Origin of the sequence: Skermanella stibiiresistens SB22 (assembly GCF_000576635.1) — a bacterium.
Classification (GTDB): Bacteria; Pseudomonadota; Alphaproteobacteria; order Azospirillales; family Azospirillaceae; genus Skermanella; species Skermanella stibiiresistens.
This window is the reverse complement of the sequence record NZ_AVFL01000001.1, coordinates 1-56677: the sequence shown is the minus strand read 5'-3', so window position 1 is coordinate 56677 and position 56677 is coordinate 1. Positions and strand designations below refer to the sequence as shown.

Sequence of the window (56677 nt, the reverse complement as noted above, 5' to 3'; positions counted from 1 at the left end):
TGGCCGGTCCGCCGGCCACATCGCGCGCGCGACCTCCAGCGTGACGCGGGCGGTCTCGACCTCACGGCCGGGGCACGGCTTGATCTCCAGGTTGATGCCCAGATCCAGTTCGAACACCAGCGCCAGCGTCTCCTCCAGCGTTGGGATGCGCTCGCCGGCGAAGTCCGGTCCGAACCGGACACCCGCGTCGAGCTTCCGCAGCTCGGCGAAGTCCATCGACGCCACCGCCCCCTGACCGTCGGTCGTGCGGTCGACATCGTCGTCATGCATCAGGATGGCGACGCCGTCGCGCGACAGCTTGACATCGACCTCGACCCAGCGGGCCCCCTGATCGGCGGCGACCCGGATGCCCGCGAGGGTGTTTTCCGGCGCGTAGGCCCGGGCGCCGCGATGACCGATGGTCTTTGGCAAGATGAGTTGGGGAAACGAAAGCATGATTGGGGAAGGGACCCTGATCTGTTGAGCCGGCGGTTGGCTTGGCGGGTCATGGCGGGCTATGGTGCGCCCCGACCCGTTTATGCCTGACGTTTGACTGGCGGAGTTCAGCACGAGTTGCCGATCATGAAAAGCACCGCGACGGTCCGCGGCCTGGATGGCCTGGTCGCCGCCGGGGCCCTGACGCCGGAGCGTGCGGCCGCCCTCGGCCGCGTCGCCGACCGTTACGCCATCGCCGTCACCCCCCATGTCCTCGGCCAGCTGGACGGCGCCGATCCGACCGGGCCGCTCGCCCGCCAGTACCTGCCCTCCACCAGCGAGTTGGAGACCCTGCCCGAGGAACTGGCCGACCCGATCGGCGACGGGGCGCACTCCCCCGTCAAGGGCATCGTCCACCGCTATCCGGATCGGGTGCTTCTGAAGGCGCTGCACGCCTGCCCGGTCTATTGCCGGTTCTGCTTCCGCCGCGAGATGGTCGGCCCTGGCGGTGAGGCCCTGGACGGCGAGGAACTGGCGGCGGCCCTGTCCTACATCGCTTCCCGCGAGGAGATCTGGGAAGTCATCCTGACCGGCGGCGACCCGCTGATGCTGGCGCCCCGCCGGCTCGCCGCGATCGTCGCCGCGCTGGACGCCATGCCCCATGTCGGAGTCATCCGGCTGCACAGCCGCGTGCCGGTCGCCGACCCCGCGAGGGTCGACGACGCGCTGGTCGCCTCGCTCAAGGCCGCCGACACCGCGGTCTGGCTGGCCGTCCACTGCAACCATCCCGACGAACTGACCGGCGAGGCCAAGGCCGCGCTCGCCCGGCTGGCCGACGCCGGCATCCCCCTGGTCGGCCAGACCGTGCTGCTGCGGGGCGTCAACGACGACGCGGCCGTGTTGGAGGCGCTGTTCCGGGGTTTGGTCCGCGCCCGCGTCAAACCCTACTACCTGCACCACGGCGATCTCGCGCCGGGCACCAGCCACTTCCGGACCAGCCTGGACGATGGCCGACGCCTCATGAAGCGGCTGCGCGGCAGGGTTTCCGGGCTTTGCCAGCCGACCTACGTGCTCGACATCCCGGGCGGCCATGGCAAGGCCCCGGTCGGCCCCGACTATCTCACGGGCGACGCCGGGACCGGCCACACCGTCGAGGACTACCAAGGCAACCGCCACGCCTATCCACCCAAGCGAGGCTAGGCCGGCCATTTCGGGCCGCTACTCGATCGGCCTGACCATGGTCCCGGGCGGCTGGGCGCTGATGGTGCCGGGAATGGTGCCGAACCCGTCGGGAAACAGTTGCTTGGCGACATCGCTGACCATGAACCGGAAACCCGCCTGCCCTGGCGAGACGCTGCCGACCATGCGGTCGGTCGCCGTGTTGAGCGGCTGGCCGCCGTCGCAGAAGGCGGCGGTGATCCGCGTCGCCGCCATCAGGTCACTATTCTCCGGCGGCGGCACGGCGGCGACGTCGTTGGTGCTGGTGCAGAGCGTCGAGGCCTCGACCATCTCCTCGCCATGGAAGGCGATAACCATCCGGTAGTCCTTGTCGCGCTTGAAGCCGACGCCGGACGTGAAGTTGGTCTGGGGATCCTTGAGTTGCGCCGGCAGCGCCTCGATCACTTGGCGGCTGAAATCCTCGGGTGACGATCCCTTCATGACACCAAGCACGATCACGTCGAACCCCGCTTCCGGCGGGGCGGGGGCCGTCACGGCATCCTGCTTGGTCGCGGGCGGGGTGGGCCGCGTTTGGACGGGACTGTCCTGAGTCATGGTCGTCTGGGCCACGGCGCCGGTCGTCCCGAACGCGATCATGGCGCAGGTCAATCCGGCCGTCAGGGCCCGGAAGCGTGGCATGCGCATGGTCTTCTCCTCGCTGTCGAGACGGCGGCGCATGAACGCCGCACGGTTTGACAAACGAGTCACTTACCGGGATGTTCCCATTTTTCATGAGGGGGGCGATCCCTCGACGCACCCTCTAAGGCAGCTGTGCCACCGAACACCAGGGCTGGCGGGCCTCGCCGCGATAGGGCCGGGCGAGACCGGCTTCGATCAGGCGCTGGCCAAGATCCTGTCCGTCCAGGGTGGAGACACGGGCGCGCACGCGGCCACCATATTTGTCGTGCTGGATGTCACGTAGGATGACGATAGGCTCCGCCACCAGCGACTCCGTCATCTGGCGGGCCTGTTCGGCCATGTCCTTTTCGCGCTGGCACTTGCCGCGCTTCTCCGGCGTGTCAATGCCCTCGATCCGGACCCGCGTGACGATCTCCTGGTCCAGCCAGACCGCGATCCGCACCTCGATCGTGTCTCCGTCGAACACCTGGGTGACCACACCGGTCAGGGGTCCCGGCATCCGATCCGCCGCCAGGGAGGGCGACACGGCGGCGAGGGAGCACAGAAACAAGGCGGAGGCGACGAGACGCGAGCGCACGGGAGTAGGTCCAACAAAGCGGCGGGTGGAATCACCCGCCTATCGGAAGGATACTTGAACGATAGGAAGCACTCAAGCTAATTAGGTTCAATCTCCTACCTGCTATCGTATGTCATATGAATTCCGATGTATGCAGGGACGGAGAACCTATTAAAAATCCGTGCAGCGCCCTTTGCTCTCCCAATCGCCGTACCGTGTCGGCTCCGGTCCGCGCGGACCGCCGATCTCGCCGGGCTTCTGGACGGAGACGCCGGGCGTCACGGGCTCGATTGTCGTGGATTCGGGCGTGGACTTCGGCGCGGCGGCTTCGGCGGCCGCGGCGGAAGGATCGGCCGGGGGGACGGCCTGGATTTCGATCTTGGTCATGTCACGGGATATGGCCCCGGCGACACGTCCAGCCAAGCCTTGAAGCGCGCGGCGGCGGCGTCACATATCGGGTGTCTTCGACTTTGGACCTCCCGCCGGCCGGCGATCGCCGTGGGAGGCCGCCTTGGGATATCCATCATGACGAGCTATTTCCGCACCGCGACCCTGCTGGCCGGCATGACCGCCCTGTTTCTCGTGATTGGCTACCTGATCGGAGGCCAGGGCGGCATGGTGATGGCGCTGCTGTTCGCGGTCGGCACCAACCTGTTTGCGTACTGGAACGCCGACAAGATGGTCCTGCGGATGTATGGCGCCCGCGAGGTCGATGGCACCACGGCGCCGCAGTTCCACGGTCTCGTGAGGCAACTGTCGCAGCGCGCCGGCCTGCCGATGCCCAAGGTCTACATCATCGAGAACGACCAGCCCAACGCCTTCGCCACCGGCCGCAACCCCGAGAACGCGGCGGTCGCCGCGACCACCGGACTGCTGCGCCGCCTCGACAACGAGGAGATCGCCGGTGTGATGGCCCACGAGTTGGCCCATGTCCGGAACCGCGACACCCTGATCATGACGGTGACCGCGACGATCGCCGGCGCCATCTCGATGCTGGCCAATTTCGCCTTCTTCTTCGGTGGCAACAACGGCAACCGCAACAATCCGCTGGGGATGATCGGCACGGTGCTGATGGTGTTCCTGGCGCCCCTCGCCGCGATGCTGGTCCAGATGGCGATCAGCCGCACGCGGGAATACGAGGCCGACAAGATCGGCGCCGAGATCTGCGGCCGCCCGCTCTGGCTGGCGAACGCCCTGGTCAAGATCCAGGAGGGTGCCTCGCGGATCGACAATGTCCAGGCCGAGAACAATCCCGCGACCGCCCACCTGTTCATCATCAACCCGCTGCATTCCCGCTCGGTCGACGGCCTGTTCCGCACCCACCCCGCGACGGAGGAGCGGGTGCGCCGCCTGCGTCTGATGGCGGGTCCGGCGGTGGCCGGCTCGGCCGGTTTCGCGCCCAGCGCGGGGCAAAGCCCCTGGGGTAAGGGAATGGGCGGTGGCGGCCCCTCCGCGGGCGGACCCTGGGGGCAGTGAGAACCGCCGCCGAAAGGTTACCCGAAAGGCTCAGTTGTCGCCGGGATACGAGTCGACGCCGGGAATGTTGGTCAGCCACTTGATCCGGTGATCGGTCCAGATCTCGTATTTCGGCGTCGGGAAGTCGGACGGATCATCGAACCCACCCAGGCAGATCGACACGTAATCGGCGCCGTCGCGCCGCCAGAACAGCGCCGAGCCGCATTTCGGGCAGAACTCGCGCGTCGCGAAATCCGACGCCCGATAGCCGCCGAGTTCGCCGGAGATCAGTTCGAATTGGGTCAGCGGGAAGCTGGCGAAGGCCGGCAAGGGTGCTCCGGTCTGTTTCTGGCACTGGGTGCAGTAGCAGATGTTGGTGTCGTTGGGCGCTCCGGTCGTCCGATACCGGACCGAGCCGCACAGGCAGCCGCCCTCGTGGATCGCGTCGCTCATCCTTGATTTCCTCCCTGGATGGCTCGAAAGCCAAGCTCATCGTGAGAATCGTCCGTGCCGCCCGATGGTTCAACAGAGGGATTCTCATGCCGGCATGAGAGGAATTCATGCCGAGGCGCGCTATACAAAGCATGAGGGCCGCAGTATGACGGTTGGCGCTCCCAACCAACTCCCTCCCCGAACTCCCGTCCCACGACACGGCTTCCCCAACACGGTTGACACGCCCATGACATCCGGCCCCGATATCCGCCCCGCCATCAGCGCCTTGCCCGCCAGCCTGATCGGCGTCGTCGCCAATTACGGCAGGGGCCGAGATGGCATGATCCCGCTGTGGTTCGGCGAGGGCGACGTGCCGACTCCGGGGTTCATCATGGACGCCGCGTATCAGGCCATGCGCGAGGGGCATGTCTTCTACACCTGGCAGCGCGGCCTGCCGGAGCTGCGCGAGGCCCTGTCCACCTATCACCAGCGGACCTACGGCGTTCCCGTCGGCGTCGACCGGATCACCGTGACTGGTTCCGGCATGGCGGCCATCGCCTTGTCGATGCAGAGCCTGATCGACGCCGGCGACGAGGTCGTGGTGGTCTCGCCGGTGTGGCCGAACGTGTTCGCCAGCATCAAGATCATGGGAGGCGTGGTCCGGCAGGTGCCGCTGGCGCTGGAGAACGGACGCTGGCACCTGGACCTGGGCCGCCTGTTCGAGGCCTGCGGACCCCGCACCCGGATGATCTTCATCAACTCGCCGTGCAATCCCACGGGCTGGACGATCGGGACCGAGGACCAGCGCCGCATCATGGAGTTCGCCCGAGAGCGCGGGCTGTGGGTCATGGCCGACGAGGTCTATTCCAGGCTGGTCTTCAACGCCGACCGCGCGCCGTCCTTCCTGGACGTGTCCGAGCCTGTGGACAAGCTGCTGGTGATCAACAGCTTCTCCAAGAACTGGGCGATGACGGGATGGCGGCTCGGCTGGGTGATCGCTCCGGCCGGGATGGGTCCCATCTTCGAGAAGATGACCCAGTTCAACACCTCGGGAGTCGCCGGATTCATCCAGAAGGCCGGGCTCGCGGCCTTGGAGCAGGGCGAGCCATTCGTGGCCGAGATGGTCGAGCGCTGCCGCACCGGCCGCGACATCGTCTGCGGCGCCCTGGAGAGCCTGCCCCGCGTCCGCGTCCAGCGTCCCGACGCCGCCTTCTACGCCTTCTTCTCGGTCGAGGGCGCCGGCGACAGCCTGGAACTCGCCAAGCGGATCGTGGACGAGGCCCTGGTCGGCCTGGCCCCCGGCGCCGCCTTCGGCGAGGGTGGCGAGGGCTATCTGCGCCTGTGCTTCGCCAGTTCGCCGGAATGCCTGACCCAGGCGATGGACCGGCTGATCCCGATCCTGCGCTAGCGACGCGGGATCCGCGCCGTTAACGAAATTATGGTTAACGGCAGATTAACCAGCCATGGCATGGCTTCATGTCAACCATGTGGAAGCCGCACTTCTCGCAAGTGCGGTAGGACACCATATTCCCGTTCACAAGCAACGATGGCCGGCTGAGGACAGCCGGCCTTAATCATCTGAGGACTCACATCATGGCCCTGGCAGTTCGCACGCCCGGTTACGCCGGTCGACGTTCGGCCGATTCTTCCGCTGACCTTATCCAGCGGATGACCGACACCCTGAAAACTTGGAAGTACCGCATCGTCTCCCGGCGCGAGCTGATGGAGCTCGACGGACACATGCTGCGCGACATCGGCCTGAGCGACCTGGAAGCCCAGACGGAAGCATCTAAGCCCTTCTGGCGCGCCTAACGACGGCCAAACCCGCCCACCGGCGGGACGCATACCCGATCCCCCAGGCCCGAATCCGGGTTCGAGGGGGGATCAATCCGACAGGCCGCGCTTATAATGGGCGCGGCTTTTGGATTCCCGGGGTATCGATCATGACGCCAGAACACTTCCACACCTTCGCCCACTACAACGCTTGGGCCAACACGCGGCTTTACGCAGCCTGCGCCGCCCTGCCCGACGCCGAGTACCGCGCGTCCCGGCAGGCTTTCTTCGGCTCGATCCCAGGCACCCTCAACCACATCCTGGTCGCCGACCGCATCTGGCTGGGACGCCTGCGCGGCACGCCACCCGACGGCACCAAGCTGGATCAGATCCTGTTCGAGGATCTGCCGGAGTTGACCGCCGCGCGCGAGGCGCTGGACCGTGACATCCTTGAAATGGTCGAAAGCCACGACGCCGACAGCCTTTCGCGCGACGTGGTCTATCGAAACTCGACGGGCACGGAATTCAGGACGCAGGTGACCTGGGTGCTATCGCACATGTTCAACCACCAGACCCATCACCGCGGACAGGCGCATGGCCTGCTGTCGCAGTCCCCGGTGCCACCGCCCACGCTCGACCTGATCTATTTCCTGCGCGAGCGGGCCACCGGCTGACGGGAGGGCTTATCGCGGATCGCGCTTGAGGCCCCGCTTCTCCAATTCCTGGAGATAGGTCGCCCAAAGCTCGCCCTGGCGCTCACCCATCTCGTACAGGTATTTCCAGGAGAAGATGCCGCTGTCGTGCATGTCGTCGAACTGGATGCGGAGCGCGTAGTTGCCGACCGGCTCCAGCCCCATGATGCCGACATGCCGGCGCCCGGAAACGACCTGCTTCTGGCTCGGAGCGTGCCCCTGGACCTCGGCGGACGGGCTCTCGACGCGCAGCAGTTCGGCCGGCAGTGAAAAGGCGCGTCCGTCGTCGAACGTGATCTCCAGCCGCTTTTCCGCCTTCTTCAGCCGAACTTCCACAGGCCAGTGTTGGGTCCCGAACGGATCGGTGGCGAAGGCCTCTTTGGCGTTCCCGGGATCGCCCGGCGCCATCAGTGACCCGCCAGCTTGGCCGGATGGGCGTTGTCGGAGTCCAAGGTGCGGGCCTCGTCCACCAGCATGATGGGGATGCCGTCACGGATCGGATAGGCCAGACCCGCCCGCTCGCTTATCAGCTCCTGGGCGGCCGCGTCGTAGCTCAAGGGCCCCTTGGTCAAAGGACAGACCAGGATCTCCAGAAGTTTCGGATCGACCTTGGCCGTCGAACCCGTTTTGGTATCGCTCACGTCCTCAACCCCTCACCTGAACCGAAGATCCGGACGGCGCGGTCCGGATCAATGCCTCGCCATGGTATCGCCGTCGCGCTTGTCCAACATAGACATTTCAATGATCGCGATCATCATGCCCGCCCGCTCCGACAGCGTCGGGCATTCCAGCAGGGCCTGCTTCTCCGACGGCTCGAACGGGCAGATCATGCTGAGCGACGTCACCAGCCGTTCATCCGGCGTCTGCTCGATCGCGTCCCAGTTGGCCGAGATGCCCTGGATCCTGAAATAGCTCCGCAACCCCTCCACCAGCCGCGCCCGGTCGAACAGCGCCGGACCCGGCTCGTCCCGATCGTCGACGAACCGCTCCCATGACGCCGCGACCCGGCGGTAGCCGCGCTGGATCGGCATTTCACGCGCGATCTCGAAGCGGCTGACCCCCGTCAGGGTGATCAGATAGCGACCGTCTTCGGTTTCGCTGAAGCTGGTGATCCTGCCCGCGCAGCCGATCGGGTAGACCGGCGGCACGCTGGCGCGGCTCAAGGGGTCCGACGGCTGGATGATGCCGATCATCCGGTTGCCAGCCAGCGCGTCGTCGGTCATCGCGAGATAGCGAGGCTCGAAGATGTTCAGCGGCAACTTGCCCCGGGGCAGCAGCAATACCCCGGTGAGCGGAAAAATCGGAACGATTTCCGGCAGTTGGTCGTGTGTTGGGTCGAACGGGTTTGGGCTCATGAAAATAAGATAGATGACAACTTCCGTCTTGCCATGAGGGTCAGCTTATCGGTTGGCCCAAAAGCCTCGAAAAATTTCACCAGCTGCTTGCGGGCCTGCTGTTCGTTCCACTCCCGGTCGCGCCGCACGATCTCCAGCAGTTCGTCCACCGCCTCCTCGCGCTTGTTGCTGGCGTAGAGCGCCATCGCGAGATCGAAGCGGGTCTGGTGGTCGTTGGGGTCGCGGGCCAGCTTGTCCATCAGGTCGCCGACGGGACCGGCGGCGGCGCTCTGCTCGGCCAGGTCCAGCGCGCTGCGGACGGCGGCCAGTTCGGGGGCCTTGGCCATCTCGGGCGCGGCGCCATCCAGCATCTGGCGAGCGCGGGTGTGGTCCTCCGCCGCGATCAGGCAGCGGATCAGCCCGGCATAGGCCGCGACATTGGTCGGCTCGACCTCCAGGATCTGGCCGTAGATGTCGCTGGCGGTCGCGGCGTCCCCCGCTTCCAAGGCTTGGGCGGCGGCGTCCAGCGCCTCCTGGAGCCCGCCGTCATCGGCGCCGGCGCCGCCCAGCTTGATCAACCGATCGACGAACTGCTTGATCTGCGATTCCTGCTGGGCGCCGACGAAACCATCGACCGGCCGGCCCTGGAAGAAGGCGTAGACCGCCGGGATCGACTGGATGCGGAGCTGTCCGGCGATCTGCGGGTTCTCGTCGATGTTGATCTTGACCATCTTCACGGCGCCCTTGGCGGCATTGACGGTCTTCTCCAGCATCGGCCCCAACTGCTTGCACGGGCCGCACCAGGGCGCCCAGAAGTCGACGATGACCGGCACCGTCCGCGACACCTCCATGACGTCGGCCATGAAGGCTTGGTCGGTGGTGTCCTTGATCAGGTCGGCTCCGGGCTTGGGTCCGGCGCCGGGCGCGTTGAACATGGTCTGCATGGGGACGTCCTGTTCTTTGGAAGCTGGCTGTTCGAAATGCGTGTTTGGCTCGGCCGTTTTTAGATGAGGCCTTGGGCTTTATCCAGCAAGGCCACCGGCCCGTCAGGCCAGATCCGCCACCACCGCGTCGTGCCCGGTGGCGGAGAGGAACTTGACCAGATCGGCCGAGCGGATCGCGGTCGTCCGGCCATTGTCCAGCGGATGGTAGTTCAGCAGGTCGTGCGCCATCATCGCCTGCTCCAGCACCACGGTGACGCGGTGTTCCGTGTCGTTGATCGCGGCGAACGGCGTCACCGATCCCGGCCGCACGCCCAGCACCTGCCACAGCAAGTCGGCGTTGCCGAACGACAGCCGCGCGGCGCCGATCTTCTTGTCCAGGGTCTTGAGGTCGATCGCGCTGTCCTCCAACGCGACGACAAGCCACAGGCGGCCTTTCTTGTCCTTCAGGAACAGGTTCTTGCAATGCCCGCCCGGCAAGGTCCCACGCAACGCCTGGGCCTCCTCCACCGTGAACACCGGCGGATGGCTGTGGGTCGTGGTCGCGATCCCCAGCCCCTCCAGATAGGCCACGAGCTGTTCCGGCGAGGTCGGCGGCTGCTGGGACTCTGTCTGGTCGGGCCCCGTCTGGTTGGGCTCGGTCTGGTCGGGCATGGCGGAAACCTCGCTGGTCCGGCGAAATAAGGCGGCGCTGTTATAGCCCGATCCAGCGGGTGCGCAAACCGTCGCGGAAGATTCGAAAAAAGAGCCTTGCAAAGGGTTCCGGCATCCGTATTATCCACGCTCACCGCTGGTCACAACCCGGACCAGCCGCCAATGCGGGCGTAGCTCAGGGGTAGAGCACAACCTTGCCAAGGTTGGGGTCGAGGGTTCGAATCCCTTCGCCCGCTCCAGTTTCCCAGATGATGATCCGTAAGTCCGCGAGCGCCCTGTTGGGCGCTTTTTTGCGTTCAGGTTGGCTGGCTGGATCAAGACACCTCATCGCACCACCATCGACGATCCCACCGTCGCGGCGCTGGCGAAAGCTCGGCATAGGGCGTCGGCCACCAATGTGTAGCCAAGCCGCTGTCCTTGGGAAGTCCTTCGCCACAGGTGAAAAAGGCGCGATCATGCCCCTCATCCAGCAAACGAATACTCAGGTCCTCACATGGAGACGTCGTCATTCACGAGTTGATCCCAATCTCCGGCCATGATCGACGAAGGCTCGCCGCAAACGATCGTTTGGTTCTAGTGGATTGATCAAAGATTCGAAAAACGCCGCGCGATCCTGTTCGGACAGTGTCAGGGTTTCGTGCTCGATGATTGTCCTTTTTCCCACCATGCCCATGAATGACCTCCATGATCAAATGGATGTCACTTGGACATACAATTCAAACCATATGATTTAGGAAGCATACGCGGCAAATCGTCTTCCCGATTTGTCACCGAACGCCGACTTCCGTATATTGTCACCGTTCGCTGACACTCCTGCGAACCAAAGCATGTTGATCCAGAACGCCACCGACATCGGCCTGATCATCCGCGAGCGGCGCCGCACCCTGGGCTTGGGTCAGGAGGAACTTGCCCGTCGCGTCAAGGTCAGCCGCCAATGGCTCGTGGAGATCGAGAAGGGCAAGCCGCGCGCGGAGATCGGCCTGATCCTGCGCACGCTCGGCGCCTTGGGACTGGAGCTCCACATCGGCACAAGCATTCCACCGGAAACCCGAGTCCCAAGCGCCAACGTCATTCCCACGGTCGACATCGATGAACTCCTCGCCGACCTCGCGAAGGACCCGTCGTGACCCAGGAACTCGTCGGGGTCGCGGCGGGCCGGGTGCTTGGAACGGTCAGGCATGACCAGCGCGGCAGGCTCAGCTTCATCCACGATCAAGACTGGCGCGACGCGGCCGGCGCCTATCCGCTTTCGCTATCCATACCGATGATAGACCCGCGACACGCTCACCGCCCGGTCGAGGCTTTCCTGTGGGGACTGCTCCCGGACAACGCGATGGTGCTCGACCGCTGGGCCAGGCGCTTCCAGGTCTTCGCCCGGAATCCGTTCGCCCTGATCACCCATGTCGGAGAGGACTGCGCCGGACCTGTCCAGTTCGCGACACCGGACCGCGTCGACGCGCTACTCGGGGATGGGAAAGGCGCAAGCTCGCCCTGAAACTCGGACTGGAGCCGGAATTGGTCCTCACCCGCGTGAGGGAGCTAGCCGACACGCTACCCCGGCACGCCGCCGAAGCCCAAAGCAGCGCCGAAGCGGACGGACTGAACCATCCGCTGACCGAACGCGTGACGGCGGTCATGGCAACCAGAGCCGACCTCCGCGCCCGGATGCTGGCGGGTTGAGCGCGAAGGCTGGTCCGCTGTGATCGAGGGCCAGCAAACAGGATGGTACCAGCGATCTTCCGGTGAGTGTCAGCGACCGAATCAACTGGTGGGTCCACCGCATTCACCACTTTGATCGCGGCGCTCCCGTCCGCCGCCTATCGTCCACCTGGAGCTTGTGCGGCAAACTCCGTCGTGTAGTTCGTCGGCAGCCACCCGAACTTGCCGTCGCGAAGTGCTATATGGCCGATCCCTGGAAAGGAAATGTGCGCGGCGCCGACCCAGATCATGTGCCGCGCCGTGTGGGCGAAGAGCTTCCCACGCTGGGCTTCCGCGAGGTCGCCATTGTTGTCGTAGGTCACGGTGATCGCGGGATCGGGAAACTGGATCGGTGCCACATGGACGATGTCGCCCCAGACGATGAAGGTCTCGTCGCCCGCGCGCACCGCATAGGACGAGTGACCGGGCGTGTGGCCCGGCGTCGCCATCGGCGTGATGCCCGGCAGGACCTCGGGACCATAATCGAAGGGTTTGACCCGGCCAGCGTCCAGATAGGGTTTCAGCACTTGGCGGGCGCCCTCGAACATCGGGTGGAGGAAGGCCGGTGCGGCGGTCTCGTTATCCGGGTTCAGCCAGTAATCCTCGTCGGTGCGGCTGACATGGATCGTCGCCGTGGGAAAGACCGGTTTTCCATCCCGCATCAGTCCGCCGACATGATCGGCGTGGAGGTGGGTCAGCAGGACGTCATCGACATCCTCCGGCCGGTATCCGGCGGCTTCCATGTTGGCCCGCAGCTTGCCGCAACAGACGCCATAGAGGTCGCCGGCTCCGCTGTCGATCAGAACCAGCCGGTCGCCCGTGTTGATCAGAAAGGCGTTGATCGATCCTTCCAACGGCATCTCCAGCGCCTCGGCGGCCAGACGCGCCTCCACCTCGCCCGGACGGGCCTGGGTGAGAAGCCGCCTGACAGGGCCGGGAGCCTCGGGCGGCGCCTGCATCACGGCGGCGACGGGGAACGTGTGCGTCCCATCGAGCAATGCCGTGATCTCGATGCCACCCAGACTCATGCGATAGAAACCCGGCGCCTGCGACGCGACCATCGGCGCCTTGGCGATCGCCGGAGCCGCGGGCAAGGCCAACCACGCGGCCGTGAGGCCGAGGGCGAACCCCAGAAACAATTGATGTGCCCGTTCCATCACCGACGCCTATCCGTTCCAGCCTTCGAGAAAGTCCAGGAGAAGCTCGTTGACCCGATCCGGCCGCTCCTCGTGCGGCAGATGCCCGCAGCGCTCGATCGCGTGGGTACGGAGGTCGTCCGCCATTTCCGCCCAGACGGCGGCCATGTCGAAGGTCTGCGCCACCGCGCCGAAATCGGCGCCCCACAGCGACAGCACCGGACAAGCGATCCGGACATCGGCATCCGCCGTATCCTGTTCGATGTCCTGCGAGCTCGCCCTGTAATCCGCCATCGCGCCGCGCACCGCTCCCGGAGCGCGGTAGGCGGCGACATAGGTGTCGAAGTCGGCTCCGGAGATCGCGTGCGGATTGAAGCACCAGTCCGAGAAGAAGTGCCTGAGCCAGATATCCTCGCGTCCGGCGATCAGCGCCTCCGGCAGGTCGGGCACGAGATGGAACAGGAAGAACCAGTAGGCCCGCGCCGTCGCCGCGTTCATGGAGCGCGCCACGATCCGCGTCGGGACATTGTCCATCACCACCAGCCGGTCCAGCAGCCCCAGGTGATCCTTCGCGAAACGCGTCGCGACGCGGGCGCCCCGGTCATGCCCGACCAGCGCGATCCTCTCGATCCCAAGCGCCGCGAGAAGCTCCACGAGATCCCGCGCCATCGTCCTCTTGTCGTATCCGGCCGCCGGCTTGTCGGTCTCGCCGTAGCCGCGAAGATCGGGAGCGATCACCCTGAAGCGTTCGGCCAAGACCGGGATCTGGTATCGCCACGCATAACTTGTTTCGGGAAAGCCGTGCAGCAGGACGACGGGCGGCCCGGAGCCCGCCTCGAGGAAGTGTTGCCGGATGCCATTGGCGCGGATGGTTCGATGAGCGACGTTCATGGGGCCCCGTTCTGTCCTGGGCGACCGGGCCTGGGTGAGCCTGACGGCTTGCCGGTCGTGGAACGGAGCATGCAATCGCTTGGCGGACGGATCGTCTTGCCGTTCCGTGCGCGTTTTGGACGGAACCGCGCCTAACTTTGGCGGCGCGGCTTGGCGGGATCCGTCCCAGCACCACATCGCCGTGACGGAACCTCACAAGTCCAGGCAATCGGAAATCCAGGCGGGTGGAAAGGCCAGGCGGCGGCACCCGCCACCGCCCAGCCCCTCCACTCACGTCACTTCACGACCGCCGCCGCCGAGGTTCCGGTCACCGACACCGCTCCGGTGCCGACCAGTTTCAGCTTCCAGTCCGCCGCCTCGGTGCCGTCCAGGTTGAGGTGGCCGGCGAGGAAGTAGAGGCGTTCGGTGTCGGCGCCCTTGGCGGTGCAGAAGCGGTCCTGCAGGTAATAGGGCGGTATCGCCTGATAATAGAGCGTCGCCTGGACCGACGCCGGCGTGCCCTTGATGTCGGCCAACGGCACGGCGTAGACCAAGCTGTCGCCGCCGCCGTCGACATAGTCGGGATCGTCGCCGACGGCGGTGGAGCCGACATCCTCCGCGAGGTCCTTGCCGGCACCCAGCGCCTCCGAGATCTTCAACCGCTCCTCCAGCTTCAGGAAACCGTGGGGCAGGATGCGGTTGTCCTTAACGTCGCCGCAGATCGACAGGAAGCTGGTGGTGAACTCTCCCGTCGGCTTGACGCCCTCGCCGCACACGGGGGCCGCCTTCGCCGCCGAGGCCGTCTTCGTCGGCGTCACGCCGGCCGGGGGCGCCGTCACCAGCTCCTGGTAGATCTGCGCCTGATCCTGGCGGCTGACCACCTGGAAATGCGGCTGGTGCGCCAGCTTGCCGCCATCGGTCCGGCCGGAGCAGTCGTCCTTCCACCACAGCTCGCCCGCGACCGGCTTGCCCGCCGCGTCCACGATCACGCCGGCCCCGTTGGTCCGGCCCGAGGCCCACAGCACGGCGCCGTTGGCGTCGAGCACGTCGAACTCGATGAAGGCGCGGCGGAAACCCACGCCCGACGGCAGCTTGTGCCCCGTCTTGCTGGTCACCGCGACGGTGGCGTTGAGGGTGCCGCCCTCCGTCTTGACGCCGGTCACCGCGATGGCGGCCGTCCCGGCGGAGGCTTGGTCGAGCATCGCCTGTTCCGTTCGGATCAGCGGATCGACGCCCTTGGACACCAGCATGGGGTCCTGGGTGCGGATGCCGAGGATATCGGGGAATTGCTGCGCCATCTTGGTGAAGAAGACGTTCAGTCCGACCAGCGTGTGCTGGGCGAAGCCGTCGCGCACCGGCAGGTCGATATCCTCCGGACCCAGGTTGTTCTCCGCCTGCGGGAAGTTGGAGTATTCCTGGATGCTGGCGATCTTGCTCCGGTATGGCTTGCCGTTGGCGTCGCGGCTGGGCATGTGGCAGTCCTGGCAGCTCGCCGCCAGCGATCCGGCGCCGCCGGGCAGCTTGCCGTCGACCCCCTCGCCGGTGCGGTACGCGCTGAACGCCCACTCCGGATATGTGGTCTGCTCATAGACGTGGCCGATCACCGCGCCCTTGTCCAGCACCGGCAGGTGGACGGTGTGGCAGGTGCCGCAGGTCTCGGAATTCTTGATGGCCGCGTGGTATTCCGGCGTGTTGCCCAGCGCCTGTTCCATCGGCTTGACCTTGGGGTCCTTGAAGGGGCCATAGATCTTGTCGGGCGGACCGACCAGGAAGCTGCCGGTGAAGGTCTTGGCGAATCCCGTGGCGTCCGGGTTCAGGAAGGCTTGGCGCTCGTCGATACAGGCGTTCTGCGGCGCGTCCTTGAACTGGGCCGTGGCCTCCGCCCCCAGCGCCATACGATGGCACGAGGTGCAGGACACGCCGTCACGCGCCAGCGCGCCATAGGTCGCGTGGCCGGCGGTCGGGTTGCCGGCCGGGAACGGCACGGCGTCGGCGAAGGTGCGCAGGAAGTTCTGGCACTTGCCGGTCTCCTTGAACGTGTCGATCGAGAACTGCCGCTGGCCGAGGATGCCGTGGCAGCCCAGGCAGGTGTTCTGGACCAGTTCCGAACTCTCGGGGTGGAAGGTCTGCGTCTCGCTGGCGAGCTGGGCGAAGAAGATCGGATCGCGGCCGGCCAGACCCATCGGCGAGGTCCACCACGTGGCGTAGGGCGACAGGTTCAGCAGCTTAGCGCCGTGCGGGTTCGGCTTGGTCATGTCGAACTGGAGCCCGGTGCTGCCGGCGTCGTGACAGCCCAGGCACTGGTCGGAGGTGACGAACTCGCTGGCGACATTGGGACCACCGGCCTTGACCCAGACGTTGTCATAGGTCTCGGACGGCATCTTCGACACCGTCTCCCAGGTCGGCTTGGGCAGCCCCGCGACCTTCAAGCCGGTGGTGACATCGGTGTCGTAGCCGTACTGGGGTTGGCCCAGCCGCTTCGCGTCGTCGGTCGGCAGGGCCACCAGACGGTGGTGGATCTCGGGCGAGGGGGCGTCGAAGAAATCCTGGCTGAGGAAGACCAGCGGCTGGCCCGGCTGGCCCAGCATGTTCTTGAGGCTGGCGAAGGTGTGCTCGGACTTGGCCGAGGCGTGGCAGTTCAGGCAGTACTGCCCGAAGCCCATGTTGGGCAGCGGGTTGGTCGGTCCCGGCGGATAGTCCGGCGCCCAGCCGCTCCAGCCGAACCAGCCCCAGAACCAGCCGTCATGGGACGCCTTGGCGTCGCGCACCATGACGGCGGCGCCGCTGGTCGGCAGCAGCTTGAGCGGATCGACCCCGGCGCAGGCGGCGGCTGGCGCCGGGAACATCTCCTTGACCATGATGGCGCCGTCGGGGACGGGAGCCGCCACGACGGGAGTGGCCGCCTCGTCCGACGGACGGTTGACCTTCAGCCACTCCACCATGTCGGGCGAGTACCAGATCACCACCGGCGCGTGGGTGCCGGCATAGGTGCCGACCCACTGGCCATCCTGGAGGCTGGCGGTATAGGGGCCGGTGTCGCGCACCCGCTTGTCGCGCGTCCATCCCGCCTTCTCGTCGCGATGGCAGAAGTTCCGCAGGTAATCCCCCAGCTTCGCCTCGTACTGGTCGAGCGGCAGGTCGCCCGGCTTCCGCACGGCGTCGGCCAGCGAGGCGCACAGCGCAGGGTCGGTCGGCACCAGCGGCGCCGGTTGGGCGGCGGTGCAGGCGGGTGTCGCCAGCGCTGGCCCGGCGGCGAGCAGGCCGCATAGCGCGAGCACGCCGACGCTCCGCCGGATCGCGCGATCGACCGGAGAGGGCTTGGGGAACCGGAGCTTGGGGAGCCGGCACTTGGGGAATGGAATCATCCGCGAACACTCTCCGGATAGGGCAACCCGGTGCGGTTGAACTCCGCCCGGTTCTTTCCCGAGAGTATTAATTCTTATGGACTAAGTCCACTGGCTGGACGAAGGTCCCCGCGGCCGCTCCCCAGTTGTCACAACCGCCGCCCCGCCTTGTTTACCACCGTTCCCACTGTCATATTGCCGCCAAGCTCGAGCCATTCGGGTTCCGGTGGCGCATGACCCATTATGCCATGCCGACGCACCCACGGTCCCATATGCGGCCCCCATGTGCGGCAAGGCGTCGCGAACCCATGTCAATCACGCGTGGGGGGCCAAATAGGCAATGGACCGACGGCGCCGGATGCCATTCAATCGGCGCATTTGAGTGGAAGGACTGGTAAGGATGGCGGCGGTCAAGGGTGCCCTGGAGAGCGCCCGGCGAGGGATCAACTGGCGGAACGATGGCTGAGTTCTTTTCGATGGGTGGCTACGCCGCCTATGTCTGGCCCGCGTACGGCGTCGCGGCGGTCTTTCTCGTCGGCATGCTGATCGTCAGCCTGCGGGGCCTGCGCCGCCACGAATCATTGCTGAAAACGCTGGAGGCGACCCGGCCACGCCGGCGCGAGCGGACCCGCCGCGACGGCGCGCCCGCCCCTGGAGCGCTTACCCCGGGAGCGCCCACCCCGGGAGCGCCATTGCCCGCCGCGGAAGGAAACGACCGATGACCCGCAAGAAACGCCGCCTCTACATGCTCGGCCTCGCCATGCTTGGTCTCGGCACCGCCACGGCGCTGGCGCTGACCGCGTTCCAGGACAACCTCGTCTTCTTCTACAGCCCGTCCGACCTGGCGGCCCAACATGTCGGAGAGCGCAGCTTCCGCCTGGGCGGTCTGGTCGAGCAGGACAGCGTCAAGCGGCTGCCCGATGGCTTGACCATCGAATTCCGCGTCACCGACACCGCCCAGTCCGTGCCCGTGACCTATGTCGGCATCGTGCCCGACCTGTTCCGCGAGGGTCAGGGCGTCGTGGCCGAGGGCAGGATGCGGCCGGACGGCGTGTTCGTCGCCCGCGAGGTGCTGGCCAAGCACGACGAGAGCTACATGCCGCCAGAGGTGGCCGACGCGCTGAAACGCGCCGGTGCCCCGCAGCATACCACCAAGTCGCTGGCGACCCCCGTCAGCGGCCCCGCCGACGCGCCCTCAACACCCCTGGCCACGACAGCGAAGGAATAGCGCCGTGATCCCCGAACTCGGCCATTACGCCCTCGTGCTGGCGCTGTTCCTGGCGCTGGTCCAGGCGACGCTGCCCCTGATCGGCGCCGCGCGCGGCGACATCGCCTGGATGGATGTCGCCAAACCGGCGGCGATCGGCCAGTTCACCATGATCCTGGTGAGCTTCCTGGCGCTGACCTACGCCTACGTGGTGTCCGACTTCAGCGTGCTGAACGTCGTCCAGAACAGCCACTCGATGAAGCCGATGCTGTACAAGGTGGCGGGGGTCTGGGGCAACCACGAGGGCTCCATGCTCCTGTGGGTGCTGATCCTGGCGATGTTCGGCGGCGCCGTGGCATTGTTCGGCCACAACCTGCCGCCGACGCTCAAGGCGCGGGTGCTGTCTGTCCAGGCGATGATCGGCGTCGCCTTCCTGCTGTTCATCATCGCCACCAGCAACCCGTTCATCCGGGTCGATCCGGCGCCGCTCGACGGCACCGACCTCAACCCGCTGCTCCAGGACCCTGGCCTCGCCTTCCACCCGCCGTTCCTGTATTTCGGCTATGTCGGCTTCTCCATGGCGTTCTCCTTCGCGGTCGCGGCATTGATCGAGGGCAGGGTCGATCCCGCCTGGGCGCGCTGGGTCCGGCCGTGGACGCTGGCCGCTTGGTCGGGGCTGACCATGGGCATAGCGCTCGGCTCGTGGTGGGCCTATTACGAGCTGGGCTGGGGCGGCTGGTGGTTCTGGGACCCGGTCGAGAACGCCTCCTTCATGCCGTGGCTGGCGGGAACCGCGCTGCTTCACTCGGCCATCGTGGTCGAGAAGCGCGACGCGCTGAAGAGCTGGACCATCCTGCTCGCCATCCTGACCTTCACGCTGTCGCTGATCGGGACCTTCCTGGTCCGCTCCGGCGTCCTGACCTCCGTCCACGCCTTCGCGGTCGATCCCGCCCGCGGCGTCTTCATCCTGGCTCTGCTGGTGATCGCCACGGCGGGAGCGCTGCTGCTCTACGCGATCCGGGCGCCGTCGATGAAGATGGGCGGGCTGTTCGCCCCGATCAGCCGCGAGGGTGCCCTGGTCCTGAACAACCTGCTGCTGTCGACCGCCACCGCCACCGTCTTCCTGGGAACGCTCTACCCGCTGTTCCTGGACGCGATCGACGCCGGCAAGGTCTCCGTCGGGCCGCCCTTCTTCAACGCCACCTTCATCCCGCTGATGGTGCCGCTGATCGCCGCCATGTCGGTCGGGCCGCTGCTGGCCTGGAAGCGCGCCGATCTGGCGGGCGCCCTGTCGCGCCTCAAGTTCGCCGCCGTGCTGACGGTGATCTGCGTGCTGGGCGCCCTCTACGCCTATCAGGGCGGGCCGGTGATGGCCCTGCTCGGCGTGGCGCTGGCTGCCTGGGCCTTCTTCGGCGCCATCATCGAGCTGACGGACAGGATCAAGCTGTTCCGGGCGCCGCTGGCCGAGAGCTGGCGCCGGGCCGTGGGCTTGCCGCGGTCAAGCTGGGGCATGACGATCGCGCACGCCGGCATGGGCGTCGCCATCGCCGGCATGACCGGCTCGGCCGCCTGGATGACCGAGCGCATCCAGGTGATGCGGCCCGGCGACACCGCCCAGATCGCCGGCTACGAGCTGCGCTTCGATCAGGTCGAGGAACGCCCGATCGCCAATTACCAAGCCAAGACCGGCACCTTCACTCTCAGCCGGAACGGCGAGTTCCTCGCCACCCTCCACCCGGAGGAGCGCTGGTTCCCGGTGTCCCGCATGTCGACCACCGAGGCCGCCATCCGGACCAACTGGGTGTCCGACCTCTATGTCGTGCTGGGCCAGGAGCAGCAGGGCGGCACCGGCGGCTACGCCACCCGCCTGTACCACCACCCGCTGGTGCCGTGGATCTGGATCGGCTGCGTGATCATGATGATCGGCGGCTGCGTCTCCCTCAGCGACCGGCGGTTCCGGATCGGCGTTCCGGCCCGCGCCAAGCGCGACCGCCAGCCGACGCCCCAGCCAGCCGAATAAGCGGCCCCACAGGAAACCCCGAGCGATGCGCCGCCTCATCTACATCCTGCCGCTGGGCCTGTTCGTGGTCCTCGCCGGCTACTTCGCCGTCGGGCTGACGCGCGACCCCTCGGTCGTGCCGTCGGCCCTGATCGACAAGCCGGTGCCGGAATTCACCTTGCCGCCCCTGCTCAAGGATGGCCAAGGCTTGGCCTCGGCCGAGCTCAAGGGCAAGGTCCAGCTGGTCAACGTCTTCGCGTCGTGGTGCGTGCCGTGCCGGGTCGAGCATCCCGTGCTGATGCGGCTGGCCAAGGAGCAGGGCGTCACGGTCAAGGCGATCAACTACAAGGACAAGCCGGAGGACGCCATCCGCTGGCTCAACCAGGGCGGCAACCCCTATGCCGCGATCGGCGCCGACCAGGACGGCCGCGTCTCGATCGACTGGGGCGTCTATGGCGTGCCGGAGACCTACGTGATCGATGCCGAGGGCCGCATCCGCTACAAGGTCGTCGGCCCGGTGATGCCGGACGAGGTCGAGCGGCACATCCTGCCGCTGATCAAGTCCCTCCAGGGGGATCTCCAGGGATGACCGGCGTCGTTCGGGCCTGCCTCGCGGCTCTGCTTATCGCGGTAGCATCCCCGGCCTTCGCGGTCCAGCCCGACGAGGTGCTGAGGGATCCGGCCATGGAGGCGCGGGCGCGCGAGATCAGCAAGGAACTGCGCTGCCTCGTCTGCCAGAACCAGTCGATCGACGACAGCAACGCGCCGCTCGCCCGCGACCTGCGGGTGCTGGTGCGCCAACGGCTGGTCGCGGGCGACGGCGACGGCGAGGTGCTGGACTACGTCACGGCGCGCTACGGCGACTATGTCCTGTTGCGCCCGCCCTTCAAGGCCAGCACCTATGTGCTGTGGCTGGGACCCATCGCGGTCCTGCTGCTGGGCGCTCTTGGCGCGGCGCTGTTCCTGCGTGGCCGTAGGCCAACCGTCGTTGGCGGCGAAGGCGCCACTCCCCTGACACCCGAGGAACGCCAGCGGCTCGACCGCCTGCTGCGCGAGGATAGCTGAGACCATGTTGTTCTGGATCGTCGCCGCCGCGATGACGGCGGCCGTGACCGCCCTCGTGCTCACCCCCCTGCTGCGGGGCCGGCGGGGGTCGACCGGCAGGGCCGCCTATGACATGGAGGTCTATCGCGACCAGTTGAAGGAGCTGGAGCGCGACCTCGCCCGCGGCGGCATCGACGAGCGGCAAGCCCAGGCCGCGCGCGCCGAGATCGGCCGCCGCATGCTGGCCGTGGCGGACGAGGACACCCGAGAGGCGGCACCTTCCCCCGGTGGCCCTTCGATCAGCCGCAACAGCCGATGGGCGGCGCTTGCCCTGTGCGTCGTGATCCCGTTCGGCGCCCTCGCGGTCTATGTGCCGACCGGCCACCCGAACATGCCGGGCCAGCCCTTCGCCTCGCGGGAGGCCGCACCGCCCGGCGGCGCGACGCCCGAGATCATGCAGGCCATCGCCAAGCTGCGCCAGCATCTCAAGGACGATCCGAACGACCTCCAGGGCTGGCTGCTGATGGGCCAGACCCAGACGCGCATGGGCGATTTCGACGCCAGCGCCGAGGCGTTCCGGCAGGCGGTCGCCGTCAGCCAGGGCAAGGACCCGTCGATCCTGTCGTCCTACGCCGAGGCGATGACCGCCGCCGCCCAGGGCGTCGTTCCGGAGGAGGCCAGCCGGACCTTCGAAGCCGTGCTCCAGGCCGACCCCCACGATGCCCGCGCCCACTACTATCTGGCTCTGGCCCGCGCGCAGGCCGGCGACATCCGGGGCGCCCTCGACCGCTGGGTGGCCCTGGTCAAGCAGAGCCCGGCCGACGCGCCGTGGCTGCCGACCGTCCGCCAGCGGATCACCGACACCGCCGGCCAGCTCGGCGTCGACGTCGCCTCCGTGATGCCCCAGCCGCTGCCGCCGAGTCAGCCCCAGGGCCAGTCCCAGCCGGGCGCGCCGCCGAATGCTCCCGGCCCGACGCGCGACCAAGTCGCTGGCGCCGCCAACATGACGCCCGAGCAGCGCGACACGATGATCCGTGGCATGGTCGACACCCTCGCCACCCGCCTGCGCGACAATCCGAACGACGCCGACGGCTGGCTCCGGCTCGGCCGCGCCTATCGGGTGCTGGGAGAGACCGACAAGGCGACCGAGGCGCTGCGCTCCGGCGTCCAGGCCGCACCCGGCCGAGTCGATCTGATGACGGCCTACGCCGACGCCCTGATCGCCTCCGGCGGGTCGGACGAGGCGCCGCCCGCCCCGGCGGTGACGGTGTTCCGCGACGTGCTCAAGCTCCAGCCGGACAACCCGCAGGCGCTCTACTATGTCGGCCTGGACGCCGCGCGGACCGACAACACGGCGGAGGCGTCGCAGCTTTGGGGCAAGCTGCTGACCCAACTCCAGCCCGGCTCGCCCGAGCACGCCGAGGTCCAGGCGCGACTGGACGGGTTGAAGCGCGGCGGCTGAGCGGGGGCGGAACCGCTCCCGCCTCCCTGTGTTCCCCGATGGTCCCATCTCCACCGCGACCATCGGATTCCATGGACCTGAACGCCTCCGACCTGCTCAACCTCAGCACCGCCGAGATCATGCTCGGCAAGCTGTCCGCCGCCCTGCCCGCCATCGGCGCCGGAGTCCTGGTGATCCTGGGCTTCCTCATCGCCGCCACCCTCGTCCGCTCGGTCTTCCGCCGGATCGCGGCCCATTCCGGCCAGGATAGGATCGACCTGTTCAATCTGGCCGGAGTCGTCGCCTTCTACACGCTGCTGGGCTTCGGCCTGATCAGCGGGCTCGGCACCATGGGCATGGATGTCGGCGCCCTGATCGCGGGTCTCGGCCTGACCGGCTTCGCGCTGGGATTCGCGCTGCGCGACGCGGTCTCCAACCTGCTGGCCGGCGTGCTGATCCTGGGCTACCGGCCATTCCATCGGGGCGACCATATCAGTGTCGCGGGCTTCGAGGGCGTGGTGAGCGGCATCGACCTGCGCTACACGACGCTCCAGGGCGACGGCAAACGCTACCTGATCCCCAACCAGACCTTGTTCACCAACGCGATCGTGCTCAACCAACCGGTAGACGCGGTTCAACGGCCAGCGGCATCCTGAGGTCGCCTTCGCCTCAAATTCGAGGGATGTGGTGAAAACGGGTTTGCACCGCAACGACGGCGCGGATAGCCTGTTGTCCAGCCTTTGACACCAGTCAGATCGGAAGCATGGCCCTGTCACAGCCGCAGCCAGCGAACCAGATCCCCAGCCCCGTTCCCGGGGCCGCCGTCGTCGTCGAAGACCTCCACAAGAGATTCGGACAGCTCGAAGTCCTCAAGGGCGTCTCGCTGGTCGCCCACGAGGGCGACGTCATCTCGATGATCGGCTCGAGCGGCTCGGGCAAGAGCACCTTCCTCCGTTGCATCAACCTGCTGGAGACCCCCGACGAGGGCCGGGTCTGGGTCAATGGCGAGCTGATCCGCATGAAGCAAGGCCGCCACCACGCGGTTCCCGCCGATGCCAAGCAGGTCGACCGCATCCGCAGCGGGCTCGGCATGGTGTTCCAGGGCTTCAACCTGTGGACCCACATGACGGTGCTCCAGAACGTGATCGAGGCGCCGGTCCACGTCCTGGGCGTGCCCAAGGCCGAGGCGATCGACCGGGCGGAGGCCCTGCTCCAAAAGGTCGGCCTCGAGGCCAAGGCCAGCTCCTATCCCAGCCACCTGTCCGGCGGGCAGCAGCAGCGGGTCGCCATCGCCCGGGCGCTCGCCATGCAGCCCAAGGTGATGCTGTTCGACGAGCCGACATCGGCCCTCGACCCCGAACTGGTCGGCGAGGTGCTGCGCGTGATGCGCCAGCTGGCCGACGAGGGCATGACCATGATCATCGTGACCCACGAGATGGGCTTCGCCCGCGAGGTGTCGAGCGAGGTCATCTTCCTGCACCAGGGCCGGATCGAGGAACAGGGCCCGCCCGACCAGGTGCTCGCCAACCCGCGATCGGACCGCTGCCGGCAGTTCCTGGCGCGCAACCTTTGACGCTCGAAGACAATAACCAATCAACAGCCAAGAAGCCCGCGACGAAAGTCGCCGAACAGGAGACGGTATCGTGAACAAGACCCTCGCAAGCATCGCGGCCGGCATGGCCCTTTTCGCCGCCGCCAGCGTCGTCGAGGCCCCCGCCGCCCACGCCCAGACCAAGGTCCGCATCGCCACCGAAGGCGCCTATCTCCCCTGGAACGGCATGGACGCGTCCGGCAAGCTGATCGGCTTCGAGATCGACCTGTCGGCCGAGCTTTGCAAGCGCATCGGCGCCACCTGCGAGGTGATGGCCCAGGATTGGGACGGCATCATCCCCGGCCTCCAGTCGCGGAAGTACGACCTGATCATGGCCGGCATGTCGATCACGGACGAGCGCAAGCAGGTGATCTCCTTCGCCGGCCCCTACGCCACCGAGCCGACCGTCTTCGCCGCGATGAAGGGCAGCCCGCTGCTGGCGCTCAACCTGCCGACGACATCCGTCGACATGTCCGAGATCTCGCCGGACGAGCAAAAGCTGATCGACCAGAGCGCCGCCGCCGTCAAGGGCAAGACCGTCGGCGTCCAGGTCTCCACCATCCAGCAGAACATGGTCGAGCAGCTGATGCCCGGCGTCGAGGTCAGGGCCTATGACAAGGTCGACAACATGGGTCTCGACCTGGTGTCGGGCCGGATCGACGCCATCGTCGCCGACCGCTCCGCGATCGAGGGCCTGATCAAGGCCGGCGAGCAGAACAAGGACATCACCAAGTTCGGCCCGGCCTTCTCGCGCGGCGTGCTGGGCGAGGGCGTCGGCATCGGCCTCCGCAAGGCCGACACGGAACTCCAGGGCAAGCTGGACAAGGCGATCAAGGACGCCACCGCCGACGGCACGATCACCAAGCTCTCGACCCAGTGGTTCGGCTACGACACCTCCATCAAGTGATCCGGCATGCTTGAGCTGCTCGCCTGGGGCGACACCGGCTGGGGCGACGAGTTGGTGCGCGGCACGCTGATGACGCTGGCGGTGGCCGTGTGCTCCTTCGCGCTGGGCCAGGTGTTCGGCACGCTGGGAGCCTCGGCAAAGCTCAACGGCGGCATCGTCACGCGGGCGCTGGCCGAGATCTACACGACGGTGGTGCGCGGCGTGCCGGAACTGCTGGTGATCTACCTGCTGTTCTTCGGCACCGGCAACGCGATCATGGGTGTAGCCTCGCTGTTCGGCTACACCGGCTACATCGAGGTCAACGCCTTCACGATCGGCACGCTGTCGGTCGGCCTGATCTCGGGCGCCTATTCGACCGAGGTGATCCGGGGCGCCATCCAGGCGGTGCCGTTCGGCCAGATCGAGGCCGGACGCGCCTTGGGCATGTCCAGGGCGCGGATCCTCTTCCGCATCCTGCTGCCCCAGACGCTGCGCTACGCCCTGCCGGGTCTGGGCAACGTCTGGCAGCTCACGCTCAAGGACACGGCGCTGATCTCGGTCACGGCGCTGGCGGAGCTGATGCGCTCCGCCCAGGTCGCGGCCGGCGTCACCCGCGACCCATTCCTGTTCTACGCGGTCGCGGCGGTGCTCTATCTGGTGCTGACCTCGATCTCGACCTACGCGTTCGACCGCGCCGAACGCCACTCCAACCGCGGCGTCAGGCGGGCCTGAGATCATGAACCTGTCGATCATGTGGGACGCCGTGCCGAAGCTGCTGGCCGGCGTGCCAGTCACCCTGCAACTGGTCGGACTGGCGCTGCTGTTCGGTTTCGCGCTGGCGGCCGGTGTGGCGTGGATGCGGCTGTCGGCCAGCAAGCTCCTGTCGAGGATCGCCGCCGGCTACGTCTTCGTCTTCCGCGGCACGCCGCTGCTGGTCCAGATCTTCCTGATCTATTACGGGCTGGGCCAGTTCCAGGCGGTGCGCGCCAGCATCTTCTGGGACATCCTGCGCGAGCCGTACTGGTGCGGTGTCATCGCGCTGACGCTCAACACCGCCGCCTATACCAGCGAGATGATCCGGGGCGGCGTGCAGTCGGTGCCGCATGGCCAGATCGAGGCGGCGCGCGCCTGCGGGTTCTCGAGGCTGATGGTGTTCCGGCGCATCGTGGCGCCGATCGCGGTCCGGCAGGCCCTGCCGGCCTATGGCAACGAGATCATCCTGATGGTCAAGGCCAGCTCGCTCGCCAGCACCATCACCCTGCTGGAGATCACCGGCATCGCGCGCCGGATCATCTCGCAGAGCTTCGCCGTGTTCGAGGTCTTCATCGTGGCGGGCGCCATCTACCTGTTGATCAACTTCCTGATCACCCGCCTGATCCGCTACGCCGAGTGGCGGGTCACTCCGCACCTGCGGCGTCCCGCCTAAGGTCTTTCCCCTGGAGGAATCACTCCCGGACGGGTATCGCGTGATCGTCGTCGGCGGCGTCGGTGGCGTGGCCCGCCTTGGGCTTGGCCTTTTCGCCGGCGCTGGGCGGCGTGTCCTCGCCCAAGGCGTCGTCGATGCCCATGAAGGCTTCGAGATCGTGGTAGCTCAGCATCTGGTGCTCCCCGGCGTTCGGTGATGAGGCGTGTCATGGACCAGGGTGGCTGACGATTGTTTAAATTGTCACACCACCCGGGTCACCGCGGCGATCGGTCAGGTCCCACGTTCCTCCCGCACCGCAAACAACAACACGAAACCCAACAAGAGCAATAGCACGATGGTTGCCATTCCCGCCCGTTGACTTTGAAACGATTCGGTGGCCCACGCCAGGAGAAGGGGCCCCACGAACGAGACCGCCCGGCCGGATAACGCGTAAAGGCCGAACATCTCCGTCTCCATCCCCGAAGGCGCCAGCTTGGCCATCATGGTGCGCCCGGCCGCCTGCGCCGGTCCGACGAAGACCCCCAGCCCCAGCGCGAGGATCCAGAAGGCCTGTTGAGACTCGGCGAACAGCAGTGGGATGCCAAAGCCGATCAGCCCGACCAGACAGCCCAGGATCGTCCGCTTCGGCCCGATCCAATCGTCGATCCAGGCGAAGCCGAAGGCGCCCGCCGCCGAGGTGACGTTGAGCGCGATCGCGAACATCACGATCTGGTCGAAGCCCATTCCGAAGGTCCCGGCGGCGTAGATGCCGCCGAACGCGAACAGCGTGTTCAGCCCGTCGCGGTAGAGCGCGCTGGCGACCAGCCAGCGCGCGACATTGCCGTACCGGCGGATCTGGCGGAGCGTCTCGATCAGCGCCTTGATCCCGTCGCGCACGGCGGCGCCGATCGAAACCCCGGTGCCGGCCTGGTCCGGCGTCACCAGGAACAGCGGCAAGGAGAAGACGCCGTACCACAGCGCCACCAGCAAGGCCGTCGCCCGCACATTGGCCTGCTCCCCCGTGCCGAGCAGGCCGAACAGGGGTGTCTCGGTCTGGACCAGTCCGAACAGCGAGATCACCAGGCAGCCCAGCCCGCCGACATAGCCCAGCCCCCAGCCCCAGCCCGACACCCGGCCGGTGTGGCCGGGCGGCGCCAGCCCCGGCAACATGGCGTTGTAGAAGACGTTCGCCAGCTCGAAGGTGACATTGGTCAGCCCGACCAGCACCAGCGCCAGCATCACCGACGACGGATCCGGCTTGACGAACCACAGCAGCGCCGTGCCCGCGACGGTCAGGGCGGTGAACAGGGCCAGCCACGGCTTCCGCCGCCCGCCCCGGTCGGCGATGGCGCCCAGCACCGGGCTCAGCACGGCCACCGCCAGACCGGACAGCGCCACCGCCCGGCCCCATTGGGCGGTCCCGGCGACCTCCGAATCGGCGACCGCGCGGGTGAAGTAGACGCTGAAGATGAAGGTGCCGATGACCGTGTTGTAGGCCGACATGGCCCAGTCATAGAGGCACCAGGAGAGGATCCCCCCACGCCGTCCCGCCAAAATCCGTTCCGCCAACACCCGCTCCGATCCGCCGTTCGAAGCGCCGGAAAGGTCAGCGCTTCAGGATGGCGCCCAGGATACCCCGCGCGACCTGCCGGCCAAACTGTGTTCCGAAGCTGCGGAGCGCGCTGCTGACCATCGCCTCCGCCGGTGTCTGGCGGGGAGCGGCCGCCCTGGGCGCGCGCGGCGCCCTGGAAGCGGCCGTCTTCGCCGCCACGGGCTCCACGACCGGCCGTTCCGCCCGCTCGCGCAGGTGCTCATAGGCCGATTGCCGGTCGATCGGGTGATCGTAGCGGCCCTTGACCGGGCTCGCCCCCAGCAGGGCCGCCCGCTCCGCCGCCGTGATCGGACCCAGCCGGGAGCCGGGCGGGGCCATCATCACCCGGTCGACCACCGACGGGATACCCTTCGCCTCCAGCAGCGAAACCAGCGCCTCGCCGACAGCCAGTTCCTGGATCGCGGTCGCCGCGTTGAACTTGGGATTGGCCCGGAAGGTCTCGGCCGCCGCCTTGACCGCCCGCTGGTCCTTGGGCGTGAAGGCGCGCAGAGCGTGCTGGACGCGGTTGCCAAGCTGGCCCAGCACATCCTCCGGTATGTCCATCGGGTTCTGGCTGATGAAATAGACGCCGACGCCCTTGGACCGGATCAGCCGGACCACCTGTTCCACCTTGTCGATCAGCGCCTTGGGCGCGTCGTCGAACAGCAGGTGCGCCTCGTCGAAGAAGAAGACCAGCTTCGGCTTGGGCAGGTCGCCGGCCTCGGGCAGTTCCTCGAACAGTTCCGACAGCAGCCACAGCAGGAACGTCGCGTAGAGCCGGGGCGAGCGCATCAGCTTGTCGGCGGCCAGCAGGTTGACGATGCCGCGCCCGTCCGGCGTCACCCGCATCAGGTCGGCCAAGTCCAGGGCCGGCTCTCCGAAGAACCGCTCGGCGCCCTGTTGCTCCAGCACCAGCAACTGGCGCTGGATGGCGCCGACCGAGGCCTTGCTGACCGTGCCGTAGCGCGGCCCGAAGGTCGCCGCGTTGTCGGCGACATGACTCAGCATGGCCCGCAGGTCCTTCAGGTCGAGCAGCAGTAGCCCCTCGTCGTCGGCGACCTTGAAGGTCAGGTTCAGCACGCCTTCCTGGACGTCGTTCAACTCCAGCAGCCGGCTGAGCAGCAGCGGTCCCATCTCCGAGATCGTGGCTCGGATGGGATGCCCTTGCTCGCCGAACACGTCCCAGGCCACCGTCGGGCTGCCCTCGCGGACCGGGTTGTCCAAACCGAGCAGGGCGGCCCGCTCGGCGATCTTGGGATTGTCGCCGCCCGCTTGGGAGATGCCGGCGAGATCGCCCTTGATGTCCGCCAGGAAGACAGGGACCCCGGCCCGGGAGAACCCCTCCGCCAGCACCTGGAGCGACACCGTCTTGCCGGTGCCGGTGGCGCCCGCGATCAGCCCATGCCGGTTGGCGTATCTCAGCGCCAGGACCTGCGGCGCCTCGCCCTTCCCCACGAAGATTCCCTCGCTCGCGGTCATGCCGCCGCTCCTTCTCCTTGGATGTCCGATCGGATTAGAATGCCAGGAGAGCGGGACAGCCGCATACTCTTGTGGGACGCATATGGGAAAATCCGCACCGAAGAGCCAGCCGGGCCACTGACACCGGATGCTTCCCATACTCCCGGCATATCGAAATTGAGGGGCGCGATATCGGATCACATATTCATGTGAACGGTGAAGCTGGCCATGCTGAAAAACACGACATTCAACCTACCGGACGATCTGGTGGCGCCGGCCAAATCCTATGCCGCGACCTATGGGACACCCATGACCGCGATCGTCCGTAAGCATCTGGAGGCCCCGACCTCGGATGGCTCGCGCGCCGGTGCCGATGCCCCCTTGCTGGCTTACTCCCGCGGTCGCTTGTCCAGGAGGGAGGCGATCCGGCTCCTGGGGTTGCGTGATCACGCCGAACTGCTTGTCGCCTTGGGAGACGCCGATCTGCCAATGCCCCTATCAACGCCTCATGAGATCGAAAATCAGGCGAGCTTGTTCGCCAAACTCCGGAAACAATCTTGAAGTCGATCCCGCTCAACCTTAGGTTGGGTAAAGCGAAGCGTCACCCGACAAGCAGGCGAGTTGGTGTCGGGTGCCGCTTCGCTTTACCCGACCTACAGCCGCTATTCCGCTAGCTTGTTTCCTCATGGCGAAGTCACCGCCAGGCGGCGGCTGGTTCGGTTGACACCAAACATCCGACCCCGCCCCGCACCGAGTCGTTGACTCCCCCTCCCTCCCCGATGCTATTTTCCGCCGTCGCACGGGCGAAACGCGTCCGGTGCGCCCATATGCGTTTGTGCGTCTCCAAGTAACGAAGATAGACACGGGTTTGGCAGGGTTCGGCTTTTGACCAAGAAGAAATTGTTCATCAAGACCTGGGGCTGTCAGATGAACGTCTATGACAGCGCCCGCATGGCCGATGTCCTGGCACCCTTGGGCTATCGGCCGGTCGAGGCTCCCGAGGGAGCCGACATGGTCATCCTGAACACGTGCCACATCCGCGAGAAGGCGTCCGAGAAGGTTTTCTCCGAATTGGGGCGCCTGCGCCAGGAGAAGAACAGGCAGGCCGCCGACGAGGATGGCCGCCGCATGATCATCGCCGTCGCCGGCTGCGTCGCCCAGGCCGAGGGCGAGGAGATCATGGCCCGGGCGCCCTTCGTCGACATGGTGTTCGGCCCGCAAACCTATCACCAGCTTCCCGAGATGGTCGCGCGCGCCAGCCGCGCCGCCGGGGAACGGGTGCTGAACACCGATTTCCCGATCGAGAGCAAGTTCGACCACCTGCCCGGCGAGAGCGCCAGCGCCGGCGTTTCCACATTCCTCTCGGTCCAGGAGGGTTGCGACAAGTTCTGTACCTTCTGTGTCGTGCCCTACACCCGCGGCGCGGAGTTCTCCCGCCCGGCCGCCCAGATCATCGCCGAGGCCCGCCGCATGGTGGCGGGCGGCACGCGCGAGATCACGCTGCTTGGCCAGAACGTCAACGCATTTCATGGCGAGGGACGGGGCGGCGTGACCTGGGGTCTCGCCCGGCTGATCCGCGAACTGGCGGAGATCGACGGGCTGGAGCGCATCCGCTACACCACGTCCCACCCGCGCGACATGGACGACGACCTGATCGCCGCCCATGGCGAGGTGCCGCAGCTGATGCCCTTCGTCCACCTGCCGGTCCAGAGCGGGTCCGACCGCATCCTGGCGGCGATGAACCGCAAGCACACCGCCGATGATTACCGCCGCGTGATCGACAGGATGCGCGCGGCTCGGCACGATCTGGCGCTGTCGTCCGACTTCATCGTGGGCTTCCCCGGCGAGCGGGACGCCGACTTCGCGGAAACGCTGCGGCTGGTCACCGATATCGGCTATGCCCAGGCCTATTCGTTCAAGTACAGCGCCCGGCCGGGCACGCCGGCGGCGGGGCTCGGCGACGCCCAGGTTCCCGAGGACGTCAAGGACGACAGGCTGGCGACGCTCCAAAACCTGCTCAACGCCCAGCAGGTCTCCTTCAACGAGGCCTGCGTCGGAACCGTGTTGCCGGTGTTGCTGGACAAGACCGGCCGCAGGCCCGGCCAGCTGATGGGGCGTAGCCCTTTCATGCAATCCGTGCCGGTCATCGCACCGGGACGTTTGGCCGGAACGGTTGTTGACGTCCGCATCACGGCGGCACGCGCCAACAGCCTCGCCGGCGAGCTTGTCCTGGCCGACGGCCTGACTTCGGCGGCGCCGCCGATCGATTTCCCCACCCCCCCAGCCTGGGAGGCAACCGCTTGACGGGGTCACCCGACCGTCGCATCGACCTGACCTTCGACGACAACCGGCTCTTGCCGCTGCTCTATGGGCAGCATGACAGCCATCTCGCCCGGATCGAGACGCAGCTTGGCGTCTCGCTGATCAGCCGGGGCAACACCCTGACCGTCTCCGGACCTCCCGACGCGTCCGACACCGCCCGAGCCACGCTCGAAGCGCTGTGGGAGCGGCTGAAACGCGGCATGACCGTCGGCACGGCCGAGGTCGACGCGGCGCTGCGCATGGCGACCGGGGTCGGCGACGGCGCCGCCCGCGACCTCGCCATGCAGGCGATCGCCCGGCCCGACTTCAACGTCAAGACCAAGCGCCGCTCGATCTCGCCGCGCTCCCCGACGCAGGCCGCCTATATCCAGGCGTTGCAGGAGAACGAGCTGGTGTTCGGGCTGGGCCCCGCCGGCACCGGCAAGACCTATCTGGCGGTGGCGCAGGCCGTCGTCATGCTGACCACGGGTCAGGTCGACCGGATCGTGCTGTCGCGCCCGGCGGTCGAGGCCGGCGAGCGGCTGGGCTTCCTGCCCGGCGACATGCGCGAGAAGATCGATCCCTACCTGCGGCCGCTCTACGACGCGCTTTACGACATGCTGCCGGCGGAACAGGTGGCCCGCCGCCTGGGCAATGGCGAGATCGAGATCGCTCCGCTGGCCTTCATGCGCGGTCGGACGCTGGCCAACGCCTATGTCATCCTGGACGAGGCGCAGAACACCACGCCGATGCAGATGAAGATGTTCCTGACCCGGTTGGGCGAGAACGGCCGCATGGCGGTGACCGGCGACATCAGCCAGATCGACCTGCCCAGCGGCACCCGGTCCGGGCTGAAGGACGCGATCGAGATCCTCCAGGGGGTTCCCGGCGTCAGCTTCGTCCATTTCGGCGACGCCGATGTCGTTCGGCATCCGCTGGTCGGCCACATCGTCCGCGCCTATGACCGGCACGACGCCCAGCGCAAGGCCGGCCGCCCGCCTGAGGAGTCCAGGTCCGGCGGTTCCCGGCCCGGCGGCTTCGGGGATGACCACCGGAGATGACCGCCGCGACGCCGCGATCCCTCGACATCGCCGTCAGCCTGGAGGCCGGCGAATGGGACGACCTGTCGTCCGACGGCGCCGAAGGGGTTGAAAGACTGGTGGAAGCCGCGGCCCAGGCCGCCTTCGCCGCGGCGGAGCATCCGGCGGCGCTCCGGGACATGGCCGATGACGCGGTCGCGGAGATGAGCTTGGTATTGGCCGACGACGCCATGGTCCAAACGCTCAACCGCGATTACCGCGGCAAGGACGAGCCCACCAATGTCCTTTCGTTCGCGTCACTGGATGACATCGGGGACAGCGATGATGTCTTGGCGGCGCATCCGGGAATGCCTATACTCATCGGCGACGTGATACTCGCTTGCGAAACCGTGCGTCGCGAAGCCCGCGAACAGGGAAAGCCGGCCGAGGATCATCTGACGCACCTGGTAATTCATGGCGTGCTCCATCTTCTCGGTTATGACCACGAAACCGATCTTGACGCCGACCGCATGGAACGACTGGAAACCAGTATCCTCGCTGGCATGGGCATCGCCGATCCCTATGCCGGCTCGTCCCCCCGATCCGATTCCCCGGACCCGGATGACGGCGCGGCTGGCGCCTCCACACCCCAAACCATATGGCGATGACAGACATATCCGGCAGTAGGACGCCCCGTGAAGACGGGGCCGACGAGCATAATTCCTTCACCGGCCAATTCCGCGGCTGGCTTAGGACCATCCTGGGGGGCCGCGGCGACACGACGCTGCGCGACACCATCGAGGAACTGATCGAGGAACGACGCGAGGTCGAGGGATCGATCGCCGCCGACGAGCGGGTGCTCCTCGCGAATATCCTCAAGCTGCATGAGCGCACCGTGGTCGACACCATGGTGCCGCGCGCCGACATCGTGGCGGTCGATGTCGAGACGACGCTGCCCGAATTGATCGAGCGCATGTCGCGGGAGGCCCATTCCCGCATGCCGGTCTACCGGGAAACCTTGGACGACGTCGTCGGCATGGTCCACATCAAGGACGTGCTGGCCTGCGTCGGCAAGCAGACGCCCTTCCATCTCAAGGACATCGCCCGCGACGTGGTGATCGTGGCGCCCAGCATGCCGGTCCTCGACCTGCTGCTCCAGATGCGCCAGTCGCGCCAGCATCTGGCCCTGGTCGTCGACGAGTTCGGCGGCATCGACGGCCTCGTGACGATCGAGGATCTGGTCGAGGAGATCGTCGGCGAGATCGAGGACGAGCACGACGAACTGGAGGCGCCGATGGTCGTGGTCCGGCCCGACGGTACCCTGCTCGCCGACGCGCGGCTGCCGATCGACGATTTCCTCAGCCGCGTCGGCCCCGTGCTGGACGACGACGAGCGCGAGGATTTCGATACGCTGGGCGGTCTGGTGTTCAACCTGGCCGGTCGCGTCCCGAGCCGTGGCGAACTTCTCAAGCATCCCTCGGGCATCGAGTTCGAGGTGATCGACGCCGATCCCCGGCGCATCAAGCGCCTGCGGATCCGCAACCTGCCGGAACCCGTCACGATCCATGCCTAACCAACATCATGGCTGACGCCTCCCCGCGCCCGACAGGCGCGGGCGGCGGTTTCGCCGACGGTCACGCCGCGCGCATCGCCGCGCGGCTGATGGCCTTGACCGGATGGCGCCGCCATCTGACCGCCGCCCTGCTCGGCGGTCTGGCGACCTTCGCCCTGCCACCCGCCTATGCCGTGCCGGTGCTGCTGCTGGCCTTCCCCGGACTGCTCTGGCTGCTCGACGGCGCCGCCACCAAGCGATCGGCCTTCCTCATCGGCTGGTGGTTCGGCTTCGGGCACTTCCTGCTCGGGCTCTACTGGATCTCCTTCGCGCTGCTGACGGACATCGCCCGCTTCTGGTGGATGATGCCTTTCGCCGCGGCTGGCCTGCCGGCGCTCCTGGCGATCTTCATCGGCGCCGCGACCCTGTGTCTCCATGTCCTGGCGCGCCGCTTGGCCCTGCGCGGCCTCGCCCGCGTCCTGGCCCTCGCCATGCTGTGGACGGTGGCGGAATACCTGCGCGGCCATGTGCTGACCGGCTTTCCCTGGAACCTGATCGGCTATTCGTGGGTGGGCTTCCCGCCGGTGCTGCAGAGCGTCGCGGTGATCGGCACCTATGGCCTCGGTTTGGTCACCGTCGCTGTCGCCGGACTACCGGCCCTGCTGGGCGACCGTTCCGAGTCGCGGCGCCGCGCGATGGGATCCATCGCCGCCGGCCTCCTGCTGGTCGCCCTGATCGGCGCCGCCGGGTGGGTCAGATTGTCACAAAGCGACGGACCGACGGTTCCCGGCGTCACGCTGCGGATCGTCCAGCCCAACATCGCGCAGACCCTGAAATGGAACCCAGCCGAGCGGGCGCGCAACTTCGAACGGTTGCTGGAACTGACCGCCGAACCACCGGCGCCGGGCGCGCATTCCTCCACCCAGCTGGCCTCCACCCAAGTGACCCCCACCCATGTGATCTGGCCGGAGACGGCGGTGCCGTTCTTCCTGGAACGCGACGCCGCCGCCCGGCAGGCGATCGGTTCGGTGACCCCCTCCGGAGGGGCAGTCATCACCGGCGCGCCGCGCGTGCGGACCGAGACCGATGGGACCAACCGTTTCTGGAACAGCCTGCACGCCGTCGACGGCAGCGGGGCCCTGCTCGCCAGCTACGACAAGTTCCACCTGGTACCCTTCGGCGAGTACATGCCGCTGCGGGGCATCCTGCCCGTCGCCTCGATCGCGGCGGGCGCCACCGACTTCTCCGCCGGGCCAGGACCGGCGACGCTGGAGATCCCCGGACTTCCGCCGTTCAGTCCGCTGATCTGCTACGAGGTGATATTCCCCGCCCGGGTCAAGGACGCCAGCCGGCGGCCCGACTGGCTGCTCAACGTCACCAACGACGCCTGGTACGGCATCAGCGCCGGCCCGCACCAGCACTTCGCCATCGCCCAGGCGCGCGCCGCCGAGGAAGGACTACCTCTGGTGAGGGCGGCCAATACCGGGATATCGGGGGTGATCGATGGTTATGGCCGCCCGACCGCATATCTCGAGTTGGGTTCCCGCGGCGTTGTTGACGCCGCATTGCCGAAAGCGCTGGACAACACCCCCTATGGTCGCATGGGCGATTTGATTTTGGTGGTACTTCTTATGAGTTTCGGGGTCGGCACAACCATCGCTCGACAGACCGCTTGAATGTCGCACATATTTTCGTATGCGCGTGCACAAGAATACGGTAATACGTACTATTGAATGCATACACGTGCATGCTTAGTTAGACGACGAACATTCAACAGGGATGCGAAGCCATGCAACCACAGACACGAGGCCGGCGTGGAACCGGTGGCCGCCCCAAGACCGGCAAGCCGAATCCGATAGACGTCCACGTCGGATCACGGGTGAGACTTCGCCGCACGCTTCTCGGCATGAGCCAGGAGAAGCTGGGCGAGGCGATCGGCCTGACGTTCCAGCAGGTGCAGAAATACGAGCGTGGCGCGAACCGAATCGGTGCCAGTCGCCTGTTCGATCTCAGCCGCGTCCTGGATGTGCCCGTTTCCTTCTTCTTCGACGACATGCCGCCCGACGCCGACACCCTGCCGTCCGGCGAACCGTCCGGTGGTGGTTTCGGCGAGGAGAAGTCCAGCGCGTTCGAGCCCGATCCCATGGCCAAGCGGGAAACCTTGGAGCTGGTGCGCGCCTACTATCGGATCGCCGATCCGCAGGTCCGCAAGCGCCTGTTCGAATTGACCAAGTCGATCGCCAACGCCGCCAACGCCCCCACCACCGACGGGGACTGATCCGGTGGGCATGGGCTGAACCGCCTTCATCAGCGGTTCCAGCCGGCCCCGCTGCGGTCCGTCGGCGATATCCCCATTCGAGCCGCCAGAGGTCTCGAACGCGCTGTCATAAGATTGCTAAACAACCTCCGCAAGGTAGCCGCGCGAGGTAGTCACGCCGCGTGTTCCGGATCAAGTCGCTTGACCAGGGTTGTTCGGGTTGCGAAAAGAGTAATCTGGCCCGCCACACCTGGGAAGGGCCGATTATCTTCGTATGTCATCAATCCGCAACGCGCCGAGGCTACCCGTGGCTCAACGCAACTACGTCTTCACCAGTGAATCAGTTTCCGAGGGCCATCCCGACAAGGTCTGTGACCGCATCTCCGACGCCATCGTGGACTTGTTCCTGGGCCATGACCCTTACGCCCGCGTTGCGGTCGAGACCTTGGCCACCACCAACCAGATCGTGCTGGCGGGTGAGGTCCGGGGGCCGGAGTCGATCACTCCCGACCTGATGGAGAGCGTGGCCCGCCACGCCATCAAGGACATCGGCTACGAGCAGGAAGGCTTCCACTGGGAGAAGGCTGACGTCAAGGTCCTGGTCCACGCCCAGTCGGCCGACATCGCCGTCGGCGTCGACGCCGCCGGCAACAAGGACGAGGGCGCCGGCGACCAGGGCATCATGTTCGGCTACGCCTGCCGCGAGACCGAGGCGCTGATGCCGGCGCCGATTTTCTTCGCCCACGGCATCCTGAAGAGCCTGGCCGAGGCGCGTCATTCCGGCGCCGCCCCGCAGCTGGGCCCCGACGCCAAGAGCCAGGTCAGCCTCGCCTACGAGAATGGCAAGCCGGTGCGCGCGACCTCGGTCGTCGTCTCGACCCAGCACATCGATGGCCTGGACCAGGGCGAGATCCGCGAGATCGTCCGCCCGCACGTCCTCAACGTCCTGCCCGAGGGCTGGATGTGCGAGGATGACTTCTTCTATGTCAATCCGACCGGCCGTTTCGTCATCGGCGGCCCCGATGGCGACGCCGGCCTGACCGGCCGCAAGATCATCGTCGACACCTACGGCGGTGCCGCCCCCCATGGCGGCGGCGCCTTCTCCGGCAAGGACCCGACCAAGGTCGACCGCTCGGCCGCCTACGCCGCGCGCTACCTCGCCAAGAACGTGGTCGCCGCCGATCTGGCCACCCGCTGCACCATCCAGTTGGCTTACGCCATCGGCGTGTCGCGGCCGCTGGCGGTCTACATCGACACCCATGGCACCGGTCAGGTCGACGAGGACAAGCTGTCCAAGGTGCTTCAGGAGATGGTCGACCTGAGCCCGCGCGGCATCCGCGAGCATCTCGGCCTCAACAAGCCGATCTACGCCCGCACGGCGGCCTATGGTCACTTCGGCCGCGCGCCGGAAGCCGATGGCGGGTTCTCGTGGGAGCGCACGGATCTGGTCCCGGGTCTGCGGTCCGCCTTTGCCTGATCGTCCCCCCGGCCCGCGCGAGGACGCGCCCGCCGACCTGCGCGAGAAAGTCTACGGCCGCCGGCGCGGCCGTAGACTAAGGCTCTACAAGACCGATCTGCTTGAGACCATGCTGCCCCGGCTCTCGATCGAGACGCCGGCCAGCGGTTCCAGCCTCGATCCGCTATCGTTGTTCGATGCCGCCCTGTTCGAACGAACAGGGCCGAGCGACGTCTGGCTGGAGATCGGGTTCGGCAGCGGCGAGCATCTCGCCGGTCAGGCCGCGGCCCATCCCGACATCGCCATGATCGGGTGCGAGCCGTTCCAGAACGGCGTCGCCAACCTGCTGGAACACATCGACACCGGCGGACAACGCAACATCCGCATCCTGCCGGACGACGCCCGGCCCTTGCTGGACGCGCTGCCCGACGCTTCGATCGGCCGTTGCTTCGTGCTGTTCCCGGATCCATGGCCGAAGATCCGCCATCACAAGCGCCGCTTCATCGGACCGGAGAACCTGGCCCGCCTGTCGCGCGTGCTCAAGGATGGGGCGGAGCTGCGGATGGCGAGCGACGTGATGGGCGTCGCCATGTGGATGCTGGAGCATGCCTGGAGCCACCCGGATTTCGAGTGGATCGCCCGCGCCGCCGAGGACTGGCGTCGGCGCCCGGCCGATTGGCCGCAGTCCCGCTACGAACAGAAGGGCATCGAGGCCGGCCGCAAGCCGGTCTTCCTCCGCTTCCGGCGCAAACCTCGGAGCTGACTGCCGGGCCGGCCCCTTCCGGCCCGGCTTTCCTCACCATCCCGTTCGGGCCGCGAGTTCGGACCTTGCTGTTATTGTGGAAAATCCTTGCGGCTCGCCGCAACTTCGCTATATTCCCTTTCCGTGATCCCATACGATCCGGTGGTCCCGCCAAACGGGCAAGCGCTGGATCGCATCCGGGTGGGCCACTGGCCCACTTTTTTGTTTTTCGTCTACAGCTTTGTTGAATCGGGCCGCCAAGCCCGGTCATGTCGTCTCAAGTCAGGTGGAATGGACGCAACCGATCGGATACAACAGATCATCGCCCCGTCGGTCGAAGCCATGGGCTACGAGATCGTGCGGGTGCAGGTGTCGGGCACGCAGAAGCCGACCTTGCAGGTGATGGCCGAGCGGAAGGACGAAGCCGCCATGACCGTGGAGGACTGCGCCGACATCAGCAGGGCGGTATCCGCGCTGCTCGATGTCGAGGATCCGATCTCCTCGGCCTATGTTCTCGAAGTCAGCTCGCCGGGGATCGACCGGCCGTTGACCCGACTGAAGGACTTCGAACGGTTCGCCGGTTTCGATGCGCGGGTGGAGACACGGTATCCGCTGGATGGGCGCAAGCGCTTCCGCGGCATCTTGAAGGGCGTCGAGGATGGGGCGGTGCGGATCGATACCGACACCGGTCCGGCCTCCATCCCCTTCGACGCCGTGCAGCGTGCCAAGTTGATCCTGACCGACGCGTTGATCGCCGCCACGGCGGCTCAGCAGTAGCCGGCCTTTTCGCCTCACGTCCGAACGCCTACTCAAACGAACGCCAGGGACTTCTGGAATGGAACTGCTACAAGTAGCCGATGCGGTCGCCCGCGAGAAGAACATCGACCGGGATGAAGTCCTGGAAGCGATGGAGCAGGCGATTCAGAAGGCTGGCCGCTCCAAGTATGGACACGAGCACGATATCCGTGCCCGGATCGACCGGAAGACCGGCGACATCCATTTGATGCGCTATCTGGAAGTGGTCGAGGAGGTCGAGAACGAGGCGACCCAGCTGACCGTTCGCGAAGCCCAGCGCATGAAGAAGGACGCGGCCCTCGGCGAGTTCCTGACCGACGAGCTGCCGCCGATCGATTTCGGCCGCATCGCGGCGCAGACCGCCAAGCAGGTGATCGTCCAGAAGGTGCGCGAGGCGGAACGCCAGCGCCAGTTCAAGGAATACAAGGACCGCATGGGCGAGGTCGTCAACGGCCTGGTCAAGCGGGTCGAGTACGGCAACGTCACCGTCGACCTGGGCCGCGCCGAGGCGATCCTGCGCCGGGACGAGCTGCTGCCGCGCGAACACTTCAAAAACGGCGACCGCGTGCGGGCGTACATCTATGACGTACGGGCCGAGGCGCGCGGTCCGCAGATTTTCCTGTCGCGTACCCACCCGACCTTCATGGCGAAACTGTTCGCCCAGGAAGTGCCGGAGATCTACGACGGCATCATCGAGATCAAGTCGGTCGCCCGCGATCCGGGATCGCGCGCCAAGATCGCCGTGCTCAGCCATGACAGCTCGATCGACCCGGTCGGCGCCTGCGTCGGCATGCGCGGCAGCCGCGTCCAGGCCGTCGTCGGCGAGTTGCAGGGCGAGAAGATCGACATCATTCCCTGGTCGCAGGACCCGGCGACCTTCGTCGTCAACGCGCTGGCCCCGGCCGAAGTCGCCAAGGTGGTGATGGACGAGGAGAGCAAGCGCATTGAAGTCGTGGTTCCGGATGACCAATTGAGTCTGGCGATCGGACGCCGCGGTCAGAACGTGCGGCTCGCCAGCCAGTTGACCGGCTGGGACATCGACATCATGACCGAGAACGAGGAGTCGGAGCGGCGCTCGGAAGAGTTCAAGACCCGCTCGCAGCTCTTCATCGACGCCCTGGACGTGGACGACGTGATCGCCCACCTGCTGGTCGCCGAGGGCTTCTCGTCGGTCGAGGAGATCGCCTTCGCCGAAACCCACGAACTGGCCGAGATCGAGGGCTTCGACGAGGATGTCGCCGAGGAGCTTCGTGAACGCGCCCGCAACTTCCTCGATCAGCGGAACACCGAAATGACCGAACGTCGCCAGGAATTGGGTGTCGCCGACGAGATCGCGGAGATCGAGGGCCTGAGCCCCGTCATGCTGGTCAAGCTCGGCGAGAACGGCGTCAAGACGCTGGACGACTTGGCCGACCTCGCCGGCGACGAGTTGCGCGAGATCGTCGGCAAGGACGCCATGGGCCTGGACGACGCCAACGCGATCATCATGGCCGCCCGCGCCCACTGGTTCACCGAGGATGGTGCGCCGGCCGCCGGTGCGGTGACGACCCAAACGGAACAAGCCGGGACCGAGTAGCGCCGCGAGGCGCCCCGGCGATACCCAATCCCCGAAGGTTCCAGCCCGTTGGAGCCTTCAAGCCTTTCCAAGCCAAGGACCGACCCTGCAACGGATGACCTCACTGAACGCCCACCACACCCCGCCCCCGGAGATGGCTCCCCCGCCCGAAGCGCTCGAGCCCGCACGGCTCGTGTCCGATGGGGCCGAGCTGGAGCCTCTCGAGGAGGAGGCCATCGGTGGCCGGCGCAGCCCCCTGCGGCGCTGCATCGTCACCGGTGCCGTGGCCGACCGGGAGGGCATGATCCGGTTCGCGGTCGCCCCCGACGGTTCGGTCGTGCCGGACCTCGAAGGGACGCTGCCGGGCCGGGGGCTTTGGGTCACGGCGGATCGGGACATCCTGGCCACCGCGGTCTCGAAGAACCGGTTCGCCAAATCCGCCCGCCGCAAGACCAAGGCGGATCCCGGGCTCGTGGCATTGGTGGAAAAGCTGCTCAAGCGGCGTTGCCTCGACATGATCGGCCTTGGCCGTCGTGGCGGGGTGGCGATCGCGGGGTTCGAGAAAGTCCGGGAGTCGCTGCGGAACGGCAAGGCGGGCGCGTTGCTCGCCGCCTCCGACGGCTCCGAGGACGGACGTGGCAAGCTGAGGGGCTTGGCCGGGGACGCGCCGATCGTCGACTTGTTCGACGCGGCCGAACTCGGGCACGCCTTCGGCCGGGATCACGTGGTTCATGCGATGCTGGCGCCCGGTCGGATGGCCGCGCGCTTCCTGCTCGAGTGTCGGCGGTATGCGGCGCTCAGGCGGGGTATCCCGAGTGACGGTAATTGCGGTCCGGCATCGGCCGGCCGGGCAACAGATTTAACGACGAGCTAGTCGGACACAGATGACTGACAGTAACGACCAGGACCGCAAAAAAGTTTTGAGCCTCTCCGGCAAGGGCAAGCTCGAGCTGAAGACCAAACCCGCCGACCCCGCGTCGGTCCGGCAAAGCTTTTCCCATGGCCGGTCGAAGACCGTGACCGTCGAGGTCAAGCGCAAGCGGACCATCGAGAAGGGCGCCGCACCCGGCGTGGCCGACGGCGGCGCCGCCGCGCGCCGGGCCGCCGAGGGTCTGCCCCTCAAGGGCTCGCCCGGTGGCAGGGGACCGCGCGGCCAGCCCGCCGTCCGCCAGCTCACCAAGGAGGAGCGGGAATCGCGCCTCCGCGCCCTCCAGAGCGCCGCCAAGCGTTCGGACGAGGAGCGCAGGCAGCTCGAGGCCGAGCTCGCCGAATCCGCCCTGATCGAGGAGACCATCCTCGTCGAGGAGCCGGTCGAGGAGCCCCAGCTCGACGCCGAGGCCCTGCGCCGGCGTGAGATGGACGAGCTGAAGCGCATCCAGGACGAGGAGCGCGCGGTGGCCGAGGAGGCCGAGCGCCGCCGTCAGGAGGAGGAGGCCAAGCGCAAGGAGGCGGAAGCCGCCAGGCGTCCCGCCACCAAGTCCCCGGGCCGCTCCGACGACGAGGCTCCCGCCGCCCGTTCCGGCGACGACGACCGCCGCCGTCCCGCCACCACGACGCCGCGCGCCGCCGAGACCACGGTCGGCAAGCCGGTGGGCGTGGTCGCCCGCGCCGATGACGACGAGGACGACCGCGGCCGCCGCAAGGTCGGTCCGGGCGCTGGCGGCGGTGCCGCCAAGGCTCCGGCCAAGGCCCCGGCCGCGCCCAAGGGCAAGGCCGGCGATCGCCGCCGCGGCAGCGCCAAGATGACCGTCACCCAGGCGCTGAGCGGCGACGAGTCCGAGCGGACGCGCAGCATGGCCGCCCTTCGCCGGGCCCGTGAGCGCGAGAAGCAGCGCCTCAACAGCCGCCAAGAGATCCAGAAGATCACCCGCGACGTGGTTGTGCCGGAAGTCATCACCGTCCAGGAGCTCGCCAACCGCATGGCCGAGCGGGGCGCCGACGTGATCAAGTCGCTGATGCGCATGGGCGTCATGGCGACGATCAACCAGACCATCGACGCCGACACGGCGGAGCTGGTCGTGGCCGAGTTCGGCCACCGGATGCGCCGCGTCTCGGAATCGGATGTCGAGGTCGGCCTCAAGGGCGACCAGGACATCGACGAGGATCTGATCGCCCGGGCCCCCGTGGTCACGGTCATGGGTCACGTCGACCACGGCAAGACCTCGCTGCTGGACGCCCTGCGCTCCACCGACGTCGCCAGCCGCGAGGCCGGCGGCATCACGCAGCACATCGGCGCCTATCAGGTCCAGCTCGGCTCCGGCGGCAAGATCACCTTCATCGACACCCCCGGCCACGCCGCCTTCACCGAGATGCGGGCGCGCGGCGCCAACGTCACGGACGTGGTGGTGCTGGTCGTGGCCGCCGATGACGGCATCATGCCGCAGACGATCGAGGCCATCCACCACGCCAAGGCGGCGCAGGTTCCGATCATCGTCGCGATCAACAAGTGCGACCTGCCCGACGCGAACCCCGACCGGGTCCGCCAGGAGCTGCTGCAGCACGAGCTGGTCGTCGAGGAGATGGGCGGCGACGTGCTGGCGGTCGAGGTTTCGGCCAAGACCCGCCAGGGCCTCGACAAGATCGAGGAGGCCATCCTGCTCCAGGCCGAGATCCTGGAACTGCGGGCCAATCCGAACCGCGCCGCCGAGGGCGTCGTGATCGAGGCCAAGCTCGAGCGGGGCCGCGGTTCGGTCGCGACCGTGCTGGTCCAGCGCGGCACGCTGCGGGTCGGCGACATCTTCGTCGCCGGCGCCGAGTGGGGCCGCGTGCGCGCCCTGGTCAACGACCGCGGCGCCAGCACCGACACGGCCGGCCCGGCCGAGCCGATCGAGGTGCTGGGTCTCAACGGCACCCCGATGGCCGGCGACGAGTTCGCCGTCGTCGAGACCGAGGCCCGGGCCCGCGAGATCACCGAGTTCCGCCAGCGCAAGAAGCGCGAGGCGGTCGCGGCGGCCGGTTCGCGTGGCACCCTGGAGCAGATGTTCACCCGCATCCAGGCCGGCGAGGCGAAGGAACTGCCGATCGTCATCAAGGGCGACGTGCAGGGTTCGATCGAGGCGATCAGCGGCGCTCTGGAGCGCCTGACCAGCGCCAACACGGAAGTGAAGGTGCGGGTGCTCCACAGCTCGGTGGGCGCCATCAACGAGTCCGACGTGACCCTGGCGAACGCGTCCAAGGCCATGATCTTCGGCTTCAACGTCCGCGCAAATCCCCAAGCGCGCGAGATGGCCAAGCGCGACGGCATCGAGATCCGCTACTACTCGGTCATCTACGATGTCATCGACGATGTCAGGGCGGCGCTGACCGGCATGCTCTCGCCGATCCTGCGCGAGCGGTTCCTGGGCAACGCCCAGATCCGCGAGGTGTTCAACATCACCAAGGTCGGCAAGGTCGCGGGCTGCATGATTACCGAGGGTGTCGTCAAGCGCGGCGCCGGCGTCCGCCTGCTGCGTGACAACGTGGTCATCCACACCGGCACGCTGAAGACCCTGAAGCGCTTTAAGGACGAGGTCCGCGAGGTGCGCGAGGGTTACGAATGCGGCATGGCGTTCGAGAACTACGACAACATCCTCGCGGGCGACGTGATCGAAGCCTACGAGATGGAGGAAGTGGCGCGGCAGCTCTGATCGGCCGCCGTCGCGGAACAGCCCCGCGGCGCCCTCGGGCGTCGCGGGGCGTTTCCAATTCCGGGATCCGACGCGGTCGGTCCCAGGTAACGAACACCAAGTGATGAACAGGGGCAGGAAGCCCACCGACGGCAAGCGGTTCCCCCGTCGGTACCGATCAGCGCCCTGGGCGCCGCCGGTGAAAGAGGAAATTGACCAATGAACAGCAAGCGCGCGGCACGTGGCCCGTCGCAACGCCAATTGCGGGTTGGCGAGGAGTTGCGCCACGCGCTGGCGGAAGTGCTCCGCCGGGGCGATTTCCGTGATCCCGAGTTGCAGAAACTGAACGTCACCGTCACCGAGGTCCGGATCAGTCCGGATCTCCGCAACGCCACCGCCTTCATCACGCCGCTGGGCGGCGGCGAGACCGACGAGGCCGTCACGGCCCTTCGCCGCGCCTCCGCCTTCTTCCGCGGCCAGATGGCCCGCTCGCTCAAGCTCCGCTACGTCCCCACCCTGTCGTTCGAGGCCGACACCTCGTTCGAATACGCCGACCACATCAACCGTCTGCTCCAGGATCCCGAGGTCGCCCGCGACCTGGGCGCCGCCTCGCTAGACCGCGAGGAGGACGACGAGGACGAGGACGGCGAGGACAGCCACAACGGCGTCCACAACGGCATGAACGGCGCCGACGAGGAGGAGGACGAGGACGACGAGGACGACGACGAGGAACTCGAATACGAGGATGACGACGACCTCGACGACGACGAGGACGATGAGGAGGAGAACGAATACGAGGACGAGGAGGAAGGAGACGCCGACAAGCCGGCCCCGCTGAAATCCGCTTCCTCAAAATCCACTCCCCGGGGTCGAGGCCGCCGTGGCGCGTAAGCGCAAGGGTGTGCCCATCCACGGCTGGCTCGTCATCGACAAGCCGGCCGGTATGACCTCCACGCAAGTCATGTCGCGCGTCCGCCGCCTGCTCAACGCCGAGAAGGCGGGGCACGGCGGCACCCTCGACCCGATCGCCACCGGCGTGCTGCCGATCGCGTTCGGCGAGGCGACCAAGACGGTCGCCTACGCCATGGACGGCGCCAAGACCTACCGCTTCCGGCTCCGCTGGGGCGAGCAGACCACCACCGACGACCTCGAGGGCAGCGTCATCGCCACCCACCCGAAGCGTCCGACCGAGGACGAGATCGAGGTGGCGCTGGAGGCCTTCCAGGGCGAGATCTCCCAGGTTCCGCCGCAGTTCTCGGCCATCAAGGTCGATGGCGAGCGGGCCTACGATCTGGCCCGCGAGGGCGAGGTCTTCGAGCTGGCGGCGAGAATCGTGCGGATCGACGGGTTCCACCTGATCGGCCTGCCCGACGCCGACCACGCCGATTTCGAGGTCGAGTGCGGCAAGGGCACCTACATGCGCAGCCTCGCGCGCGACTTGGCGCTGGCGTTGGGTACCGTCGGGCACATCACGCGCCTGCGGCGGCTCAATGTCGGCTCCTTCACCCTCGAAAAGGCGATTTCGCTGGACGATCTGGCGGCCATGGACCATGTTGCGGCCGTCGAAACACTTCTTCTTCCGATCGAGACGGCGCTGGACGACATCCCGGCGTTCGCCCTGACGGAGGCTGAGGCGCACCGACTGAGACTAGGGCAAACGGTGGCGTTGTTGCGCCGGCAGGATCGCGAAAGGCTGGATGGCCTGGACTACGATCCGTCGGGCGACGGTGCTGTCGTTTTGGCTGTTTCCGGCGGCAAGCCGGTGGCGCTGGCCCGCGTCGAAGGGGCGGAGATCCGCCCGGTGCGAGTGCTGAACCTTTAAGCTCAACCCGATTTGATTGGAGATACCCGATGTCGATCACTCCCGAGCGCAAGCAGGAACTGATCAAGGAATACACGACCGGCGCCAACGACACCGGTTCACCCGAAGTGCAGGTCGCGATCCTGTCCGAGCGCATCCGGAACCTGACCGAGCACCTGCAGACGCACAAGAAGGACTTCCACAGCCGTCGCGGCCTGCTCGTCATGGTCGGCCAGCGCCGCAGCCTGCTGGATTACCTGAAGCGCAAGAAGGTCAGCCGCTACGAGCAGCTGATCCAGCGTCTCGGCCTGCGCCGCTGACGCGCCGATAGCCGCGGATCGCCGATCGGACACCCTCGTTTGCCGATATCAGCCGGGATCGTCGACCCACCGGGCTTCGCGCCGCGAAGTGGGCGTCCGGCTGCGCCACCCTCCGCGGCGCACCTGGTCTCCTCCCGTCCACCGGACCATTTTCGGGGACGGGAGATACCGCCGGGATCATTCCCCGGACCTATTTCATTGATGAGCTTTGCCAGCCGGCCCGGACGCGTTCCCGGTCGGCTTTCGGCCTGTGCTCATGCGGGCCTGTTTTCACGCGGGGTCGAGAACGACTGAGGACCCCGGCCCTTGCCATCCAATCCGGGATGGTTGGGGCGTCGGATGGAAGGAAGAAACAATGTTCAACGTCCACAGAAAAGAAATCGAATGGGGCGGGCGCAAGCTGGTGCTCGAGACCGGTAAGGTCGCGCGTCAGGCCGATGGCGCCGTGATGGCGACGTATGGCGAGACGACGGTGCTCTGCACCGTGGTGGCGGCCAAGTCCCCCAAGCCCGGTATCGATTTCTTTCCGCTGACGGTCAACTACCAGGAGAAGGCGTTCGCCGCCGGCAAGATCCCGGGTGGCTTCTTCAAGCGCGAGGGCCGTCCCTCCGAGAAGGAGACGCTGGTCAGCCGCCTGATCGACCGTCCGATCCGTCCCCTGTTCGCCGATGGTTTCCGCAACGAGACGCAGGTCATCTGCACCGTGCTGAGCCACGACATGGAGAACGATCCCGACATCGTCGCCATGATCGGCACCTCCGCCGCCCTGACCATCTCCGGCATCCCGTTCCTGGGTCCGATCGGCGCCGCCCGCGTCAGCTACCGGAACGGCGAGTACACGCTGAACCCGCTGGTCGACGACGCCGAGGGTGACCTGGACCTGGTGGTCGCCGGCACCGTCGACGGCGTGCTGATGGTCGAGTCCGAGGCCGACGAGCTGTCCGAGGACATCATGCTCGGCGCCGTCATGTTCGGCCATCGCGGTTTCCAGCCCGTCATCAACGCCATCATCGAGCTGGCCGAGCAGTGCGCCAAGGAGCCGTGGGACATGCCCACGTCGCCCTACGACGCCACCGCCATCAAGGCCAAGGTCAAGGCCGCCGTCGGTGAGGACATCACCGCCGCCTACTCGGAAAAGCGCAAGCAGGACCGTCAGACCAAGCTGGGCGCCGCCAAGCAGAAGGCGCTGGAGGCCCTGACCTCCGACGAGATCCCGGCCGAGGCCATCGCGGCGACCTTCAAGGACGTCGAGGCCGACGTGCTGCGCGGCTCGGTGATCGACACCGGCCGCCGCATCGACGGCCGCTCGACCACCGACATCCGCCAGATCGTGGCCGAGGTCGGCATCCTGCCGCGCGCCCATGGTTCCGCCCTGTTCACCCGCGGCGAGACCCAAGCGCTCGTGGTCGCGACACTCGGCACCAGCCAGGACGAGCAGATCATCGACGCGCTGGAAGGCGAGTACCGTGAGAGCTTCATGCTCCACTACAACTTCCCTCCCTACTCGGTCGGCGAGGCGGGCCGCGTCGGCTCCCCCGGCCGCCGAGAGATCGGGCACGGCAAGCTGGCGTGGCGCGCGGTGCGGCCGCTGCTCCCGACCAAGGAGCAGTTCCCCTACACCATGCGGATCGTCTCGGAGATCACCGAGTCCAACGGTTCCTCGTCGATGGCGACCGTCTGCGGCACCTCGCTGGCCCTGATGGACGCCGGCGCTCCCCTGCCCCGCCCAGTCGCCGGCATCGCGATGGGCCTGATCAAGGAGGATCGCGGCTTCGCCGTGCTGTCCGACATCCTCGGCGACGAGGATCACCTGGGCGACATGGACTTCAAGGTGGCCGGCACCGACGCCGGCATCACGGCGCTCCAGATGGACATCAAGATCACCTCGATCACCGAGGAGATCATGCGGGTGGCGCTCGACCAGGCGCGCGGCGGACGGCTGCACATCCTGGGCGAGATGGCCAAGGCGATCGGCGGCGCCCGCGACGCGGTCAACCAGAACGCCCCGCGCATCACGATCATCAACATCCCCAAGGAGAAGATCCGCGACGTGATCGGCTCCGGCGGCAAGGTGATCCGCGAGATCGTCGAGCAGACCGGCGCCAAGATCGACATCGAGGATGACGGCACCGTCAAGGTCGCCGCCGTCGACGCCAAGGCCGGCCAGGCCGCGATCGACTGGATCCGCGGCATCGTCGCCGAGCCGGAGCTGGGCGTCGTCTACACCGGCAAGGTGGTCAAGGTTGTCGACTTCGGCGCCTTCGTCAACTTCTTGGGGTCACGCGACGGTCTGGTCCACATCTCCGAGCTGAAGAACGAGCGCGTCGGCAAAGTCGCCGACGTCGTCAAGCAAGGCGATGAGGTCAAGGTCAAGGTCCTGGGCTTCGACGATCGCGGCAAGGTCAAGCTCTCGATGAAGCAGGTCGACCAGGAGACCGGCGAGGACTTGACCAAGAAGGACGAGTAGGCATCTGGATAGGGCGCCGCCCGGCTTCCAGCCGGGTGGCGCCGTTCCATATGATTGGTGGGAACGTTTCACGGGCTCCGTTTGTTGGATCTGGCTCAAGGTTCAACCCGTGTGCGACGCCCAATCAATTGGGACGCGGAAGGGCTTTCACCCGACCGCGATCCCATTGTTTCAAGCCGAAATCCAGGATCACCCATCCGGGGATGGCGCACGGGACCTGATATTCAGGAGACCGGACTTGCAACCACCCTCCAAAGGCATGGACAACATCGCCGTGTTCAACCACCCGTCGCGGGAGAATCCTTTCCGCAGCGTGGTCGAGGGCAGCCGCATGCCAATAGTCGTCACCGATCCCAATCTCGACGACAATCCCATCGTCTTCGCCAATCAGGCCTTCGTCGACATGACGGGCTACGATCTGGCCGAGATCCTCGGCAACAACTGCCGGTTCCTGCAAGGCCCAGAATCCGATCCGTCCGCGAGACGGCTGATCGTCGAGGCGATCGCCCAGCGGCGCGACGTGAAGGTCGAGATCCTGAATTACCGTAAGAACGGCACCCCATTCTGGAACGAGCTGTACATCAGCCCGATCCACGATGACGACGGCAACCTGCTGTATTTCTTCGGTTCCCAGCTGGATTGCACCCTGCGCCGCCAAGCGGAGTCGCGCATCCGCGACGCCCACGCCCAGTTGGAGCGCCGGGTCGAGGAACGGACCCGCGACCTGGAACAGGCGTTGCGGCACCGCGAGGTCCTGCTCCACGAACTTCAGCACCGCGTCAAGAACAACCTCCAGGTGATGGCCAGCCTGATCAGGTTGCAGGCCAGCCGAAGCGCCGATCCGGTTCAGCGGGCCGGCTTCGACAACCTGCTCCACCGTATCGGCGCGCTGGAACTGATCTACCGCAAGCTCTACACCGGAGAGGCCGGCCCGACCCTGGAATTGGGCGGTTACCTGTCCGAGATCTGCGACACGCTCGCGGCGTTCCACGGCCCCGATCGCGGCATCGTGGTGGAGGCCCGAACCGAGCCCTGCCACGTTCCGCTCGACACCGCGCTACCCGTGGGCCTGATCCTGAACGAGTTGGTCACCAACAGCTTCCGCCACGCCTTCGCCGACCGCGAGGCCGGCACCATCCAGCTCGACCTGCGCCCCTTGGAGCGGGAGCGTTGGGAACTGCGGATCGCCGACGATGGCGTGGGCGCCCAGGGCGGCATGGACTGGGAAACCAACAACAACCTCGGCCTATCGCTGGTCCGGTCGCTCGCCAACCAGATCCAGGCCACGGTGGAGGTCGACGGCGACACGGGCACCCTGTTCACCCTGACCTTCGCGGCCACCGCCGATGGCGCCTCGTCGTCCGGCGCCGTAGCGGTGTAGTTTCAGTACAACAATGCGCAACCGTAGGTCTGGTAGAGCGAAGCGGCACCCGACAAGCAGGCGCGTCAGGAGTGACGTCGGGTGCCGCTTCGCTATAGCCGACCTACGATCCACAGCCTTTAATAGACGATAAAGCTCACACCCGCGCCATGAAATAGCGCCCCGGCCGCACCGAGGGTGGTGGTCGCAGCGCTTCCCACTCTGGCACGCCAAGGTCCTGGTCGCTCACCACCACGCCACCGGGCGCCATCAGGCGCCGCAGGCGGGGTGCCAGGAAAGCCGCCAGCTCGGCGTTGGCCGCGGGATCGCCCGATCCGATGTCGATGTGGGCCAGCGCCGCCGGCGCGCCGATCACCTCCCCGGCCGTGTCCAGCGTCTCGCGCAGGTCGCCCAGCAACAGGCATTCGTCCGGCGGGACGCAGTCGGGATGGGCCGCCACCTGCCGTTCGAAGACATAGATCAACCGCTCGGGAAACAGCATGCGCAGGTGGTCATAGGTCCGGCCATTGCCCAAGCCGAACTCCAGCACCGGCCCCGGAACGTCGCGGATCAACTCCGCGGCCGCGTTGAGACAGTCGCGCTGTGCGCTGACCCGTCTGATGAAACTGTCCAACCGGCTCATGAAGGCCTTCCATTTGAATTCACATCGGGTGGGACGCCGAATGGGCGACGGCCTCGCGCAACTGCCGGGTCGTGTTCTCCAGGCGCTGGGCCAGCACCCGCATGATCTCCACCGCCATCTGCGGAAACTCGGTGACCATGCGGAAGAACAGATCCTTCGAGATGCATAGCGTGGTCATGTCGGTCACGGCGACCACGCTGGCGGTACGCGGCACGTCGCACAGGATGGCGATCTCACCGATGAAGTCATTGCGGCCAACCTTGGCGACCGTCAACGGCCCGTTCGGCGTATCGACCATCACGTCCGCCTCTCCAGCCACGATGATGAACGCGCTGCTGCCCATCTCGTTCTGATGGAACAGCACGTCGCCGGCATGGAACGCGACCCGCTCGCTGGTGAAGGCCAGCAGCTTCAGCTTGCTGGTCTCCACATTGGTGAACATGGGGATCCTGCGCAGCAGTTCGACTTCCTCGGCGAGACTCACGATCACAACTCCTATTCTCGGCGGCTATTCCTTGGCTGGTGCCCGTCCTGTGATGCCTACTTATGCGCTACCGATACGACAGGTCCGTTAACACGGCGTCATTCGGCCGCCAGCAACTCGTGCATGACGGTTCCCGGCTTGTCCAGTTCCTGGTAACTGCCGTGCTCGGCGATCTGCCCGGAACGCAGCACCAGGGTCTGCGCGAAGCGGCGGGCCATGCTCGGCCTATGCAATACCCATACCACTCCCTTGCCCTTCCGCTCCTCCAGGATGGCGTCGTGGATGCGGGTTTGGCTGGCGCCATCCAGGCCGGCGGTCGCCTCGTTGATCACCAGCAGGTCGGGGTTCTTCAGCAAGGCCCGCGCCAGCGCCACCTTCTGCCGCTGGACCCGCGACAGCCGGGAACCCGACACCCCGACATAGTGGTCCAGGCCGATCTCCTGGATCGTCTCGCGCAGCTGAAGCTCGTCGATCACCTGCGCCACCAGCCGTCCGACCTTGCCGCCGGTCTGCGCCTGGCCATAGGCGACCTTACCGAACAGGATGTTGTCCTGAATGGTCGACGCGGTGTTGTAGCGATCCTCCACGAAGAACTCGACGCTCGCCCGCAGGCTGTCGGGCAGGTCGCGGGCGAAGGTGTGGCGCGCCTCCAGCAGCCGCCGCTCCATGCCGTCGTCGATCAAGCCCAACCGATGGCGTGCCGGGATCAGCTTGAACGGCAGCGCCATCATCCGGCGCTTCTCCTCCGGCTTCAGGCTGTCGACGCCGTCCTTGTCGGCCTTGGCGACCATCGGCTGGAAGTCCGGCAGCTCCTCGGAGGAGATGAAGCTGAACTGCTCGAAGAACTGATGGCCGGGCGGCAGGTCGGCGAACAGTTCGATCATCGTGCGGGCAACCTGCACGCCCATGGTCAGGAAATCGCGCGTCAGATCAACCTTCTGGAGCACCTCCAGCACATAGGCGTTCTCGGCCATGGCATCGACCGAGAAGACCGGACCAACCGGGCTGCCGAACAGCAGATTTTCCGCCACCGTGGCGTTGTTGTTGAACCGCTCGGGATGCCAGATCTCCACCAGCGACCGCATCGACGGCTGCGCCAGCTCGGCCCGCAGCGCCGCGCGCGCCTCCAGGATGCGTGTGACCACATCCTCGTTCGTGTCGTTCTCCAGCGTCCCGTTCAGGCCCAGCCGATAGACGTCATCGGCCAGATCGACCATGCCCAGGATCGCCAGTGTCCGCTTCCGCAGGCTCTCGGGGCCATCGCATCCCGCCGAGACATAATCGATCCAGTCCGCGTCCAGCGAGAAGTCGGTGTTGCCCGCCTCCTTCGCCTCCTTCGCCCGCCGCAGCCGCTCGGCGGCGCGGTCGTCCCCTTCCTCCAGCGTCAAGGGCCGGTGGCGGAGCCCATAGTACAGGTTGTCGCGCAGACTGGCGGTGAACATGTAGCTGTTCTGGCCGACATAGGCGATCCGCCGCCCCGTGACGGCCTCGGGCAGGTGCGACAGGTCCTGGTCACCGACCCGGATGCGGCCGGCGGTCGGCATCAGCAAGCGCGCCGCCAGCATCGCGAACTCGTCCCGCCCGGCTCCGCCAACCAGCGCCGTATGTCCGTCCAGCGGCAACGTACAGGAAACGCCGTCCAGGATCTTCGGTCCGTTCTCCTCGCCGAAGCCGACATTGCTGAAGACCATCGGCGCCGTCAGGCGCGTGTTCGGATCGGCGTCGCTGGCCAGCAACGCCGCCGGCATCAGCTCCGGCACGTCGAATTGCTCGATCACCTGCTCATACTTGATCCGGATGTCCTCCTTCGCCTGATAGTAATCAAGCAGCTCCTTCCACGGACCGGCCAAGTCCTTGTAGGCGGCCAGCACGGCGACCAGCGAACCGAAGCTGATGCTGCCCTTGATCACCAGATAACCACCGATCGAGTAGAAGAAGAACGGCGTCAGCTGGTTGATGAAGTTGTTCAGGAACTTGATGAAGAACTTGCGCTGGAATATCTCGAACCGGATATCATAGACATCGCCATAGCGGTGCGCGATATCGGCCAGATGCCAGGCCGAGGTGTCGTGGGCGTGGATCTCGCTGACGCCGGACACCGACTCGCCGATCCGGTCGGAGATCTGGCGCATCGCCCGCACGCGCTGCTTGCCGAGCTGGTTGACCTTGCGCTGGAGCCGCGGGATCAGCCATCCCTGGAATGGATACAGCGAGACCGCCGCCGCCCCCAGGATCGGGTCCTGCATGAAGATGAAGACGAGATAGACCAGCAGCGTGCCGCCCTGGAACACCGGCAGCGCTATCGAGTCGCCGATGAAACCGCCCAGCGGCTCGACCTCGGCCGTGATCATCGGGATGATCTCGCCCTGGCTGACCTTGCGGAAGCGTGGCAGCGGGAACCGCAGGACCCTGATATAAAGCTCGTAGCGGAGCCGCCGCAGCATCCGTTCGCCCAGCCGGCCCTTCAGCGTGTTGATGCGGAACTTGAAGACGCCGTTGATCACCACCAGGACCAGGAACATCCCCGACAGCAGCATCAGGTACGGCACCTGTTCGAACTCGAACCCAAAGAACTCCTTGGGAAAGTTCTGGCCCCCGATGGCGTCGTTGACGATCTGTTTGGGCAACTCCAATGAATAATAAAGAAAGGGAAAGGAGAGCAAAGTGAGCACGAGAACGACCACCTGCTGCCGCGTACTATAGCGCAGCACGAAGCGAAAGATGCTCTTTTCCATACCACTGATGTCCGAAATGTGTTCCCGCCTTGATCAGCATTGATCGGCCGTGACCAACCTTGATCACGGCGGCGGGAAAAAAGTGGAGCCGAGAGTACCTGATGGGGAGGCACCCGGCAATTCACATGGTCGATAACCTGCTATTCTGCTAGAGACAGACGATGGCATTGACCCCTATGGGGACCCCTGTGGGTTTCCTGCGCCACAGGTTGGCCGCACCACCGCAAGCGACAGTGTGAGCAGAGGCACATGAGCAACCGCATCGGGCCAATCCGAGACCACGTGCGCGAGCACAGGCGTGTGCTGATCTACAGCCACGACACCTTCGGTCTCGGCCATCTCCGGCGGTGCCGGACGATCGCCCATGCGCTGGTCGAACGCGACAAGGGCATGTCGGTCCTGATCCTGTCCGGCTCGCCGATCATCGGCAGCTTCGATTTCCGCAGCCGCGTCGACTTCGTCCGCGTCCCCGGCGTGATCAAGCTGCGCGACGGGGACTACACCTCGCTCAACCTGCACATCGACATCGAGGAGACGCTCGCCATGCGGGCGTCGATCATCCGCCACACGGCGGAGATCTTCGACCCCGACCTGTTCATCGTCGACAAGGAGCCGCTGGGCCTGCGCGGCGAGGTGTTGGAAACCCTGCAAATGCTCAAGAGCCGCGGCACACCGCTGGTGCTGGGCCTGCGCGACGTGATGGACGAGCCGGCGGCCCTGGCGCCCGAGTGGGAGCGGAAAAAGGTCATGCCTGCGCTCGACAAGCTCTACGACGAGGTCTGGGTCTACGGGCTACCGCAGATCTGCGACCCGTTGGAAGGGGTCAAGGTGCCGCCGTCCGTCCGCCGCAAGATGGTCTACACCGGTTACCTGGAGCGCAAGACCTCGGTCAACGCCGCCGTACCCGACATGCCGGACACGCCCTACATCCTGGTCACCCCCGGCGGCGGCGGCGACGGCGAGGACATGGTCGACTGGGTGCTGCGCGCCTACGAGCACGACCCCGACCTGCCGAACCGCGCCCTGATCGTGCTCGGTCCCTTCATGCAGCGGGAGCTTCAGACCGAATTCCTGGCCCGCGCGGCGGCCTTGCCCAAGGTCGAGGCGCTGACCTTCGAGGCCCAGTTGGAAACCCTGATGGCGAACGCGGTCGGCGTCGTCGCCATGGGCGGCTACAACACGTTCTGCGAGATCCTGTCGTTCGACAAGCGGGCGCTGATCGTGCCGCGCATGGTGCCGCGGCTGGAACAGTACATCCGGGCCAGCCGGGCGCAGGAGCTGGGGCTGGTCAGCATGCTGCCGGACGACGGCGCCCGTGACGCCGAGGCCATGGCGGCGGCGCTGCGGCACTTGCCCCAGCAGCATGTCCCGTCCGATGTGATCGTCCCTGGCCTGCTCGACGGGCTGGAGAACGTCAACCGGCTGGCCGAGCGCCACTTGTCGATGCCGCGCCGCCCGGCCCGCCGGCCCACCTTGCGCCGCCGCGCCTGAGGGCCGTCGCCGTGCCGCCCATGGTATCGATCTTGATCGCCCCATCGTGACCGTCTGCGTCGTCGTCAAGGGCTGGCCCCGGCTGTCCGAAACCTTCATCGCGCAGGAACTGGTCGGGCTGGAACGGCGGGGCGTCAAGCTCGCCCTGTTCTCGCTGCGCCACCCGACCGACAAGGCCACCCACGCGCTGCATGGGCGGCTCCAGGCGCCGGTGACCTACCTGCCGGAATACCTCCATGACGAGCCGGCCCGGGTCGCCCGCGCCCTGGCCGCCGCCCGGCGCATGCCCGGCTGGCGCGACGCCCGGCGGGTCTGG

General features: G+C 66.8%; 57 protein-coding genes, 1 tRNA gene and 2 pseudogenes (1 of these 60 cut by a window edge). 40 read left to right on the top strand and 20 right to left on the bottom strand.

Translation table 11 applies throughout. From position 1 onward, the window contains the following. On the bottom strand, positions 1-411 hold the 5' portion of the coding sequence (gene ugpQ / locus N825_RS00285; protein ID WP_342665997.1) for a glycerophosphodiester phosphodiesterase. Its footprint begins 318 nt before the window's first position; 411 of the gene's 729 nt are visible here — the first part of the coding sequence; the start codon lies at positions 409-411; its stop codon lies off the left edge, out of view. 150 nt (positions 412-561) lie between these two features. Here ugpQ and N825_RS00280 point away from each other — a divergent pair, with 150 nt between their 5' ends. Continuing rightward, entirely contained in the window at positions 562-1614 is a 1053-nt protein-coding gene (locus tag N825_RS00280) for a lysine-2,3-aminomutase-like protein (protein WP_051511324.1), read from the top strand. A gap of 18 nt (positions 1615-1632) precedes the next feature. On the opposite strand, the gene N825_RS00275 is transcribed toward N825_RS00280, so the two are convergent. The 3 genes from N825_RS00275 to N825_RS00265 form a co-directional block, all read right to left on the bottom strand. Next, positions 1633-2340 carry a hypothetical protein gene (locus N825_RS00275; RefSeq protein ID WP_157618897.1) on the bottom strand — a complete coding sequence of 236 codons (708 nt, stop codon included), beginning with the start codon at positions 2338-2340 and terminating at the stop codon, positions 1633-1635. Positions 2341-2392: 52 nt separating this feature from the next. After that, positions 2393-2848, bottom strand: coding sequence for a thermonuclease family protein (locus tag N825_RS00270; protein WP_037445819.1), 456 nt, complete (start codon positions 2846-2848; stop codon positions 2393-2395). Between the two features lie 150 nt (positions 2849-2998). Next, positions 2999-3214 carry a succinate dehydrogenase assembly factor 4 gene (locus N825_RS00265; RefSeq protein ID WP_037445817.1) on the bottom strand — a complete coding sequence of 72 codons (216 nt, stop codon included), beginning with the start codon at positions 3212-3214 and terminating at the stop codon, positions 2999-3001. Between the two features lie 138 nt (positions 3215-3352). Between N825_RS00265 and htpX the strand changes: the two genes are divergently transcribed. Continuing rightward, positions 3353-4303: a zinc metalloprotease HtpX gene (gene htpX / locus N825_RS00260; RefSeq protein ID WP_037445814.1), complete on the top strand. Its 951-nt coding sequence runs from the start codon at positions 3353-3355 to the stop codon at positions 4301-4303. 30 nt (positions 4304-4333) lie between these two features. On the opposite strand, the gene N825_RS00255 is transcribed toward htpX, so the two are convergent. Beyond that, the gene (locus tag N825_RS00255) at positions 4334-4735 is read right to left on the bottom strand and encodes a GFA family protein (RefSeq protein WP_037445812.1); all 402 of its coding nucleotides are present in this window, start codon (positions 4733-4735) and stop codon (positions 4334-4336) included. Between the two features lie 226 nt (positions 4736-4961). On the opposite strand from N825_RS00255, the gene N825_RS00250 reads away from it, so the two are divergent. From N825_RS00250 to N825_RS00240, 3 genes are all read left to right on the top strand, one after another. After that, positions 4962-6122, top strand: a complete 1161-nt coding sequence (locus N825_RS00250) for a pyridoxal phosphate-dependent aminotransferase (RefSeq protein WP_037445810.1) — start codon at positions 4962-4964, stop codon at positions 6120-6122. Between the two features lie 185 nt (positions 6123-6307). Next, positions 6308-6526 carry a DUF1127 domain-containing protein gene (locus tag N825_RS37480; protein ID WP_037445808.1) on the top strand — a complete coding sequence of 73 codons (219 nt, stop codon included), beginning with the start codon at positions 6308-6310 and terminating at the stop codon, positions 6524-6526. Between the two features lie 131 nt (positions 6527-6657). After that, positions 6658-7161, top strand: coding sequence for a DinB family protein (locus N825_RS00240; RefSeq protein ID WP_037445807.1), 504 nt, complete (start codon positions 6658-6660; stop codon positions 7159-7161). Between the two features lie 9 nt (positions 7162-7170). Here the strand turns inward: N825_RS00240 and N825_RS00235 are convergent, their stop codons facing one another. From N825_RS00235 to N825_RS00215, 5 genes are all read right to left on the bottom strand, one after another. Next, positions 7171-7587 carry a gamma-butyrobetaine hydroxylase family protein gene (locus tag N825_RS00235; protein WP_051511323.1) on the bottom strand — a complete coding sequence of 139 codons (417 nt, stop codon included), beginning with the start codon at positions 7585-7587 and terminating at the stop codon, positions 7171-7173. Beyond that, a complete protein-coding gene (locus tag N825_RS00230; protein WP_037445805.1) occupies positions 7587-7820 on the bottom strand; it encodes a Trm112 family protein in 234 nt (77 codons plus the stop codon). Before N825_RS00230 ends, N825_RS00235 begins: the two co-directional genes overlap by 1 nt. Before the next feature lie 48 nt (positions 7821-7868). Further along, the gene (locus N825_RS00225) at positions 7869-8534 is read right to left on the bottom strand and encodes an LON peptidase substrate-binding domain-containing protein (RefSeq protein WP_037445804.1); all 666 of its coding nucleotides are present in this window, start codon (positions 8532-8534) and stop codon (positions 7869-7871) included. Next, complete coding sequence (trxA, locus tag N825_RS00220; RefSeq protein WP_245612955.1) at positions 8531-9457, bottom strand: thioredoxin; 927 nt, start codon at positions 9455-9457, stop codon at positions 8531-8533. The genes N825_RS00225 and trxA overlap by 4 nt, the downstream gene beginning before the upstream one ends. 102 nt (positions 9458-9559) lie before the next feature. Continuing rightward, positions 9560-10108 carry a prolyl-tRNA synthetase associated domain-containing protein gene (locus N825_RS00215; RefSeq protein WP_051511322.1) on the bottom strand — a complete coding sequence of 183 codons (549 nt, stop codon included), beginning with the start codon at positions 10106-10108 and terminating at the stop codon, positions 9560-9562. A 164-nt stretch (positions 10109-10272) separates the two neighbouring features. Here N825_RS00215 and N825_RS00210 point away from each other — a divergent pair. After that, positions 10273-10347 (top strand) — tRNA-Gly (locus tag N825_RS00210). A 266-nt stretch (positions 10348-10613) separates the two neighbouring features. On the opposite strand, the gene N825_RS37640 is transcribed toward N825_RS00210, so the two are convergent. Next, on the bottom strand, positions 10614-10781 hold the full coding sequence (locus tag N825_RS37640; RefSeq protein WP_084164056.1) for a type II toxin-antitoxin system TacA family antitoxin: 168 nt from the start codon (positions 10779-10781) through the stop codon (positions 10614-10616). 154 nt (positions 10782-10935) lie between these two features. Here N825_RS37640 and N825_RS00205 point away from each other — a divergent pair, with 154 nt between their 5' ends. Genes N825_RS00205 through N825_RS38580 form a run of 3 tightly spaced genes read left to right on the top strand, consistent with a single transcriptional unit; the run spans position 10936 to position 11788 of the window. Further along, positions 10936-11235: a helix-turn-helix domain-containing protein gene (locus N825_RS00205; protein ID WP_037445803.1), complete on the top strand. Its 300-nt coding sequence runs from the start codon at positions 10936-10938 to the stop codon at positions 11233-11235. Next, positions 11232-11603: a HipA N-terminal domain-containing protein gene (locus N825_RS00200; RefSeq protein WP_037445802.1), complete on the top strand. Its 372-nt coding sequence runs from the start codon at positions 11232-11234 to the stop codon at positions 11601-11603. The genes N825_RS00205 and N825_RS00200 overlap by 4 nt, the downstream gene beginning before the upstream one ends. A 20-nt stretch (positions 11604-11623) precedes the next feature. After that, complete coding sequence (locus N825_RS38580; RefSeq protein WP_157618896.1) at positions 11624-11788, top strand: hypothetical protein; 165 nt, start codon at positions 11624-11626, stop codon at positions 11786-11788. Positions 11789-11925: 137 nt separating this feature from the next. Here N825_RS38580 and N825_RS00195 read toward each other — a convergent pair whose 3' ends face one another. The 3 genes from N825_RS00195 to N825_RS00185 form a co-directional block, all read right to left on the bottom strand. Beyond that, the gene (locus N825_RS00195; protein WP_051511320.1) at positions 11926-12963 is read right to left on the bottom strand and encodes an MBL fold metallo-hydrolase; all 1038 of its coding nucleotides are present in this window, start codon (positions 12961-12963) and stop codon (positions 11926-11928) included. Positions 12964-12972: 9 nt separating this feature from the next. Further along, complete coding sequence (locus N825_RS00190) at positions 12973-13833, bottom strand: alpha/beta fold hydrolase (protein ID WP_037445800.1); 861 nt, start codon at positions 13831-13833, stop codon at positions 12973-12975. A 275-nt stretch (positions 13834-14108) separates the two neighbouring features. After that, positions 14109-17177, bottom strand: a complete 3069-nt coding sequence (locus tag N825_RS00185; protein ID WP_051511319.1) for a cytochrome P460 family protein — start codon at positions 17175-17177, stop codon at positions 14109-14111. Between the two features lie 437 nt (positions 17178-17614). Between N825_RS00185 and ccmD the strand changes: the two genes are divergently transcribed. The 11 genes from ccmD (at position 17615) to N825_RS00130 (ending at position 26750) form a co-directional block, all read left to right on the top strand. Continuing rightward, positions 17615-17878: a heme exporter protein CcmD gene (gene ccmD / locus N825_RS36010; protein WP_051511318.1), complete on the top strand. Its 264-nt coding sequence runs from the start codon at positions 17615-17617 to the stop codon at positions 17876-17878. Next, positions 17875-18384, top strand: a complete 510-nt coding sequence (gene ccmE / locus N825_RS00175; protein WP_051511317.1) for a cytochrome c maturation protein CcmE — start codon at positions 17875-17877, stop codon at positions 18382-18384. Before ccmD ends, ccmE begins: the two co-directional genes overlap by 4 nt. Positions 18385-18388: 4 nt before the next feature. Continuing rightward, the gene (locus N825_RS00170) at positions 18389-20383 is read left to right on the top strand and encodes a heme lyase CcmF/NrfE family subunit (protein ID WP_037445799.1); all 1995 of its coding nucleotides are present in this window, start codon (positions 18389-18391) and stop codon (positions 20381-20383) included. A 25-nt stretch (positions 20384-20408) separates the two neighbouring features. Then, entirely contained in the window at positions 20409-20951 is a 543-nt protein-coding gene (locus tag N825_RS00165) for a DsbE family thiol:disulfide interchange protein (RefSeq protein ID WP_037445798.1), read from the top strand. Then, complete coding sequence (locus N825_RS00160; protein ID WP_037445797.1) at positions 20948-21427, top strand: cytochrome c-type biogenesis protein; 480 nt, start codon at positions 20948-20950, stop codon at positions 21425-21427. The genes N825_RS00165 and N825_RS00160 overlap by 4 nt, the downstream gene beginning before the upstream one ends. Positions 21428-21431: 4 nt before the next feature. Further along, entirely contained in the window at positions 21432-22868 is a 1437-nt protein-coding gene (gene ccmI, locus N825_RS00155; RefSeq protein ID WP_037445796.1) for a c-type cytochrome biogenesis protein CcmI, read from the top strand. Between the two features lie 71 nt (positions 22869-22939). Then, positions 22940-23503 (top strand): mechanosensitive ion channel family protein, encoded by a 564-nt coding sequence (locus N825_RS00150; protein ID WP_063833562.1) that lies wholly within the window; start codon positions 22940-22942, stop codon positions 23501-23503. 107 nt (positions 23504-23610) lie between these two features. After that, on the top strand, positions 23611-24420 hold the full coding sequence (locus N825_RS00145; protein ID WP_051511316.1) for an ABC transporter ATP-binding protein: 810 nt from the start codon (positions 23611-23613) through the stop codon (positions 24418-24420). A 70-nt stretch (positions 24421-24490) separates the two neighbouring features. Further along, positions 24491-25345, top strand: a complete 855-nt coding sequence (locus tag N825_RS00140; RefSeq protein ID WP_051511315.1) for a transporter substrate-binding domain-containing protein — start codon at positions 24491-24493, stop codon at positions 25343-25345. A gap of 6 nt (positions 25346-25351) precedes the next feature. After that, on the top strand, positions 25352-26056 hold the full coding sequence (locus N825_RS00135) for an ABC transporter permease (protein WP_037445794.1): 705 nt from the start codon (positions 25352-25354) through the stop codon (positions 26054-26056). Between the two features lie 4 nt (positions 26057-26060). Then, entirely contained in the window at positions 26061-26750 is a 690-nt protein-coding gene (locus N825_RS00130) for an ABC transporter permease (RefSeq protein WP_037445793.1), read from the top strand. Positions 26751-26769: 19 nt separating this feature from the next. Here the strand turns inward: N825_RS00130 and N825_RS38575 are convergent, their stop codons facing one another. The 3 genes from N825_RS38575 to N825_RS00120 form a co-directional block, all read right to left on the bottom strand. Then, positions 26770-26922, bottom strand: a complete 153-nt coding sequence (locus N825_RS38575) for a hypothetical protein (protein WP_157618895.1) — start codon at positions 26920-26922, stop codon at positions 26770-26772. A gap of 98 nt (positions 26923-27020) precedes the next feature. Continuing rightward, positions 27021-28298: an MFS transporter gene (locus N825_RS00125; protein ID WP_051511314.1), complete on the bottom strand. Its 1278-nt coding sequence runs from the start codon at positions 28296-28298 to the stop codon at positions 27021-27023. 37 nt (positions 28299-28335) lie between these two features. Next, the gene (locus tag N825_RS00120; protein ID WP_037445792.1) at positions 28336-29799 is read right to left on the bottom strand and encodes a helicase HerA-like domain-containing protein; all 1464 of its coding nucleotides are present in this window, start codon (positions 29797-29799) and stop codon (positions 28336-28338) included. A 207-nt stretch (positions 29800-30006) separates the two neighbouring features. On the opposite strand from N825_RS00120, the gene N825_RS00115 reads away from it, so the two are divergent. The 18 genes and pseudogenes from N825_RS00115 to N825_RS00030 all read left to right on the top strand — a co-directional run bounded on the left by N825_RS00115 (position 30007) and on the right by N825_RS00030 (position 51029). After that, positions 30007-30339, top strand: a complete 333-nt coding sequence (locus N825_RS00115; RefSeq protein ID WP_037446236.1) for a hypothetical protein — start codon at positions 30007-30009, stop codon at positions 30337-30339. A 324-nt stretch (positions 30340-30663) separates the two neighbouring features. Next, a complete protein-coding gene (gene miaB, locus N825_RS00110; protein WP_281174343.1) occupies positions 30664-32082 on the top strand; it encodes a tRNA (N6-isopentenyl adenosine(37)-C2)-methylthiotransferase MiaB in 1419 nt (472 codons plus the stop codon). Then, complete coding sequence (locus N825_RS00105; protein ID WP_063833560.1) at positions 32079-33140, top strand: PhoH family protein; 1062 nt, start codon at positions 32079-32081, stop codon at positions 33138-33140. The genes miaB and N825_RS00105 overlap by 4 nt, the downstream gene beginning before the upstream one ends. Beyond that, positions 33137-33766 carry an rRNA maturation RNase YbeY gene (gene ybeY, locus N825_RS00100; RefSeq protein WP_051511313.1) on the top strand — a complete coding sequence of 210 codons (630 nt, stop codon included), beginning with the start codon at positions 33137-33139 and terminating at the stop codon, positions 33764-33766. Before N825_RS00105 ends, ybeY begins: the two co-directional genes overlap by 4 nt. Beyond that, positions 33763-34671 (top strand): hemolysin family protein, encoded by a 909-nt coding sequence (locus tag N825_RS36005; protein WP_051511434.1) that lies wholly within the window; start codon positions 33763-33765, stop codon positions 34669-34671. The genes ybeY and N825_RS36005 overlap by 4 nt, the downstream gene beginning before the upstream one ends. Before the next feature lie 8 nt (positions 34672-34679). Further along, positions 34680-36326 (top strand): apolipoprotein N-acyltransferase, encoded by a 1647-nt coding sequence (gene lnt / locus N825_RS00090; RefSeq protein ID WP_084164052.1) that lies wholly within the window; start codon positions 34680-34682, stop codon positions 36324-36326. A 113-nt stretch (positions 36327-36439) separates the two neighbouring features. Next, positions 36440-36928, top strand: a complete 489-nt coding sequence (locus N825_RS00085) for a helix-turn-helix domain-containing protein (RefSeq protein ID WP_037445791.1) — start codon at positions 36440-36442, stop codon at positions 36926-36928. A 286-nt stretch (positions 36929-37214) separates the two neighbouring features. After that, on the top strand, positions 37215-38384 hold the full coding sequence (gene metK, locus N825_RS00080; protein WP_037445790.1) for a methionine adenosyltransferase: 1170 nt from the start codon (positions 37215-37217) through the stop codon (positions 38382-38384). Beyond that, a complete protein-coding gene (gene trmB / locus N825_RS00075; protein ID WP_245612954.1) occupies positions 38377-39126 on the top strand; it encodes a tRNA (guanosine(46)-N7)-methyltransferase TrmB in 750 nt (249 codons plus the stop codon). Before metK ends, trmB begins: the two co-directional genes overlap by 8 nt. Positions 39127-39396: 270 nt before the next feature. After that, a complete protein-coding gene (gene rimP, locus N825_RS00070) occupies positions 39397-39882 on the top strand; it encodes a ribosome maturation factor RimP (protein ID WP_037445788.1) in 486 nt (161 codons plus the stop codon). A 58-nt stretch (positions 39883-39940) separates the two neighbouring features. Then, positions 39941-41476, top strand: a complete 1536-nt coding sequence (gene nusA, locus N825_RS00065; protein ID WP_051511312.1) for a transcription termination factor NusA — start codon at positions 39941-39943, stop codon at positions 41474-41476. 172 nt (positions 41477-41648) lie between these two features. Continuing rightward, entirely contained in the window at positions 41649-42329 is a 681-nt protein-coding gene (locus N825_RS00060) for an RNA-binding protein (protein ID WP_245612953.1), read from the top strand. A 10-nt stretch (positions 42330-42339) separates the two neighbouring features. Then, a complete protein-coding gene (gene infB / locus N825_RS00055; protein ID WP_037445786.1) occupies positions 42340-45081 on the top strand; it encodes a translation initiation factor IF-2 in 2742 nt (913 codons plus the stop codon). 198 nt (positions 45082-45279) lie between these two features. Beyond that, a pseudogene (gene rbfA / locus N825_RS37475) lies at positions 45280-45768 on the top strand (30S ribosome-binding factor RbfA); the annotation flags it as partial. A gap of 172 nt (positions 45769-45940) precedes the next feature. After that, on the top strand, positions 45941-46882 hold the full coding sequence (gene truB / locus N825_RS00045) for a tRNA pseudouridine(55) synthase TruB (RefSeq protein WP_037445784.1): 942 nt from the start codon (positions 45941-45943) through the stop codon (positions 46880-46882). 29 nt (positions 46883-46911) lie between these two features. Then, complete coding sequence (gene rpsO / locus N825_RS00040) at positions 46912-47181, top strand: 30S ribosomal protein S15 (RefSeq protein ID WP_037445782.1); 270 nt, start codon at positions 46912-46914, stop codon at positions 47179-47181. A 355-nt stretch (positions 47182-47536) separates the two neighbouring features. Then, entirely contained in the window at positions 47537-49648 is a 2112-nt protein-coding gene (gene pnp / locus N825_RS00035; RefSeq protein ID WP_037445780.1) for a polyribonucleotide nucleotidyltransferase, read from the top strand. Positions 49649-49886: 238 nt separating this feature from the next. Next, positions 49887-51029 (top strand): PAS domain-containing protein, encoded by a 1143-nt coding sequence (locus N825_RS00030; RefSeq protein WP_157618894.1) that lies wholly within the window; start codon positions 49887-49889, stop codon positions 51027-51029. Positions 51030-51165: 136 nt separating this feature from the next. Here the strand turns inward: N825_RS00030 and N825_RS00025 are convergent, their stop codons facing one another. From N825_RS00025 to N825_RS00015, 3 genes are all read right to left on the bottom strand, one after another. Continuing rightward, positions 51166-51651: a class I SAM-dependent methyltransferase gene (locus tag N825_RS00025; RefSeq protein ID WP_037445778.1), complete on the bottom strand. Its 486-nt coding sequence runs from the start codon at positions 51649-51651 to the stop codon at positions 51166-51168. Between the two features lie 19 nt (positions 51652-51670). Next, on the bottom strand, positions 51671-52135 hold the full coding sequence (locus N825_RS00020) for a cyclic nucleotide-binding domain-containing protein (RefSeq protein ID WP_037446213.1): 465 nt from the start codon (positions 52133-52135) through the stop codon (positions 51671-51673). A gap of 98 nt (positions 52136-52233) precedes the next feature. Next, positions 52234-54870, bottom strand: a complete 2637-nt coding sequence (locus N825_RS00015; RefSeq protein WP_037445776.1) for an ABC transporter ATP-binding protein — start codon at positions 54868-54870, stop codon at positions 52234-52236. A gap of 249 nt (positions 54871-55119) precedes the next feature. Here N825_RS00015 and N825_RS00010 point away from each other — a divergent pair, with 249 nt between their 5' ends. Together N825_RS00010 and N825_RS00005 are read left to right on the top strand one after the other, a co-directional pair. Then, positions 55120-56361: a glycosyltransferase family protein gene (locus tag N825_RS00010; protein ID WP_051511309.1), complete on the top strand. Its 1242-nt coding sequence runs from the start codon at positions 55120-55122 to the stop codon at positions 56359-56361. Between the two features lie 46 nt (positions 56362-56407). Further along, a pseudogene (locus N825_RS00005) lies at positions 56408-56677 on the top strand (colanic acid biosynthesis glycosyltransferase WcaL); the annotation flags it as partial.

Excerpts from the sequence above, each read along its gene's own strand:
- N825_RS00130 (WP_037445793.1), top strand. The coding sequence starts at position 26,061 with ATGAACCTGTCGATCATGTGGGACGCCGTGCCGAAGCTGCTGGCCGGC.
- N825_RS00280 (WP_051511324.1), top strand. The coding sequence starts at position 562 with ATGAAAAGCACCGCGACGGTCCGCGGCCTGGATGGCCTGGTCGCCGCC.
- N825_RS00225 (WP_037445804.1), bottom strand. The coding sequence starts at position 8,534 with ATGAGCCCAAACCCGTTCGACCCAACACACGACCAACTGCCGGAAATC.
- rpsO (WP_037445782.1), top strand. The coding sequence starts at position 46,912 with ATGTCGATCACTCCCGAGCGCAAGCAGGAACTGATCAAGGAATACACG.
- N825_RS00165 (WP_037445798.1), top strand. The coding sequence starts at position 20,409 with ATGCGCCGCCTCATCTACATCCTGCCGCTGGGCCTGTTCGTGGTCCTC.
- N825_RS00250 (WP_037445810.1), top strand. The coding sequence starts at position 4,962 with ATGACATCCGGCCCCGATATCCGCCCCGCCATCAGCGCCTTGCCCGCC.
- rimP (WP_037445788.1), top strand. The coding sequence starts at position 39,397 with ATGGACGCAACCGATCGGATACAACAGATCATCGCCCCGTCGGTCGAA.
- N825_RS36005 (WP_051511434.1), top strand. The coding sequence starts at position 33,763 with ATGACAGACATATCCGGCAGTAGGACGCCCCGTGAAGACGGGGCCGAC.
- N825_RS00195 (WP_051511320.1), bottom strand. The coding sequence starts at position 12,963 with ATGGAACGGGCACATCAATTGTTTCTGGGGTTCGCCCTCGGCCTCACG.
- ybeY (WP_051511313.1), top strand. The coding sequence starts at position 33,137 with ATGACCGCCGCGACGCCGCGATCCCTCGACATCGCCGTCAGCCTGGAG.
- N825_RS00205 (WP_037445803.1), top strand. The coding sequence starts at position 10,936 with ATGTTGATCCAGAACGCCACCGACATCGGCCTGATCATCCGCGAGCGG.
- N825_RS00150 (WP_063833562.1), top strand. The coding sequence starts at position 22,940 with ATGGACCTGAACGCCTCCGACCTGCTCAACCTCAGCACCGCCGAGATC.
- ccmD (WP_051511318.1), top strand. The coding sequence starts at position 17,615 with ATGGCTGAGTTCTTTTCGATGGGTGGCTACGCCGCCTATGTCTGGCCC.
- N825_RS00115 (WP_037446236.1), top strand. The coding sequence starts at position 30,007 with ATGCTGAAAAACACGACATTCAACCTACCGGACGATCTGGTGGCGCCG.
- N825_RS00235 (WP_051511323.1), bottom strand. The coding sequence starts at position 7,587 with ATGGCGCCGGGCGATCCCGGGAACGCCAAAGAGGCCTTCGCCACCGAT.
- N825_RS00025 (WP_037445778.1), bottom strand. The coding sequence starts at position 51,651 with ATGAGCCGGTTGGACAGTTTCATCAGACGGGTCAGCGCACAGCGCGAC.
- N825_RS37480 (WP_037445808.1), top strand. The coding sequence starts at position 6,308 with ATGGCCCTGGCAGTTCGCACGCCCGGTTACGCCGGTCGACGTTCGGCC.
- lnt (WP_084164052.1), top strand. The coding sequence starts at position 34,680 with ATGGCTGACGCCTCCCCGCGCCCGACAGGCGCGGGCGGCGGTTTCGCC.
- N825_RS00145 (WP_051511316.1), top strand. The coding sequence starts at position 23,611 with ATGGCCCTGTCACAGCCGCAGCCAGCGAACCAGATCCCCAGCCCCGTT.
- htpX (WP_037445814.1), top strand. The coding sequence starts at position 3,353 with ATGACGAGCTATTTCCGCACCGCGACCCTGCTGGCCGGCATGACCGCC.
- N825_RS00120 (WP_037445792.1), bottom strand. The coding sequence starts at position 29,799 with ATGACCGCGAGCGAGGGAATCTTCGTGGGGAAGGGCGAGGCGCCGCAG.
- N825_RS00185 (WP_051511319.1), bottom strand. The coding sequence starts at position 17,177 with ATGATTCCATTCCCCAAGTGCCGGCTCCCCAAGCTCCGGTTCCCCAAG.
- N825_RS38575 (WP_157618895.1), bottom strand. The coding sequence starts at position 26,922 with ATGCTGAGCTACCACGATCTCGAAGCCTTCATGGGCATCGACGACGCC.
- ccmI (WP_037445796.1), top strand. The coding sequence starts at position 21,432 with ATGTTGTTCTGGATCGTCGCCGCCGCGATGACGGCGGCCGTGACCGCC.
- pnp (WP_037445780.1), top strand. The coding sequence starts at position 47,537 with ATGTTCAACGTCCACAGAAAAGAAATCGAATGGGGCGGGCGCAAGCTG.
- N825_RS00160 (WP_037445797.1), top strand. The coding sequence starts at position 20,948 with ATGACCGGCGTCGTTCGGGCCTGCCTCGCGGCTCTGCTTATCGCGGTA.
- infB (WP_037445786.1), top strand. The coding sequence starts at position 42,340 with ATGACTGACAGTAACGACCAGGACCGCAAAAAAGTTTTGAGCCTCTCC.
- nusA (WP_051511312.1), top strand. The coding sequence starts at position 39,941 with ATGGAACTGCTACAAGTAGCCGATGCGGTCGCCCGCGAGAAGAACATC.
- N825_RS00215 (WP_051511322.1), bottom strand. The coding sequence starts at position 10,108 with ATGCCCGACCAGACCGAGCCCAACCAGACGGGGCCCGACCAGACAGAG.
- N825_RS00015 (WP_037445776.1), bottom strand. The coding sequence starts at position 54,870 with ATGGAAAAGAGCATCTTTCGCTTCGTGCTGCGCTATAGTACGCGGCAG.
- N825_RS00190 (WP_037445800.1), bottom strand. The coding sequence starts at position 13,833 with ATGAACGTCGCTCATCGAACCATCCGCGCCAATGGCATCCGGCAACAC.
- N825_RS00255 (WP_037445812.1), bottom strand. The coding sequence starts at position 4,735 with ATGAGCGACGCGATCCACGAGGGCGGCTGCCTGTGCGGCTCGGTCCGG.
- N825_RS00085 (WP_037445791.1), top strand. The coding sequence starts at position 36,440 with ATGCAACCACAGACACGAGGCCGGCGTGGAACCGGTGGCCGCCCCAAG.
- N825_RS00010 (WP_051511309.1), top strand. The coding sequence starts at position 55,120 with ATGAGCAACCGCATCGGGCCAATCCGAGACCACGTGCGCGAGCACAGG.
- N825_RS00240 (WP_037445807.1), top strand. The coding sequence starts at position 6,658 with ATGACGCCAGAACACTTCCACACCTTCGCCCACTACAACGCTTGGGCC.
- N825_RS00135 (WP_037445794.1), top strand. The coding sequence starts at position 25,352 with ATGCTTGAGCTGCTCGCCTGGGGCGACACCGGCTGGGGCGACGAGTTG.
- N825_RS00265 (WP_037445817.1), bottom strand. The coding sequence starts at position 3,214 with ATGACCAAGATCGAAATCCAGGCCGTCCCCCCGGCCGATCCTTCCGCC.
- ccmE (WP_051511317.1), top strand. The coding sequence starts at position 17,875 with ATGACCCGCAAGAAACGCCGCCTCTACATGCTCGGCCTCGCCATGCTT.
- trxA (WP_245612955.1), bottom strand. The coding sequence starts at position 9,457 with ATGCAGACCATGTTCAACGCGCCCGGCGCCGGACCCAAGCCCGGAGCC.
- N825_RS37640 (WP_084164056.1), bottom strand. The coding sequence starts at position 10,781 with ATGGGCATGGTGGGAAAAAGGACAATCATCGAGCACGAAACCCTGACA.